The sequence below is a fragment of the Salmonella sp. 741265055_HSA genome, assembly GCF_046569525.1.
GTDB classification, from domain to species: Bacteria; Pseudomonadota; Gammaproteobacteria; order Enterobacterales; family Enterobacteriaceae; genus Salmonella; species Salmonella enterica.
In genome coordinates this window covers 114,910-171,071 of record NZ_JBKFSQ010000005.1, presented here as the reverse complement: position 1 = coordinate 171,071, position 56,162 = coordinate 114,910, and the positions used below count along the sequence as shown (strand labels likewise).

48 protein-coding genes, 1 tRNA gene and 7 pseudogenes (1 of these 56 running past the window's edge) are annotated in these 56,162 nt (G+C 50.9%); 44 read left to right on the top strand and 12 right to left on the bottom strand.

The window, feature by feature from the left end:
- Nucleotides 1–870 (top strand): RHS repeat-associated core domain-containing protein (locus ACLD4K_RS04850; RefSeq protein WP_411011469.1); only part of this gene is annotated, 870 nt, incomplete at its 5' end.
- Nucleotides 870–1,265: an SMI1/KNR4 family protein gene (locus ACLD4K_RS04845; RefSeq protein ID WP_411011468.1), complete on the top strand. Its 396-nt coding sequence runs from the start codon at nt 870–872 to the stop codon at nt 1,263–1,265. The genes ACLD4K_RS04850 and ACLD4K_RS04845, both read left to right, overlap by 1 nt.
- A gap of 66 nt (nt 1,266–1,331) precedes the next feature.
- Here the strand turns inward: ACLD4K_RS04845 and ACLD4K_RS04840 are convergent, their stop codons facing one another.
- Nucleotides 1,332–1,637 (bottom strand): SymE family type I addiction module toxin, encoded by a 306-nt coding sequence (locus ACLD4K_RS04840; protein ID WP_411011467.1) that lies wholly within the window; start codon nt 1,635–1,637, stop codon nt 1,332–1,334.
- Between the two features lie 52 nt (nt 1,638–1,689).
- On the opposite strand from ACLD4K_RS04840, the gene ACLD4K_RS04835 reads away from it, so the two are divergent.
- The 10 genes and pseudogenes from ACLD4K_RS04835 to ACLD4K_RS04790 all read left to right on the top strand — a co-directional run bounded on the left by ACLD4K_RS04835 (nt 1,690) and on the right by ACLD4K_RS04790 (nt 10,829).
- The gene (locus ACLD4K_RS04835) at nt 1,690–1,887 is read left to right on the top strand and encodes a transposase (RefSeq protein ID WP_411011466.1); all 198 of its coding nucleotides are present in this window, start codon (nt 1,690–1,692) and stop codon (nt 1,885–1,887) included.
- Nucleotides 1,821–2,394 (top strand): annotated as a pseudogene (locus tag ACLD4K_RS04830) (integrase core domain-containing protein); the annotation flags it as partial. The gene ACLD4K_RS04835 and the pseudogene ACLD4K_RS04830, both read left to right, overlap by 67 nt.
- A gap of 762 nt (nt 2,395–3,156) precedes the next feature.
- Nucleotides 3,157–3,654 carry a pilus assembly protein gene (locus ACLD4K_RS04825; RefSeq protein WP_080209587.1) on the top strand — a complete coding sequence of 166 codons (498 nt, stop codon included), beginning with the start codon at nt 3,157–3,159 and terminating at the stop codon, nt 3,652–3,654.
- Between the two features lie 83 nt (nt 3,655–3,737).
- Nucleotides 3,738–4,475: a pili assembly chaperone SafB gene (safB, locus tag ACLD4K_RS04820; protein ID WP_001558160.1), complete on the top strand. Its 738-nt coding sequence runs from the start codon at nt 3,738–3,740 to the stop codon at nt 4,473–4,475.
- Between the two features lie 23 nt (nt 4,476–4,498).
- Nucleotides 4,499–7,009, top strand: a complete 2,511-nt coding sequence (locus tag ACLD4K_RS04815; protein ID WP_411011465.1) for a fimbrial biogenesis outer membrane usher protein — start codon at nt 4,499–4,501, stop codon at nt 7,007–7,009.
- Between the two features lie 21 nt (nt 7,010–7,030).
- Nucleotides 7,031–7,501, top strand: a complete 471-nt coding sequence (afaD, locus tag ACLD4K_RS04810) for an AfaD family invasin (protein WP_023263009.1) — start codon at nt 7,031–7,033, stop codon at nt 7,499–7,501.
- Nucleotides 7,502–7,908: 407 nt separating this feature from the next.
- On the top strand, nt 7,909–8,730 hold the full coding sequence (locus ACLD4K_RS04805) for a polysaccharide deacetylase family protein (protein ID WP_000119391.1): 822 nt from the start codon (nt 7,909–7,911) through the stop codon (nt 8,728–8,730).
- An 82-nt stretch (nt 8,731–8,812) separates the two neighbouring features.
- Nucleotides 8,813–9,050: pseudogene (locus ACLD4K_RS04800) on the top strand (PerC family transcriptional regulator); the annotation flags it as partial.
- 496 nt (nt 9,051–9,546) lie between these two features.
- Nucleotides 9,547–10,494, top strand: a complete 948-nt coding sequence (locus ACLD4K_RS04795; protein ID WP_039591231.1) for a LysR family transcriptional regulator — start codon at nt 9,547–9,549, stop codon at nt 10,492–10,494.
- 119 nt (nt 10,495–10,613) lie between these two features.
- Nucleotides 10,614–10,829: pseudogene (locus tag ACLD4K_RS04790) on the top strand (hypothetical protein).
- Nucleotides 10,830–10,832: 3 nt separating this feature from the next.
- Here the strand turns inward: ACLD4K_RS04790 and pagN are convergent.
- The 4 genes from pagN to fadE form a co-directional block, all read right to left on the bottom strand.
- A complete protein-coding gene (gene pagN, locus ACLD4K_RS04785) occupies nt 10,833–11,552 on the bottom strand; it encodes an adhesin/invasin protein PagN (RefSeq protein ID WP_080108822.1) in 720 nt (239 codons plus the stop codon).
- 345 nt (nt 11,553–11,897) lie between these two features.
- On the bottom strand, nt 11,898–12,305 hold the full coding sequence (locus tag ACLD4K_RS04780) for a Spy/CpxP family protein refolding chaperone (RefSeq protein ID WP_000788200.1): 408 nt from the start codon (nt 12,303–12,305) through the stop codon (nt 11,898–11,900).
- Between the two features lie 309 nt (nt 12,306–12,614).
- A complete protein-coding gene (locus ACLD4K_RS04775) occupies nt 12,615–13,382 on the bottom strand; it encodes an amidohydrolase (RefSeq protein ID WP_411011464.1) in 768 nt (255 codons plus the stop codon).
- Between the two features lie 108 nt (nt 13,383–13,490).
- Entirely contained in the window at nt 13,491–15,935 is a 2,445-nt protein-coding gene (fadE, locus tag ACLD4K_RS04770) for an acyl-CoA dehydrogenase FadE (RefSeq protein ID WP_411011463.1), read from the bottom strand.
- A gap of 239 nt (nt 15,936–16,174) precedes the next feature.
- Between fadE and lpcA the strand changes: the two genes are divergently transcribed.
- Entirely contained in the window at nt 16,175–16,753 is a 579-nt protein-coding gene (lpcA, locus tag ACLD4K_RS04765) for a D-sedoheptulose 7-phosphate isomerase (protein ID WP_000284051.1), read from the top strand.
- A gap of 163 nt (nt 16,754–16,916) precedes the next feature.
- Nucleotides 16,917–17,684: a class II glutamine amidotransferase gene (locus ACLD4K_RS04760; protein ID WP_000333377.1), complete on the top strand. Its 768-nt coding sequence runs from the start codon at nt 16,917–16,919 to the stop codon at nt 17,682–17,684.
- Here ACLD4K_RS04760 and dpaA read toward each other — a convergent pair.
- Nucleotides 17,655–18,395, bottom strand: coding sequence for a peptidoglycan meso-diaminopimelic acid protein amidase (gene dpaA, locus ACLD4K_RS04755; RefSeq protein WP_001225658.1), 741 nt, complete (start codon nt 18,393–18,395; stop codon nt 17,655–17,657). The two genes, ACLD4K_RS04760 and dpaA, sit on opposite strands and share 30 nt — an antisense overlap.
- A 249-nt stretch (nt 18,396–18,644) precedes the next feature.
- On the opposite strand from dpaA, the gene dinB reads away from it, so the two are divergent.
- From dinB to prfH, 3 genes are all read left to right on the top strand, one after another.
- Nucleotides 18,645–19,700 carry a DNA polymerase IV gene (dinB, locus tag ACLD4K_RS04750; RefSeq protein ID WP_001226204.1) on the top strand — a complete coding sequence of 352 codons (1,056 nt, stop codon included), beginning with the start codon at nt 18,645–18,647 and terminating at the stop codon, nt 19,698–19,700.
- A gap of 218 nt (nt 19,701–19,918) precedes the next feature.
- Nucleotides 19,919–21,058 carry an RNA ligase RtcB family protein gene (locus tag ACLD4K_RS04745; RefSeq protein WP_411011462.1) on the top strand — a complete coding sequence of 380 codons (1,140 nt, stop codon included), beginning with the start codon at nt 19,919–19,921 and terminating at the stop codon, nt 21,056–21,058.
- Nucleotides 21,055–21,669, top strand: coding sequence for a peptide chain release factor H (prfH, locus tag ACLD4K_RS04740; RefSeq protein WP_000602086.1), 615 nt, complete (start codon nt 21,055–21,057; stop codon nt 21,667–21,669). Before ACLD4K_RS04745 ends, prfH begins: the two co-directional genes overlap by 4 nt.
- 155 nt (nt 21,670–21,824) lie before the next feature.
- Here the strand turns inward: prfH and pepD are convergent, their stop codons facing one another.
- A complete protein-coding gene (gene pepD / locus ACLD4K_RS04735; RefSeq protein WP_001292977.1) occupies nt 21,825–23,282 on the bottom strand; it encodes a cytosol nonspecific dipeptidase in 1,458 nt (485 codons plus the stop codon).
- A gap of 248 nt (nt 23,283–23,530) precedes the next feature.
- Between pepD and gpt the strand changes: the two genes are divergently transcribed.
- From gpt to crl, 3 genes are all read left to right on the top strand, one after another.
- On the top strand, nt 23,531–23,989 hold the full coding sequence (gene gpt, locus ACLD4K_RS04730) for a xanthine phosphoribosyltransferase (protein ID WP_001292018.1): 459 nt from the start codon (nt 23,531–23,533) through the stop codon (nt 23,987–23,989).
- 88 nt (nt 23,990–24,077) lie between these two features.
- On the top strand, nt 24,078–25,322 hold the full coding sequence (gene frsA, locus ACLD4K_RS04725) for an esterase FrsA (RefSeq protein ID WP_000189586.1): 1,245 nt from the start codon (nt 24,078–24,080) through the stop codon (nt 25,320–25,322).
- Between the two features lie 57 nt (nt 25,323–25,379).
- Nucleotides 25,380–25,781, top strand: a complete 402-nt coding sequence (gene crl / locus ACLD4K_RS04720) for a sigma factor-binding protein Crl (protein WP_000174693.1) — start codon at nt 25,380–25,382, stop codon at nt 25,779–25,781.
- Nucleotides 25,782–25,831: 50 nt separating this feature from the next.
- Here crl and phoE read toward each other — a convergent pair whose 3' ends face one another.
- Nucleotides 25,832–26,884, bottom strand: a complete 1,053-nt coding sequence (gene phoE, locus ACLD4K_RS04715) for a phosphoporin PhoE (protein ID WP_411011461.1) — start codon at nt 26,882–26,884, stop codon at nt 25,832–25,834.
- Between the two features lie 282 nt (nt 26,885–27,166).
- Here phoE and proB point away from each other — a divergent pair, with 282 nt between their 5' ends.
- The 4 genes and pseudogenes from proB to ACLD4K_RS04695 form a co-directional block, all read left to right on the top strand.
- On the top strand, nt 27,167–28,270 hold the full coding sequence (proB, locus tag ACLD4K_RS04710) for a glutamate 5-kinase (RefSeq protein WP_001285275.1): 1,104 nt from the start codon (nt 27,167–27,169) through the stop codon (nt 28,268–28,270).
- Nucleotides 28,271–28,281: 11 nt separating this feature from the next.
- A complete protein-coding gene (gene proA, locus ACLD4K_RS04705; RefSeq protein WP_411011460.1) occupies nt 28,282–29,532 on the top strand; it encodes a glutamate-5-semialdehyde dehydrogenase in 1,251 nt (416 codons plus the stop codon).
- Between the two features lie 115 nt (nt 29,533–29,647).
- A tRNA-Thr gene (locus ACLD4K_RS04700) sits at nt 29,648–29,723 on the top strand.
- Between the two features lie 165 nt (nt 29,724–29,888).
- A pseudogene (locus ACLD4K_RS04695) lies at nt 29,889–30,059 on the top strand (Arm DNA-binding domain-containing protein); the annotation flags it as partial.
- 24 nt (nt 30,060–30,083) lie between these two features.
- Here ACLD4K_RS04695 and ACLD4K_RS04690 read toward each other — a convergent pair.
- Nucleotides 30,084–30,308 carry an ogr/Delta-like zinc finger family protein gene (locus ACLD4K_RS04690; protein WP_411011459.1) on the bottom strand — a complete coding sequence of 75 codons (225 nt, stop codon included), beginning with the start codon at nt 30,306–30,308 and terminating at the stop codon, nt 30,084–30,086.
- Nucleotides 30,309–30,786: 478 nt separating this feature from the next.
- Between ACLD4K_RS04690 and ACLD4K_RS04685 the strand changes: the two genes are divergently transcribed.
- The 14 genes and pseudogenes from ACLD4K_RS04685 (at nt 30,787) to foxA (ending at nt 45,206) form a co-directional block, all read left to right on the top strand.
- Nucleotides 30,787–31,032, top strand: a complete 246-nt coding sequence (locus tag ACLD4K_RS04685; RefSeq protein WP_052932205.1) for a type II toxin-antitoxin system Phd/YefM family antitoxin — start codon at nt 30,787–30,789, stop codon at nt 31,030–31,032.
- On the top strand, nt 31,032–31,292 hold the full coding sequence (locus tag ACLD4K_RS04680) for a Txe/YoeB family addiction module toxin (RefSeq protein ID WP_023218457.1): 261 nt from the start codon (nt 31,032–31,034) through the stop codon (nt 31,290–31,292). The genes ACLD4K_RS04685 and ACLD4K_RS04680 overlap by 1 nt, the downstream gene beginning before the upstream one ends.
- Nucleotides 31,293–31,666: 374 nt before the next feature.
- A pseudogene (gene golS, locus ACLD4K_RS04675) lies at nt 31,667–31,921 on the top strand (Au(I) sensor transcriptional regulator GolS); the annotation flags it as partial.
- Nucleotides 31,911–32,030: pseudogene (gene golB, locus ACLD4K_RS04670) on the top strand (gold resistance metallochaperone GolB); the annotation flags it as partial. The pseudogenes golS and golB, both read left to right, overlap by 11 nt.
- 291 nt (nt 32,031–32,321) lie before the next feature.
- Nucleotides 32,322–33,575, top strand: a complete 1,254-nt coding sequence (locus ACLD4K_RS04665; protein ID WP_000288504.1) for an MFS transporter — start codon at nt 32,322–32,324, stop codon at nt 33,573–33,575.
- Between the two features lie 188 nt (nt 33,576–33,763).
- Nucleotides 33,764–35,722, top strand: a complete 1,959-nt coding sequence (locus tag ACLD4K_RS04660; RefSeq protein ID WP_411011458.1) for a site-specific DNA-methyltransferase — start codon at nt 33,764–33,766, stop codon at nt 35,720–35,722.
- 9 nt (nt 35,723–35,731) lie between these two features.
- Entirely contained in the window at nt 35,732–38,704 is a 2,973-nt protein-coding gene (locus tag ACLD4K_RS04655) for a type III restriction-modification system endonuclease (protein WP_411011470.1), read from the top strand.
- Nucleotides 38,705–38,981: 277 nt separating this feature from the next.
- Entirely contained in the window at nt 38,982–39,083 is a 102-nt protein-coding gene (gene ssaA / locus ACLD4K_RS04650; RefSeq protein ID WP_000934834.1) for a small effector SsaA, read from the top strand.
- A gap of 116 nt (nt 39,084–39,199) precedes the next feature.
- Complete coding sequence (locus ACLD4K_RS04645) at nt 39,200–40,603, top strand: cytochrome ubiquinol oxidase subunit I (RefSeq protein WP_000393711.1); 1,404 nt, start codon at nt 39,200–39,202, stop codon at nt 40,601–40,603.
- Complete coding sequence (gene cydB / locus ACLD4K_RS04640; RefSeq protein ID WP_183058706.1) at nt 40,600–41,610, top strand: cytochrome d ubiquinol oxidase subunit II; 1,011 nt, start codon at nt 40,600–40,602, stop codon at nt 41,608–41,610. The genes ACLD4K_RS04645 and cydB overlap by 4 nt, the downstream gene beginning before the upstream one ends.
- Complete coding sequence (locus ACLD4K_RS04635; RefSeq protein WP_305954967.1) at nt 41,556–41,741, top strand: DUF2474 domain-containing protein; 186 nt, start codon at nt 41,556–41,558, stop codon at nt 41,739–41,741. The genes cydB and ACLD4K_RS04635 overlap by 55 nt, the downstream gene beginning before the upstream one ends.
- Nucleotides 41,660–41,852, top strand: a pseudogene (locus ACLD4K_RS04630) (hypothetical protein). The gene ACLD4K_RS04635 and the pseudogene ACLD4K_RS04630 overlap by 82 nt, the downstream one beginning before the upstream one ends.
- A 95-nt stretch (nt 41,853–41,947) precedes the next feature.
- Nucleotides 41,948–42,952, top strand: a complete 1,005-nt coding sequence (foxR, locus tag ACLD4K_RS04625; RefSeq protein WP_411011457.1) for a ferrioxamine uptake transcriptional regulator FoxR — start codon at nt 41,948–41,950, stop codon at nt 42,950–42,952.
- Nucleotides 42,953–43,097: 145 nt separating this feature from the next.
- Nucleotides 43,098–45,206: a ferrioxamine B receptor FoxA gene (gene foxA, locus ACLD4K_RS04620; protein ID WP_411011456.1), complete on the top strand. Its 2,109-nt coding sequence runs from the start codon at nt 43,098–43,100 to the stop codon at nt 45,204–45,206.
- A gap of 40 nt (nt 45,207–45,246) precedes the next feature.
- Here the strand turns inward: foxA and ACLD4K_RS04615 are convergent, their stop codons facing one another.
- Nucleotides 45,247–45,879 (bottom strand): LysE family transporter, encoded by a 633-nt coding sequence (locus ACLD4K_RS04615; RefSeq protein ID WP_411011455.1) that lies wholly within the window; start codon nt 45,877–45,879, stop codon nt 45,247–45,249.
- Nucleotides 45,880–46,110: 231 nt separating this feature from the next.
- Here ACLD4K_RS04615 and yahO point away from each other — a divergent pair, with 231 nt between their 5' ends.
- Complete coding sequence (gene yahO, locus ACLD4K_RS04610; protein WP_023246115.1) at nt 46,111–46,386, top strand: DUF1471 family periplasmic protein YahO; 276 nt, start codon at nt 46,111–46,113, stop codon at nt 46,384–46,386.
- 137 nt (nt 46,387–46,523) lie between these two features.
- On the opposite strand, the gene prpR is transcribed toward yahO, so the two are convergent.
- Complete coding sequence (prpR, locus tag ACLD4K_RS04605) at nt 46,524–48,149, bottom strand: propionate catabolism operon regulatory protein PrpR (RefSeq protein ID WP_411011454.1); 1,626 nt, start codon at nt 48,147–48,149, stop codon at nt 46,524–46,526.
- Nucleotides 48,150–48,414: 265 nt separating this feature from the next.
- Between prpR and prpB the strand changes: the two genes are divergently transcribed.
- The 4 genes from prpB (at nt 48,415) to prpE (ending at nt 53,983) form a co-directional block, all read left to right on the top strand.
- Complete coding sequence (gene prpB, locus ACLD4K_RS04600; RefSeq protein ID WP_000052221.1) at nt 48,415–49,302, top strand: methylisocitrate lyase; 888 nt, start codon at nt 48,415–48,417, stop codon at nt 49,300–49,302.
- A 111-nt stretch (nt 49,303–49,413) separates the two neighbouring features.
- Nucleotides 49,414–50,583, top strand: a complete 1,170-nt coding sequence (prpC, locus tag ACLD4K_RS04595; RefSeq protein WP_183058713.1) for a 2-methylcitrate synthase — start codon at nt 49,414–49,416, stop codon at nt 50,581–50,583.
- A gap of 21 nt (nt 50,584–50,604) precedes the next feature.
- Complete coding sequence (locus ACLD4K_RS04590) at nt 50,605–52,056, top strand: bifunctional 2-methylcitrate dehydratase/aconitate hydratase (protein ID WP_411011453.1); 1,452 nt, start codon at nt 50,605–50,607, stop codon at nt 52,054–52,056.
- 40 nt (nt 52,057–52,096) lie between these two features.
- The gene (prpE, locus tag ACLD4K_RS04585; protein ID WP_411011452.1) at nt 52,097–53,983 is read left to right on the top strand and encodes a propionate--CoA ligase; all 1,887 of its coding nucleotides are present in this window, start codon (nt 52,097–52,099) and stop codon (nt 53,981–53,983) included.
- A 103-nt stretch (nt 53,984–54,086) separates the two neighbouring features.
- On the opposite strand, the gene hemB is transcribed toward prpE, so the two are convergent.
- Complete coding sequence (gene hemB, locus ACLD4K_RS04580) at nt 54,087–55,061, bottom strand: porphobilinogen synthase (protein ID WP_000130724.1); 975 nt, start codon at nt 55,059–55,061, stop codon at nt 54,087–54,089.
- A gap of 513 nt (nt 55,062–55,574) precedes the next feature.
- Here hemB and ACLD4K_RS04575 point away from each other — a divergent pair.
- Nucleotides 55,575–56,162 carry the 5' portion of an autotransporter outer membrane beta-barrel domain-containing protein gene (locus ACLD4K_RS04575; protein WP_411011451.1) on the top strand. It continues 2,349 nt past the right edge of the window, so the window shows 588 of its 2,937 coding nt (coding positions 1–588); the start codon lies at nt 55,575–55,577; its stop codon lies off the right edge, out of view.

Genomic DNA, 56,162 nt, shown 5'->3' with positions numbered 1-56,162 from the left:
CATACGGCGCGGAGCCGGACGGACTTTGTGTGGGAGGGGTTCAGGCTGTTGCAGGAGAACGTGCAGCAGCAGGGCTGGCGGACCTATCTGTACGATGCGGAACAGCCGTACACGCCGGTGGCGAGCGTGACGGGGCGGGGAGAAAGCAGGCAGGTGTGGTATTACCACACGGACGTGACGGGCACGCCGCAGGAGGTGACGGCGGCGGACGGAACGCTGGTGTGGGCGGGGTATATCAGGGGGTTTGGAGAGAATGCGGCGGACATCAGCAACAGCGGGGCGTACTTTCACCAGCCGCTGCGGCTGCCGGGGCAGTATTTTGACGACGAGACGGGGCTGCATTATAATCTGTTCAGATATTATGCACCGGAGTGTGGACGGTTCGTCAGTCAGGATCCTATTTCGATCCGGGGTGGGCTGAATCTCTATCAGTATGCGCCTAATTCATTGACCTGGATCGATCCACTTGGCCTCGCTGTCGATCCCATAACTAAACTGGAAGATCGCGGTTATACAGGAGTAACTAAAACTTCGGGCGGTGGATTAGATTATTCAAATAGTAATGCGTTATATAATAAACGACCCGGAGTTAACCCAGTAGTTACTATTGAATATTCAGGTGATTATGATATTGATTTCCAGAGAGCAAATGCGAAGGCTGGATTAAATCAAGTTTCAACCCCAAGAGGATATGTCTGGCACCACCTTGATGATTATGATCCTGTTACTAATAAAGGAACAATGCAGCTAATAGAAAAGCAGGCTCATAGAGGTATAAACCATAATGGTGGGGTTAGTCAGTATAAGACTGCAACTGGCATAGAGTATACTCATCCGGCCAGAAACAGCGGAGCACGAGGATGCGATTAATGATTGAAGAGTCAGAAAAAAAACTAACTCATGATGAATTTTATGAGTTTGAAAGATATTTCAGTAAAAAATTTCCTGATAGCTTCAGGAATTTTTATCTTGAAAATAATGGTGGATATTTAGCTGAAAGTGCACATCCTTCTCCGTTATTATTTTCTGGGTTCATTTCAATAAAGTATGGAAAAGTTCCGATAGAAAAAACCTATCAAGATTTAATTGATGATTTTCTTGAACTAAAAGATATGGTTCCTTTTGCTGATGATGAGGGTGGCAATTGTTTTTTACTTTCATTGAAAGATAAAGACTATGGGAAAATATACATATGGTTAATGGATGAAAAAGAATTAGCTTTTGTATCTGAATCTTTTGATGAGTTTATTAATGAATTATCATGAATAGTATTTTATGAAAAAAGCCGGGAAAGAAATAAAATCTTCCCGGGTTTTATTATCTAACCCCCATCAAATCCCGCTTTCGAGCCTGCTCCACTTAATCACCGGAATATCTCCGGTATTGTTCAGCGCCCCCGGAAAGGTTTTTAGCCACGCTTTCACCTTCTTTTGATTAATAAAAGTCACGCCCATCCCTTCAATACAGACAAAGAGTCCGTGGGTATGCTGCGGCGTGATCACGATGCAATCCCTCATTACCCGCACCTTGACGGGCATCCCGTTAATAAACCCCGCCTGCGGCATCCATTCACCGTACAAACGAACTGAAAGTCTCTCAACGCGTGAGTATGTAAGTATCCCGCATAATCGAGCCATTCACATTTAGAGATCATCCGGCATAATCAATCTGCCAACGCAGGAGATCGCTGTGCGTAAAGCCCGTTTTACTGCGCACCAGATCATCGCTGTGATTAGAGCAGTCGAATCCGGACGGACTGTTAAAGATGTCTACCGGGAGGCCGGTATTTCTGAAGCCACCAGGGACAACTGGAAGTCTGGATACGGCGGCAGGGATACGCGTGGAATCACAAAAGGCTCCACCGTATTTACTGTCTGCTCAAGCTGAATTTTCGCCGTAAGGGTAAACAACGGCTGCCGGTACGCAATCCCTCGCCACAGGTCACGCCGGAAGCGCTGAACCAGAGCTGGTCTGTGGGCGTCGTTTTCGCACGTTCAATGTTGTTGATGACTGTAATCGTGAAGCGTTGTCGATAGAAATCGATCTGAATCTGCCAGCTCTGCGAGTGGTCCGTGTACTCGACAGGATTACAGCAACCGCGGTTATCCGGCCATGCTGCGTATGGATAAGGGACCGGAATTTATCTCGCTGGCACTGGCTGAATGGGCAAAGAAACATGTAGTAAAGCTGGCGTTTATCCAGCCGGGTAAGCCGAAGAAAAACGTTTTCATCGAGCGTTTTAACCGGACATACCGTACAGAAATACTCAATTCTTATCTGTTCAGAACGCTGAATGAGGTGCGGTAAATTACGGATAAAGGGTTATCAGAATATAACTGCGAACGTCCACATGAATCGCGGAACAATATGATACCCAAGGAATACCGCCAATAACGTTATCTGGCCGGAATCTTAAAAATGCATGGAACTAAAACGGGTCTATTTACGGGGGCACCTGCGATGAATTTCGCTGCACTGAAAAGCGATACCGGATGAGAGCTGCTTCAAATTAATGTGCCATGTTCACGGGGAGGTGGTGCGACGTTTGCATAATCCAGCAAGAACTGAAAGGAAGGGGAGAGCTTTTTCATGCCTGTATAATCAGTCTGGCCTGTGTCAGTCAGCTCTTAGTGTTGAGACCCTCGCTGGAGCGTTATAATTGCTTTTCCGTTTCGGAAAACAAGATTTTCCATTAAAGATCTTCCCTGCGAGGAAAAGTTAACTGATAATCTTACCGTCGAGTTAGGAGATGTATGTTTAAATATAAACAATGTTGCAACGATGCCTGATAATTATCCTCTCTTCGAAGATAAGTTTCCCACACCCAGTGTGGTGGGGGTCATTGTAATGTTATCACTTGAATGTAAATGGAAGGTATAATTGCTTTTTGACTAGTATTCTATTCCACCCTGACAACACGATGTTAACATCAACACTGTTTATATTGGCAATAACGCAATTTTTTTCAGATTAAGAGGTGCACTGATATATAGATTTTTATGACATTACTTATTTGAATTGGTAACAAATACCAATAAGTACAAGCTGTTATTACCAGCCACGGATTTTTCCATACGGTAAGATTTGGTATGGTGTTATGTATTCTGGATGTGCTGGATTATTTTAATTTGGTTAAAAAAAAAGGTGGTTATTCAAATGAAAAGCATAAAAAAATTGATTATCGCAAGTGCGTTGAGCATGATGGCTGCTAGTTGTTATGCTGGCTCATTTTTGCCGAACACAGAGCAAGAGAAATCAGTGGATATTAGCTTTGCCGCTCCCGAACATTTAACTATATCGCTTGAACAAGCGCCGGGCTTAATTGCTGGGACGGGTAAACTAGATACGGTTGTTGCGAAGCTTACAGTTAATTCTACTTCTATTAAAGAATACGGGGTCAGGGGGGTTTCTAGCTCGATGCTGAACGATCTTGGCAGTATGTGGAACATAACTGGTAAAAATAGTGGCAGCACAGTCGCTGTGGGCTTCTCAAGTCAGAGTCTAAGCAACGCTCAAAGCCCGCAAACGTGGAATGGGTTGCGCTGGTACACCTTTGGTGTCAATGACCCAGTTAATATTGCTCTTGTGCGGGATCAGAATATCCCACCTGATACGTACCCACTGACTGTAGACGTAGTGGGATATCAGCCTTAATAGTAAACAACTATTAGTGTATTGCGCCTTGTTTAAGGCGTAATACACATCAAGTTTTTCATTTTTCTTTTACAATTTTTGATATGAAAACAATCAATTTTGTTTTAATGGCGGTAGCTTTGTTCGCCTCTAATTCTATGGTTTCAGTATATGCCGCCAGGCAGCAATTAAATTCAGCCACTAAATCATTCAGCGTGAAGCTGGGAGCTACACGGGTGATTTATCACGCTGGTACACCCGGCGCGACGCTCTCGGTGAGCAACCCGCAGGATTACCCTATTTTGGTTCAGTCTTCAGTCAAAGCAGAAGACAAAAATTCGCCAGCCCCCTTTATGGTGATGCCGCCTCTATTTCGTTTAGAAGCGAACCAGCAGAGTCAACTGCGTATTATCCGTACTGGTGGTGACATGCCAACGGATCGTGAGACTTTACAGTGGGTCTGTATAAAGGCGCTACCACCCGAAAATGAACCGTCGGATACACAGGCTAAGGGCGCGACCCTTGACCTCAATTTGTCCATCAGCACCTGTGACAAGCTGATTTTCCGCCCGGATGCCGTGAAGGGGACGCCGGAAGATGTTGCAGGAAATTTAAGATGGGTGGAGACGGGCAACAAACTTAAGGTAGAGAACCCCACCCCGTTTTACATGAATTTAGCCTCTGTCACAGTAGGGGGAAAGCCCATTACAGGGCTTGAGTATATCCCCCCCTTTGCTGACAAAACACTAAATATGCCAGGTGGCACTCGTGGTGATGTCGAGTGGAAAATTATTACAGACTTAGGTGGTGAAAGTCATCCGTTCCACTACGTTTTTAAATAAATTCAAGGATTTAGCGGCAGAAAATGAAGTTCAAACAACCTGCCTTGCTACTGTTCATCGCGGGAGTGGTTCATTGCGCAAATGCGCACGCTTACACATTCGATGCATCAATGTTGGGCGATGCAGCGAAAGGGGTTGATATGTCGCTCTTTAACCAGGGGGTACAACAGCCAGGGACTTATCGAGTGGACGTGATGGTGAATGGTAAACGTGTCGACACCCGTGATGTGGTGTTCAAATTGGAAAAGGATGGGCAAGGAACGCCTTTTCTGGCTCCTTGTTTGACGGACAGTCAGCTTTCACGCTACGGCGTAAAAACGGAAGATTACCCTCAGTTGTGGAAAGCAGCAAAGACCCCAGATGAGTGTGCGGATCTGAGCGCCATTCCACAGGCTAAAGCGGTACTGGATATCAATAATCAGCAACTGCAACTGAGTATTCCTCAGGTGGCGTTGCGTACGAAATTTAAGGGGATCGCTCCTGAAGATCTCTGGGATGATGGTATTCCGGCGTTTCTGATGAACTACAGTGCGAGGACAACGCAGACGGATTACAAAATGGATATGGAGAGGCGTGACAACTCTTCCTGGGTACAACTGCAACCGGGAATCAATATAGGTGCGTGGCGTGTCCGCAATGCGACCAGCTGGCAGCGGAGTAGTCAACGGTCGGGGAAGTGGCAGGCAGCATATACCTATGCTGAGCGTGGACTGTACTCACTAAAAAGTCGTCTGACTCTGGGGCAAAAGACTTCGCAGGGGGAGATATTTGATAGTGTGCCATTTACCGGTGTGATGTTGGCATCTGATGACAACATGGTGCCCTACAGTGAGCGGCAGTTTGCTCCGGTAGTGCGTGGGATTGCCCGCACGCAGGCTCGGGTGGAGGTCAAACAGAATGGTTACACCATTTACAACACCACCGTGGCGCCCGGACCGTTTGCACTGCGGGATCTGTCGGTAACAGACAGTAGTGGTGATCTGCATGTCACCGTGTGGGAGGCCGATGGCAGTACACAAATGTTTGTGGTGCCGTATCAGACCCCGGCGATAGCACTGCACCAGGGATATTTGAAGTACAGCCTGTTGGCGGGCCGATACCGATCGTCAGACTCTGCAACGGATAAGGCGCAGATCGCGCTGGCTACGTTGATGTATGGTCTGCCGTGGAATCTCACTGCATACGGCGGTATACAGAGTGCAACGCACTATCAAGCTGCATTGCTTGGTTTGGGGGGATCTCTCGGGCGGTGGGGGAGTTTATCTGTCGATGGAAGCGACACACACAGTCAGCGTCAGGGGGAAGCGGTACAGCAAGGAGCCTCCTGGCGACTGCGTTACAGCAACCAGCTGACTGCGACGGGGACAAATTTTTTTCTGACGAGATGGCAGTATGCCTCGCAGGGCTATAACACCCTATCCGATGTGCTCGACAGTTATCGACATGATGGCAACCGTCTATGGTCGTGGCGGGAAAATTTGCAGCCGAGCTCGCGTACCACCCTGATGTTGAGTCAGTCATGGGGGAGGCATTTGGGCAATCTGAGTTTAACCGGTTCCCGTACCGACTGGCGTAATCGCCCCGGTCATGATGACAGCTACGGACTGAGTTGGGGAACCTCTATCGGAGGGGGCTCGCTGTCATTGAACTGGAATCAAAACAGAACGCTGTGGCGCAATGGCGAGCACCGTAAAGAGAACATAACCAGCCTGTGGTTCAGTATGCCATTAAGCCGCTGGACGGGGAATAATGTAAGTGCTAGTTGGCAGATGACTTCACCATCACACGGTGGTCAGACGCAACAAGTGGGGGTCAACGGAGAGGCATTCAGTCAGCAACTGGATTGGGAGGTGCGTCAGAGTTACCGTGCCGATGCCCCGCCAGGTGGTGGTAATAACAGCGCATTGCACTTGGCATGGAATGGGGATTACGGCCTGTTAGGTGGTGACTATAGCTACAGCCGGGCGATGCGCCAGATGGGAGTCAATATCGCGGGAGGTATAGTTATCCACCATCATGGTGTGACGCTGGGGCAACCTTTGCAAGGCTCAGTGGCGCTGGTTGAAGCGCCAGGGGCCTCGGGGGTGCCAGTTGGCGGCTGGCCTGGCGTTAAGACGGATTTTCGTGGCGACACCACAGTGGGCAACCTGAGCGTCTATCAGGAGAATACAGTCAGCCTCGATCCGTCGCGACTACCGGATGACGCAGAGGTCACACAAACCGATGTGCGCGTGGTGCCAACCGAAGGGGCGGTGGTGGAAGCGAAGTTTCACACTCGCATCGGGGCCAGGGCACTGATGACGCTGAAACGGGAAGATGGTAGCGCCATTCCTTTCGGGGCGCAGGTTACAGTCAATGGGCAGGATGGCAGTGCTGCTCTGGTGGATACTGATAGCCAGGTTTATCTCACTGGTCTGGCGGATAAGGGCGAACTGACGGTGAAATGGGGAGCACAGCAATGTCGGGTTAACTACCACCTACCTGCCCACAAGGGAATCGCGGGCTTGTATCAAATGAGCGGTCTCTGCAGATAGCCGATTCTGAAGGAGAGAACAATGTGGATGAAAATACAGCGAGTGAAAACGGTTATCTATAGCGTAAGCTTACTGGTCGCTGCCAGTAGCTTGATGCCGATAGCGAACGCCGCAGAAAAACTTCAGACAACGCTACGTGTAGGGACTTACTTTCGGGCTGGGCACGTGCCAGATGGGATGGTGCTTGCGCAAGGCTGGGTGACTTATCACGGCAGTCACAGCGGGTTTCGGGTATGGAGCGATGAGCAAAAGGCGGGTAACACGCCTACCGTATTGCTGCTGAGCGGGCAACAGGATCCCCGCCATCACATTCAGGTTCGCCTGGAGGGCGAGGGGTGGCAACCAGATACGGTGAGTGGTCGTGGCGCCATTTTAAGAACCGCTGCAGATAACGCCAGTTTCAGTGTGGTCGTTGATGGCAATCAGGAAGTGCCTGCGGATACCTGGACGCTGGATTTTAAGGCCTGTGCATTGACACACGAGGAGGCGTAGACATCCGTTCCACTCATACTACCTGTATCAGTGAATAAGGCGAATACTGTATATCAGGTTCGAGGATGTATTGAAAATTTACTCAAGGCAAATATGGTTAGCAATCTTCATTGCAGAAAAATCAATTGCTGATTGATTTTAAAATCTGAAATTCATCTTTTTTTGTAGGGAGAGGAATATTATGTTTCGTAAAATAATTTAACAGACACTGATGCCTTTATTATTTTCTGTTTTGTGGATTTGTTTGATTCACTCTTTTGTGAGCGGGGCTTTATAAGCCCCTGGTATAAGGTTTGTTTATCTGTCAGGTATTCATATGTGATATTTAAGATTTTATGTTTAGGGGGCTTTTTCTTGTCCCCTCAGGCGTAAAAATAATTTATTTTTTACATAAAGGAATAAAGCATATGTCTTATGCACGACATTTACCGGTATTAATGTATCACCATGTCAGTGATAAACCCGGACAGATAACCTTATCTCCCCGTACGTTCCGGGCGCAGATGAAATGGCTGGCTGAATCTGGCTGGAAGACCGTTACCGCTGCAGAGGTGGAAGCTTTTTATCATGGTGCAAGATTGCCTCGTAAAAGCGTCATGCTGACCTTTGATGGCGGCTGGCTGGATAACTGGTTGCAGGTTTTTCCGGTGCTGCAGGAGTTTAATCTGCATGCGCATCTCTTTCTTGTGACCAGTTTGATCAGTGACGGACCGGTCCGTATTCCTGCAGGCGAACCGGTGTACTCTCATGATGAGTGTCAGATGCTGGTTAAACAAGGCCGGGCTGATGAGGTCATGCTGCGCTGGTCAGAGGTCCGGGAGATGCACCTCAGTGGCCTTGTTGAGTTTCACTCGCACACGCACACCCACCGACGCTGGGACCAGAAACCTGTGTCCCGTAATCCGTCGGATTTGCTTCGTGTCGATATTCTTCTTAGTCGTAAGCGGATGAGGGAGATGCTGGGTTATTGCAGTCAGCATCTGTGCTGGCCTGAGGGCTGGTATTGTTCTGACTATATTCATGTGGCTGAAGAGCTGGGGTTCACATACCTGTATACCACAGAAAGGCGTATGAACAATCCAGTCATCGGTTCACAGCGTATTGGTCGTATCAACACAAAGGAGCGAAAGAATGTGGGCTGGCTGAAACGTCGTCTGTTTTATCACACCACGCCCGGATTTTCTTCGCTGCTGGCCCGGCATAAGGGGGCACGTCGGATAGCTGACTGAGCCGGAGACCAGGATGAAAGTGCTGCATACCGAATCCTCCCCCATCATCGGCGGGCAGGGGTTGTAGGCTATATCCCAAATGATGGTGCTGATTTTGAGCAGAAATAAGATAACACCGGAGGCCGTGATAGACCCGGTTGCGCAGAATCTGGAGGCCGCAGGTCACTGGCGCAGAGCTTCTACCCGCTGGCTTTTGGTCATGGGCGATTTTGAATGTACAGAGGCCCAGCGGGAGTGGTTGTTGTTGCGCCGGAATTATTGCCTTGCGCAGATATCTTCCCCTGGCGCCAGTAAAGCTGGATATCAGCGACGTGACGAAATGAGAGGAGCCTGCACATAGGTTTGTGTTTTGAGTAAGTGTCTTATTTAAACCGTCTGTTCTGTTTCCTCCGCTTTCACAAATAATATCGAGCCGGGTGGGGGGTATGCAAGTAAGAATAATCTGGCGATGTTTTGCTTGTTTCCACGGGATACTTTGTTAGGTGAACGATGCAATTAATGCGTTCCAGACTGCGTCACAGAAAAGGAGAATGCCTTTGCAGAACGGGCGCATGACAATGAACCACTTTATTATTGGTATCTGGTTCGGCGACAACCTTGACGATCACTTCTGAGATAGGATATTTACACTGAGTGGTAAACAGGTTCAATTAGTAACCGGAGATGGATGCAAAATCATGATCGATTCAGATGCTATTTTGCAGCCAATAGATTTTTTATTATGATGATATCAAGGACATTGAGGCACACAATGAGGCATCAGTCAGTCGTTGATAGCTCCTTTAATATAAGAATTTCTTTTATCAACGGAAGATAATGATGGAACTGATCAATAATCGTGGTATGCGAGACTGGATGATATTTATTAAAGTGGCGGAAGTAGGGAATCTTTCCCGGGCTGCGCGGGAATTAGATATTAGCATTTCTGCTGTCAGTAAATCGCTTAGCCGCCTTGAGAATTCTATTGAGGTTACTTTACTTCGGCGCGATTCACATCACTTAGAACTGACTGGAGCTGGTCAGACAGCCTATGCAAGCATGAAAAGGATAACATCTTCCTTTCAGTTCTTGCTGGATGAATTGCGAAATCCGGATAAAATTATCAGAGGGAGTATAAAATTTTCGGCTCCGGCTATTGTCTGTGAGTTTCTTGCCAATAAGTGGATATGGGAATTTACAGCTAGCTATCCGGATACAAAAATCTACCTGGATTCACGAGAGCGTAGCGATTTTTTTAGTAAATCCCTGGAGTTTGATGAGCTGGTTTTTAAAAGTGGCATAATCGAAAGTGAGGATCTCGTGTATCGAAAGATAAGCCCTTTAAAGTTGGTTCTTTGTGCGAGTCCGAAATATATCAGAAAATATGGCAGGATCTCACACCCTGGCGATTTGGAAAATCACATGATTGTGGGTCTTCACAATCATGGTCTTTCCGGACCTCTTACTCTTTTCCGTCAAGATGAATCATACACTATTAGTGGCGCTGTTAATGTTCATTTATCTTCCAATAATCTTTTGAGTGTTCTGAATTTGGTTTTAGAAGGAAAGGGTATCAACCTCATGACTCCGGCCTGGCTTGCCACCAAATACTTAAAAAATAATGAACTTGAAGTTATACTTCCTGAATGGAGGGTCCCAGATCTCCCCATTTATCTTGTATGGCGTCATCGTCAGTATTATTCTCCTTTATTTCAACGCTTTCTGTCTTTTATTGAAGATAAATGGAATAATCGCCCACAAATTGATTTTCTGAATGATGATTAACCCGTTTGGAATGGTTTTGACACGTTCCTGACTTAAACCCACATGATGATGACTGAATTGAGGCATCAAGATATGCGGCTGGCCGGCCAGTCGTCTTTTGACGATGCCCAATACAAAACATGATGCCGACTGACGGAAATGATAATACCCGGAAACAGGACGGGGCTGTTTTTGGGTAGCCGGAAGTTAAGCCCATACCAGAAACGTTGCAGTGTACTGAAAAATGGCGCCAGGTTGCACCTGTTCAACGATTTTCTGAAGGCGCAGGAGTATTCATTACTGATATCCTCCATTGCGCCTTCGGGAACCCACAGAACCAGCTATTTTACCGATAGTGTTTAAAAGGCGTAAGTAATGCCGAGCATGAAGTCATTGGAGGCAGCCTTTGTGTCTGCATCATAAACGGTATGTTCATCACCAGCATAGTGATTTTTTGAAATGCTTACTTTGCCTGCATTAATGTATTTATAACTGGCGTCAATCATAATATTATCTGTAACAGCATATTTTGCACCGATACCTGCGCCCCAGGCAAAGTTATTTTTTGAAGCAGACAGAGTTTCATTAATACCAAAACCAACAGGAATGGTGTTATTACTTAGCTTCACATGAGCGAGGCCAACGCCTGCGCTGATATAGGGTGTAAATGCCGTACTATTGTGAAAATCATAATAGCCATTAACCATGTAAGTGGTCATTCGGACCTGATTTTTTACATTTATGTGTACTGGCTGACCAAATGCAATAATATCCTGCCCGCCTTTAGCATCCGTCTCACCTCTGAAAGTGGTATCCAGTTCTAAACGTACTGGAAGCTGGAATGGGTCATAAAAGTCATAACCGATAGCAACCCCGCCGCCAAAAACGCCTTTGGTACGGTCAGGTAACGTTGCATGACCATTGACTATCTCATCCTGGCTGAAGGTTGAGTTGATTCCATAGACATTTACTACGGATGTCCCCGCTTTCCCGGTGATATAGATCCCTTCTTTTGCTGATGCAGTAGCGGACCAGGCTACCACAAGGGGAATGATGCAGACTGCGAAAAAGTTTTTCATTTCAGAACCTGCCTTAATATTGGGCTAAAAGACAAGTTTCACGGTATAGGGTGTGATATAACAATTACATAAACGAAGCCCAAAAAACGGTCTATTGTAACGCTGGGTTTTCTGTAAGCGGGTAAAAAATGAGATGAAGATTTTAAATAACAATACGATAATCGTCGGTATGGAAATCCATCTCCTCGCCAAATTGCCCAACGTATGCCAGCCCCACGTACGGTTTCACTTCTATGTTATGTAACGGGTAGTGTGAGATGGTGCGATGTTGTAAGAAAAAGATGAAGATGAATTTGTACCCGACCTGGATAAAGCCCGTTATCCCGGAATAACGGGCAAAAATATTTACTCAAGTGCCTGGGCGAGATCTTGTTGTACCTGTTGACGCTGTTCTGGTGTTAAGACTTTGCTTAAATCAAAATAATATTTAACCCGATAATAGCGAGCCTGTTGTTCTATGTTACTGAAGGCTGCAAGCTGCTGTTTTACGGCGGCGTCATCCCATTTACCGGATTTAATCACCTCTATCAGCGCACCGTCTTTAATTCCCTTCATAGAAATCTGACTGACGTCGGTTTCCAGTTGTTGGTGAAGTTTTTTGATCCGGGTAATCTGATCGTTTGTCAGCTTCAGATGCTGGACAATAGGATCCTGGGCGGGCAGGGGAGGATTGGGGACAGCGGTGGCGAAAGCGCCAAAAGAAACGCCCGCCAGAGTCGCTGCCAGTAAAGTTGTGCGTACAAAGTTTTTCATGAAGATATCCTGATAAGGGAGTGATTAACCGTTTTTATTACCCACGAATGACGAGCAATTATCTTAGAGCCTATCCCATTAGGGCTATTTTACTTGCCATTTTGGACCTGGGCAGTGCTCAAAATCCTCACGTACTACGTGTACGCTCCGGTTTTTGCGCGCTGTCCGTGTCCAAACTGGCTGCGCCAATAACGCCTGGTGGGATAGGCTCTTAGTCAGAATACGTTGCCTGCCACATTACGCCACGCGAATTTGTTTTACGGAGAGTTACGGAGTGAAACAATCCCGCCGCGGTGAGCGGCAGGTTGCTTACAAGGTGAATGGATCGGCATCGCGCCAGGCTGGAAATTTTTCGCGATAGTCCTGCAAGGCGACGAGAGAAAGATCGGCATCGATACGTGTCGCCTGGTGTGGTTCGGCGGTGGCGATAATATCACCCTGGGGATTAATGATCCGGCTATCGCCGCGATAATGTAACCCGTTGCCATCGGTGCCAACCCGGTTGCAGCCTGCGACATAAGCCTGATTTTCAATAGCGCGCGCTGTCAGTAATGTTTGCCAGTGTAGCGAGCGCGGCGCGGGCCAGTTCGCTACATACAGCGCCAGATCGTAATCATTGCGGTTGCGCGACCATATCGGAAAGCGCAGATCGTAACAGATCAGCGGCAGAATGCGCCAACCGCGCCACTGCACGATGATGCGTTTATCGCCTGTGGCATAATGTTGATGTTCATCCGCCATACGAAACAGATGGCGCTTATCATAGAGATGAACCTTGCCTTCCGGTTCAACCAGTAAGAAGCGATTTACGGCGCCGCGCTCAGTTTGTAGCGCCGCGCTGCCGGCAATCAGAGCGTCAGTTTGTCGGGCTTTGGCCTGCATCCACGTAATCACGCTATCTTGCGAAAGTGAGTTATTAGCGGCCTCCATCGCAAAGCCGGTGGTAAACATTTCAGGCAGAACAATCACATCCCGGCCAGATACGAGCTCTAGCTGTCTGTCAAAATGACGCAGGTTTGCCGGGCCGTCCATCCAGACTAAAGGTTGTTGCAACAGAGTAATTTTCAAACCAGACACGATCGGAGCTCCTCACTGAACAGCGTCTTTACACTGTAGCATGAGCAATAATAAAAAAGCGGCAAGAAAAAGCCCCGCGAAAGCGGGGCAGGAAAGACGCGAGACTGATTATGCGGCTTCGACTTTACGCACTTTCTCCGGCAGCTTTACCGGTTTGGTCGCCAGCGCTTCAGGTTCAAAATCATCAACGTTGATACTGCGCAGGCGGCTCTCTTCCGCTTTCGCCAGGATGGCGGCTTCATCTTTATCTATAAGCCCTTTCGCCAGCGCATTGCGCGCCAGTTCATCCAGACGAGTAAACGGCAGATTTTTACCCAGTTCTTTGCAGATGCGCTGGTGGATAGGGTCGGCAGCGATGACATCACGCAGAGCTTCTTCCAGTAAACCGACCGGATTATGTTCGGCGGGCGTCAGATACTGACCGCGCCCAATGCGTGAACGTGTGGCGTTCGGCACCTGCAGGATCTTCGCCACGGCGTGATCCAGCTTATCAGACGGCGCCAGATAATGACGGCCAGTCGGGAAGATCATCGCGGTGAGCAATCCGGCCACGACGCGGTTCGGGAAGTTCTGCAGCAGATCGTCCATCGCTTGTTCAGCACGATACAGCGCATCCTGTACGCCCCAGTGCACCAGCGGCAGGTCAGCTTCGTGGCGACCTTCGTCGTCGTAACGCTTCAGTACGGCTGAGGCCAGATAAAGCTGACTCAACACATCGCCCAGACGCGCGGAGATACGCTCGCGGCGTTTCAGGCTGCCGCCCAGTACCGCCATTGACACGTCGGACAGCAGGGCCAGGTTTGCGCTCAGTCGGTTCAGATGCTGGTAATAACGCTTCGTGGCGTCGCCGGTTGGCGTATGGCTCGTTAATCCGCGGGTCAGGCCAAGCCAGAAACTGCGAACGGTATTGCTGCCGACATGGCCAATATGTTTAAACAACAGTTTATCAAAGGCATTGACATCATTATTCTGCGCTGCGGCCATCTCTTCCAGTACATAAGGATGGCAGCGAATGGCGCCCTGACCAAAGATCATCATGCTACGGGTCAGGATATTCGCGCCTTCCACGGTGATCGCGATAGGCGCGCCCTGGTAAGCACGCGCCAGGAAGTTGCTCTCGCCCAGCATAATGCCTTTACCCCCAGTGATATCCATCGCGTCGATAATGGACTGCTGGCCGCGGTGGGTGCAGTGGTACTTCACGATAGCCGACAGTACCGCCGGTTTTTCACCCAGCATAATGCCGTAGGTGATTAACGATGCGGCGGCATCCATCACATAAGCGTTACCTGCAATACGCGCCAGCGGTTCTTCAATACCTTCCATCTTGCCGATAGAAATTTTGAACTGACGACGAATGTGAGCATAGGCGCCGGTTGCCAGCGCGACGGATTTCACCCCGCCAGTGGAGTTGGACGGCAGGGTAATACCGCGTCCTACCGACAAACATTCCACCAGCATACGCCAGCCCTGTCCGGCCATTTTGGGGCCGCCGATAATATAATCAATAGGCACGAAAATATCGTTACCGCGGGTTGGGCCATTCTGGAACGGAACGTTAAGCGGGAAGTGACGACGACCAATTTCCACACCCGGCGTTGAGGTAGGGATCAGGGCGCAGGTAATACCCAGCTCTTCTTCTCCGCCTAACAATCTATCCGGATCGGAAAGCTTAAACGCCAGGCCCAACACGGTAGCTATCGGCGCCAGCGTAATGTAACGCTTGTTCCAGGTCAGGCGCATACCCAGCACCTGCTGGCCCTGCCATTCGCCCATGCAAACCACGCCGGTATCCGGAATGGCGCCTGCATCAGAACCTGCTTCCGGGCTGGTCAGCGCAAAGCAGGGGATCTCCTGGCCGCGCGCCAGTCGCGGCAGATAGTGATTCTTCTGCTCTTCCGTACCATAGTGCTGCAACAACTCGCCAGGGCCGAGTGAGTTTGGAACGCCGACGGTGATAGCCAGAATTCCGGAGACGCCGGACAGTTTTTGCAGTACACGGGACTGCGCATAAGCGGAGAACTCCAGCCCGCCGTACTCTTTTTTAATGATCATCGCAAAAAAACGATGCTCTTTCAGATAAGCCCACAGTTCCGGCGGCAGATCCGCCAGTTCATGGGTAATCTGGAAATCGTTCGCCATCCGGCACGCTTCTTCTACCGGACCGTCGAGAAACGCTTGCTCTTCGGCAGTGAGTTGCGGTTGCGGATAGTTGTGCAGTTTTTTCCAGTCAGGCTTGCCCTGGAACAGATCGCCTTCCCACCAGGTTGTACCGGCATCAATCGCTTCTTTCTCAGTGCGCGACATCGGCGGCATGACCTTACGGAAGCCGCGGAACACCGGTGTGGAAATCATTGATTTTCGCATCGGTGTGAGGTTAAACGGCACGAGGATAATGGCCAGAGGAACCAACAGCCAGATGGACCACAGGCCAGCGACGCCAAGTGCGGCGGTCCAGGCGAGCAGAATCAGGCTGCTGAGAAATAAACTCACGCGGTGATAGAACAATGCGCCGAGCAGAACAACCGTAGCGATAATACTCAAAATCATCATAACGAAAAGCTCCCTTGCTTGTAGGAGGTCTGACCACTTGTGATGATTAGGTTGTAGTGGATGTGAAATCTTTTAGCAATGTGTTTACAAAATAATTACAACAAAGCTCACATTGTTGCCGTTTTTGGGGGCACGAAAAATCAAAAGCGTGAGGCGTTAATTCGGCTTATGCTTCTCGCCTGTACTGCTATCCGGTACACTGCATACTGTCATTTACATTCATGCTGAAGGATATCCTCATGTACCAGGATCTTATTCGTAACGAACTGAACGAAGCGGCGGAAACGCTGGCTAATTTTTTAAAAGATGACGCCAATATTCACGCCATTCAGCGCGCGGCGGTCCTGTTGGCTGACAGTTTTAAAGCGGGTGGTAAGGTACTTTCCTGCGGTAACGGCGGCTCCCATTGCGATGCGATGCACTTTGCTGAAGAGCTGACAGGTCGTTATCGTGAAAATCGTCCGGGCTACCCAGCAATTGCGATTTCTGATGTTAGCCATATATCCTGCGTCAGTAATGATTTTGGCTATGACTATATTTTCTCTCGTTACGTTGAGGCGGTAGGGCGCGAAGGCGATGTCCTGTTAGGGATCTCGACGTCGGGTAACTCTGGTAACGTGATTAAAGCGATTGCCGCGGCCCGTGAAAAAGGCATGAAAGTGATTACGTTGACCGGCAAAGACGGCGGCAAAATGGCGGGAACGGCGGATATTGAAATTCGCGTACCGCACTTCGGTTATGCCGATCGTATTCAGGAAATTCATATCAAAGTGATTCATATTTTGATTCAGTTGATCGAAAAAGAGATGGTTAAATAAGCCGATAATATTTGCCGGTCTTATCGGGCCTGGAACGTGTAGGCCCGATAAGCGAAGCGCCATCGGGCATTGTGGCGGATGGCGACGCAAGCGTCTTATCCGGCCTACGAGCTGTGCTTTGCTGGTCTTATCAGGCAATTAACCGTTTTAAGGTAGGTGATGTATGTGCGAACTGCTTGGGATGAGCGCCAATGTGCCGACGGATATCTGCTTTAGCTTCACCGGACTGGTGCTGCGTGGCGGCGGAACCGGGCCGCATAAAGACGGCTGGGGAATTACCTTTTACGAAGGAAAGGGCTGTCGCACGTTTAAAGATCCGCAACCGAGCTACCATTCGCCGATTGCGAAACTGGTACAGAATTACCCGATCAAGTCCTGCTCGGTTATCGCCCATATCCGTCAGGCTAATCGCGGTGAAGTGGCGCTGGAAAATACACACCCTTTTACCCGGGAATTATGGGGACGCAACTGGACTTATGCTCATAACGGTCAGCTCAACGGTTATAAGTCGCTGGAAACCGGTAATTTTCGTCCGGTGGGGGAAACCGACAGCGAAAAAGCGTTTTGCTGGCTATTGCATAAATTAACGCAGCGTTATCCCCGCACGCCGGGCAACATGACGGCGGTATTTAAATATATTGCGACACTGGCGACGGTATTACGTGAAAAAGGCGTTTTTAACATGCTGCTGTCAGATGGGCGATATGTGATGGCGTTTTGCTCAACCCATTTGCACTGGATCACTCGCCGGGCGCCGTTTGGCGTAGCCACGCTGGTGGATCAGGATATGGAAATTGATTTCAGTTCACAGACCACGCCAAATGACGTGGTTACCGTGATTGCTACCCAGCCGCTAACGGGGAATGAAACCTGGCAAAAGATTATGCCAGGCGAATGGGCGTTATTTTGCCTCGGAGAGCGTATAATTTGAGGCCAGCTGTGGCTGAACGACTTCGTGACTCAACGGTTTGCTCACGACGTAACGCCCATCAACGATAGAAACAGTTGGCGGCTTATGCGTTTGTTCAAAATAATCGTAGCCGGGTTTTAGCTGCGCCCAGAAATCTTTGTAATATGAATATTTATGACGCTGCATATTGGCGTCGGTCATCCGGAACGGATAAATACTCACCTGCACGCTCGGCTGACCAAAGACCAGCGCGGCGGTGACAAACTGGAAAATCTCATCAATGCCGCTGTCGGTCATGGCATAGCAGCCGACGGAAACACAGGCGCCGTGAATCATCAGATATTTACCATCATAGCCATGCGCGCGATCGTAGGCATTGGGAAAACCAATGTTGATGGCCTTATAAAAACGGCTGTCTGGCTTGAGTTGATTGCGCTGAACGCTGTAAAACCCTTCCGGACTTTTAAAATCGCCCTGACGGCGTTTCGGACCTAACCCGCCGGAATAGTTGCAAATTTTGTAGCTATCAAGCAACTGGTATTGCTCACCCATTTTGACGTAGAGATCAAGGGTGCGCTCTTCTTTAAAAATCTGAATATAGACCGGTGAGCCCATTAACTGCTGCTTATACTCTTTACTGACCGGCGTGACGGGGCTGCTGCTGCTCAGCAAACCGGCAAATGAGACGCACGGCATCAGAAGCATCGCAAGAAAAAATGCGATTTTACGCATACTGCTTGTTCCTTGATAAAACGGTTACACACGCCAGAACGGCAAAAGAGTCCCCAAATCGGAGTAATCTGGATTTGGAGCGCTCACATTAGCACCACGGCAGTTTTTCGCAAGTCCCCGTGTGTACGTTTACAATTTTCCCGCCGCTTTCGTCGTCATACCTTCGAATATGTCGCATTTTTAACGCGAATGTCTCTTTGCGCGCAATAAAACATACTGTACACTTAAACAGTATTATGGGGGCGAGCGATGCGCAAAATCATACATGTTGATATGGACTGTTTTTTTGCCGCGGTAGAGATGCGTGATAATCCGGCGTTACGCGATATTCCCATTGCCATTGGCGGGAGTCGTGAGCGAAGAGGTGTTATCAGTACCGCCAACTATCCTGCGCGCCAGTTTGGCGTACGTAGCGCGATGCCGACCGCCATGGCGCTAAAGCTGTGCCCCCATCTCACCTTATTGCCTGGCCGCTTTGACGCCTATAAAGAGGCTTCGCGGCATGTACGTGACATCTTTTCCCGCTACACTTCACTGATTGAACCGCTCTCGCTGGATGAAGCCTGGCTGGATGTGACTGACAGCCCGCACTGTTATGGTTCGGCGACGCTGATAGCCAGGGAGATTCGTCAGACTATTTTCAATGAACTGCAACTCACCGCCTCCGCCGGCGTTGCGCCAGTGAAATTTCTGGCGAAGATTGCCTCCGATCTCAATAAACCGAACGGACAATATGTTATTACGCCAGCCGATGTACCCGGCTTTCTTAAAACGTTGCCGTTAGCCAAAATTCCAGGCGTGGGGAAAGTTTCCGCCGCCAAACTGGAAAATATGGGGTTAAGAACCTGCGGGGATATTCAACAGTGCGATCTGGCGATGCTTCTCAAACGCTTCGGTAAATTTGGCCGGGTATTATGGGAGCGTAGTCAGGGTATTGACGAGCGTGATGTTAACAGCGAAAGGCTGCGTAAATCGGTAGGTGTTGAGCGTACTCTGGCGGAGGATATTCATGAATGGTCGGACTGCGAGGCCATTATTGAACATTTATATCCGGAACTGGAGCGTCGTCTGGCTATAGTAAAGCCCGATTTACTGATTGCCCGACAGGGCGTTAAATTAAAATTTAATGATTTTCAGCAAACCACTCAGGAACATGTCTGGCCGCAATTAAATAAAGAAGACTTAATTACCACCGCCCGTAAAACCTGGGACGAGCGTCGCGGCGAGCGCGGCGTACGGCTGGTGGGGTTACACGTAACGCTGCTCGACCCTCAGTTGGAACGACAGTTGGTGTTAGGGTTATAAGTCAGGCCATTAATATTTTATCACTATTACGATTGCGCCATCTAAATTTCAGTATTACTATACCCACGTTTTCTCATTCTCAATAACTGCAAAGGAGGTTCATCATGACACTTTATTCTCTGAACGCACTTTGCAGACCTTTCCAGGATTAATTTTCTTTTATTGCCCTGGATTAGTCTGCCATTTCCTGATTTTTTAATTCATATATGGAATGGTATATGGGCAATTATATTCGTCCTTTATCAGATGTGGTATTTTCTATCGCATCAGATAACCTGTGGATCGAAGATTCCGCGATCCAACAATTATATACGACGGCTAAGTTAACCGGTATGAAACGCGTTATCGGGATGCCAGATCTGCATCCGGGGCGCGGCTACCCTATTGGCGCAGCCTTTTTCTCGCGTGGACGCTTTTATCCGGCGCTGGTCGGCAACGATATCGGCTGCGGCATGGCGTTATGGCAAACGGATATTTTAGGGCGTAAATATAACGCCGATAAACTGGAGAAGCGGCTGGCGTCGCTGACTGACGTGGCGGACGCGCAGTGGCTGGAGGAGAATGTCCCCGCCGCAATGCAGCATCATTCGTGGCGCTCTGCGTTGGGTTCCATTGGCGGCGGCAATCATTTTGCCGAGCTGCAACAGGTCGATCGCATCGCCGATGCTGATTCGTTCGCTTTGTCGGGGTTGCAAAAAGCGCAGTTATTACTGCTGGTACACAGTGGTTCACGCGGTCTGGGGCAAGCTATCCTGCGCCGTCATGTGGAGGCGTTTTCGCATAACGGTTTGCCGGAAGATAGCGACGATGCGCGCCGCTATCTTGCAGAACATGACGATGCGCTGGCATTTGCCGGCAGTAATCGCGCGCTGATTGCCCGCCGGATACTGCAACAGCTCAGGGCTGAGGGCGAACCGCGGCTGGATGTGGCGCATAACTTCGTTGAACCCTGTACTGTCGCGGGTGAGGCGGGGTGGCTGCATCGTAAAGGCGCTACGCCAGATGGGCAGGGACTGGTGATTATCCCCGGCTCGCGCGGCGATTATAGCTGGCTGGTGAAACCCGTCGTCAGCGAGGAGAGCCTCTTCTCCCTGGCGCACGGCGCGGGGCGCAAATGGATGCGTACCGAGTGTAAAGACCGGTTATCGGCAAAATTTACCCCGCGACAGCTCTGCCGTACCGGGATGGGTAGCCGGGTGATTTGCCGCGATCGCCAGCTCATTTATGAGGAAGCGCCGCAGGCGTATAAATCCATCGATAGCGTTGTGGATTGTCTGGCAGACGCCGGACTGATTACGCCAGTTGCCTGCCTGCGTCCGGTGCTGACGCTGAAAACCTCAGGGGAGAAAAGCGCATGATCTTACTGCAACTTTCTTCTGCACAGGGACCGGACGAGTGTTGTCTGGCGGTAAAAAAAGCGCTGGATTGTCTGACGAAAGAAGCCGCCAGAGAAAAGGTATCGTTGACGCGACTTGAAACAGAGCCGGGACGATTACCAGACACGCTGCGTTCCGCGCTGGTCTCGCTGGACGGCGAAAAAGCTATGGCTTTCAGTGAACGTTGGTGCGGCACGTTACTGTGGATTTGTACCAGCCCGTATCGCCCGCACCATGGGCGAAAAAACTGGTACGTCGGCATTGGGCGCTTTTCCGCCGACGAACACATACAGTCTGATGAGATTCGTTTCGAGACTCTGCGCTCTTCCGGCCCGGGTGGGCAGCACGTTAATAAAACCGACTCGGCAGTGCGGGCCACGCACCTGGCGAGCGGGATTAGCGTGAAGGTTCAGTCGGAGCGCAGTCAACATGCGAATAAGCGTCTGGCCCGGCTGCTGATTGCCTGGCGGCTGGAACAGCAACGGCAAAATGAGTGTGCGGCGTTGAAGTCTGAAAGGCGTCTGTTCCATCATCAGATTGAGCGCGGCAATCCGCTACGGATATTTAAAGGAATGGCGTTTACGCCACAATAATTCGGTGTTACCGGCGCTGTTATAGGGCTGTCCGGCTATTCGCGTGTAGCCGCAGCGCTATTCAGCGCATCCAGGAGAGCTTATCTGGCAATGGATACCCGATATTCCATATTGATAGCCCGCTCCAGAAATGGGACGGGCATTTTAGCGCTTTCTTACTTCGCAGGAATCGCTTTCAGCAATTCGGTCAGCAGAGTCCAGTAGTGGCCGACGCTTTCGATATGTACCTGCTCATCCGGAGAGTGAGGTCCGGTAATGGTAGGCCCAATAGAAACCATGTCCATATCCGGATAGGGTTTCTTAAACAGACCGCATTCCAGGCCGGCGTGGATAATCTGGATGTTCGGTGTCTTGTTGAACAGACGCTGATAGGTTTCCCGCACCAGGTGCATGACCGGCGAGTTCGCATCGGGCTGCCAGCCAGGATAGCTGCCTTTTGCTTCGGTTTTCGCGCCAGCCAGCTTGCCCAGCGAATCCAGCATACTCACCACATAATCTTTACCGCTGTCGATAAGAGAGCGAATCAGGCAGTGAATTTCGACATTCGCATCAGACATTGTGACCACGCCAACGTTCAGCGATGTTTCCACTACGCCTTTCGCCACGTCTGAATTGCGGATCACGCCGTTCGGCGTTGCGTTCAGCAGGCGCACAAAGGTATCGCGTGACGGCGCGGTCAATGCGGCTTTATCACTGGCAACCTCATTGAGTTGCAGCGTCAGGTTTTTCTCTTTTTCCGCCAGTTCGTTTTTCAGAATATCCTGGTAAGCGTTCACTAATGTTTTCAGCGCGCCTACGTTGTCTGCGGCAACGGCGAGGGTAGCGAACGCTTCGCGCGGAATCGCGTTACGCAGCGTGCCGCCGTTGAAATCGATCAGACGCAGATCCAGTTCTTCTGCGTGCCCGGCCAGAAAACGCGCCAGCAATTTGTTGGCATTGCCAAGGCCGAGGTGAATTTCACCACCGGAGTGGCCGCCTTTCAGGCCTTTCAGGGTTAGCTTAAAGCATGCAAATCCTGCGGGTACAGCTTCACGGGTCAACGGCAGATTAGAGGTAAAATCGATGCCGCCTGCGCAGCCCATATAGATCTCACCTTCTTCTTCAGAGTCGGTGTTGATCAGGATGTCGGCCTGCAACCAGCCGGACTGGAGGCCGAACGCGCCATCCATGCCGGCTTCTTCGGTCATGGTCAGCAGCACTTCCAGCGGGCCGTGGACGACATTATCGTCAGCCAGTACCGCTAACGCAGAAGCCATTCCAATACCATTGTCGGCGCCGAGCGTAGTACCGCGCGCTTTAACCCATTCGCCATCAATATAAGGCTGGATAGGATCTGTAGTGAAGTCGTGAACGGTGTCGCTATTTTTTTGCGGCACCATATCCAGATGCGCCTGTAAAACGACCGGCTTGCGATTTTCCATACCTGCAGTGGCGGGCTTACGGATCAGAATATTACCGACCTGGTCGCGATCCACGTAAAGGCCTTTCTCTTTGGCCCAACTCACAATATGTTCCGCGAGTTGCTCTTCGTGATAGGACGGGTGAGGAATAGAACAGATTTTGGCAAAAATATCCCACAAAGGTTGTGGTGATAACTGAGACAGTTCAGACACGATAAGTCTCCTTGGCGGTGGTCTGAAAAACGTTCTTACAGGCCACAGGGTTAGCGGAATTGATAACTCTTACGAGATGCGACTGAGAATACCACTTTCTCCGCCTGCGGGTAGTATAAAGCATACAAAAAGAGGCGTGGATTCCGCTAAACACTGGTTTTTAGCGCGTCAGGTCTCTATAATCTCGCGCAACTATTTCCCCCTCGAACACTTTTTAAGCCGTAGATAAACAGGCTGGGACACTTCACATGAGCGAAAAATACGTCGTCACCTGGGACATGTTGCAGATTCACGCACGCAAACTGGCGAGCCGCCTCATGCCTTCAGAACAATGGAAAGGCATTATTGCCGTAAGTCGTGGCGGCCTTGTACCGGGCGCACTACTGGCGCGTGAATTGGGCATTCGTCATGTCGATACCGTATGCATCTCCAGCTACGATCACGATAACCAGCGCGAACTGAAAGTGCTGAAACGTGCAGAAGGCGACGGCGAAGGCTTTATCGTCATCGACGATCTGGTCGATACCGGCGGCACCGCCGTCGCGATTCGCGAAATGTACCCTAAAGCGCATTTCGTCACGATTTTCGCTAAACCGGCGGGCCGTCCGCTGGTTGATGATTATGTTATTGATATTCCTCAGAACACCTGGATTGAACAGCCCTGGGATATGGGTGTGGTATTTGTACCGCCGATTTCAGGTCGTTAATCAGCAGCTTTTCAGAGCGCCCGGCAATGCCGGGCGCTGTTTTATTGGTTACAATAAGCCTCTATGAGTATCCAAGGAGGCTGCACGAATGACACAGGCTAACCTCAGCGAAACCCTGTTCAAACCCCGCTTTAAACATACTGAAACGTCTACCCTTGTCCGTCGGTTCAATCGTGGGTCGCAGCCGCCCATGCAATCCGCGCTGGACGGTAAGAACGTCCCGCATTGGTATCGCATGATAAACCGCCTGATGTGGATTTGGCGCGGCGTTGACCCACGAGAAATTCTTGATGTGCAGGCGCGCATTGTGATGAGCGACGCAGAGCGAACGGATGATGATTTATACGATACGGTCATCGGTTACCGCGGCGGCAACTGGATTTATGAGTGGGCAAAGCAGGCGATGGACTGGCAGCAGAAAGCCTGTCAGGAACAGGACGCCATGCGCAGCGGACGCTACTGGCTTCATGCCTCAACGCTCTATAACATTGCCGCCTACCCGCATTTGAAGGGCGATGAGCTGGCGGAGCAGGCGCAGGCGCTGGCGAATCGCGCCTATGAAGAGGCCGCGCAGCGGTTGCCAGGCTCGTTACGTGAAATGGAATTTGCCGTTCCTGGCGGTTCGCCTGTCACCGCGTTTTTACATATGCCGAAAGGGGATGGCCCGTTTCCGACGGTGCTCATGTGCGGCGGCCTGGACGCCATGCAAACCGACTATTACACCCTGTATGAACGCTATTTCGCGCCGCGCGGTATCGCGATGTTAACGCTTGATATGCCTTCGGTTGGATTTTCATCAAAGTGGAAATTAACCCAGGATTCCAGCTTGCTCCACCAGCATGTGTTAAAAGCGCTTCCTAATGTCCCCTGGGTGGATCATACCCGTGTTGCGGCGTTTGGTTTCCGTTTTGGCGCCAACGTTGCGGTGCGTCTGGCCTATCTGGAAGCGCCGCGTTTGAAAGCGGTGGCTTGCCTGGGGCCGGTGGTCCATGCGCTACTTAGCGATCCGCAACGACAGAGCACGGTGCCGGAGATGTATCTGGATGTGCTGGCCAGCCGTCTGGGTATGCATGATGCTTCGGATGAGGCGCTGCGTGTGGAGCTCAATCGCTATTCGTTGAAAGTACAGGGGCTACTGGGCAGACGTTGTCCTACGCCAATGCTTTCCGGCTTCTGGAAAAACGATCCTTTCAGCCCGGAAGAAGAGTCTCGCTTAATTACAACATCATCTTCAGACGGTAAGCTGATAGAGATCCCTTTTAACCCGGTGTACCGCAATTTTGACCACGCGCTGCAAGAAATTACCGACTGGATCAATCATAGATTGTGTTAATAGATTGATAAATTCTATTGATTTGGTAAAACAGTTGCTTCATTAAAGGAGATCGCAATGACGTTACCGAGTGGACACCCGAAAAGTAGATTGATCAAGAAATTTACCGCGCTTGGCCCCTATATCCGGGAAGGGCAGTGCGAAGACAATCGTTTTTTTTTCGATTGCCTGGCAGTTTGCGTCAACGTGAAGCCCGCGCCAGAGAAGCGTGAATTTTGGGGCTGGTGGATGGAGCTGGAAGCACAAGAGAAACGCTTCACTTATCGTTATCAGTTTGGTTTGTTTGATAAAGAGGGCAACTGGACCGCAGTGCCGATTAACGAAACCGAAGTGGTGGAGCGACTGGAATACACGCTACGCGAGTTTCATGAAAAGCTACGCGACCTGCTGATTTCTATGGAGCTGGCGCTGGAGCCGTCTGACGATTTCAACGACGAGCCGGTAAAACTGTCGGCATAACCCTGCTGCCATGCCTGATGGTGCAGCGCCATCAGGCACAATGCGACTTATCAGAACTGGTAGGTCAACCCTATTGCCACAATATCATCGTCATTAATGCCTAACGTGTTATCGCTATCAAGCTGATTGATTTTGTAATCTACAAACGCGGACATATTTTTGTTGAAGTAATAGGTTGCGCCAACGTCAATGTAATTCACCAAATCCTCACTGCCGACGCCCTCAATATCTTTGCCTTTTGACAGCACATAGCCTAATGACGGACGCAGACCAAAATCAAACTGATACTGGATAACTGCTTCGAAATTTTGGGTTTTATTGGCAAATCCGCCGGAAACTGGCGCCATGTTGCGGGTTTCTGAATAGAAGGTCGCAATATAAATATCATTCGCGTCATACTTTACACCCGTAGCCCATGCTTCGGCTTTATCGCCCGTACCGCGGCGCTGCAGATTTTGCTCCCTGGTGCGATCGGAGAGAGTATAAGCGCCGCTGACGGCAAAATCACTGCCGCCGAAATCATAGCTCACGGATGTGCCGAAGCCGTCGCCGTTTTGCTTTTTCACATCGCGATCTTCGTTTTTCCCCTGATACTGTAAGGTAAGATCCAGTCCATCAACGATGCCGAAGAAATCGGTATTGCGGTAAGTCGCCAGCCCGCTGGCGCGTTTAGTCATAAAATTATCGGTCTGAGCGGAAGAGTCGCCGCCGAATTCGGGAAACATATCCGTCCAGGCCTCAACATCGTACAGCGCGCCCAGGTTACGTCCATAGTCAAAAGAACCGATAGCTTTTAATTTCAGGCCAGCAAAGGCCAGGCGGGTTTTTTGCCGGGACGAATCACTTTCGGCTTTATTACCGGCAAACTCAGCTTCCCAGCGCCCGTAGCCGGTCAATTGATCGTTAATTTGCGTTTCGCCTTTAAAACCAAAACGAACGTAGCTTTGATCGCCATCTTTGCTGTCATAATCGCTCATATAGTGCATGGCTTTAACTTTTCCATACACATCAAGCTTATTACCGTTTTTATTGTAAACCTCGGCGGCGTGAACAGATGCTGATGCGATGATACTCACCACTATTGCCAGAGTGCTCTTATTCATTTCCATTCCTGTTTTAATTACGCGCTATGATTTGTCGGGAAACCCGGTAAAAAACAGGAAGGTTTTTAACGTTCGGTAATGAAAGATTTATGACAAAGTGAGAATTTTTTTAAAAAAATATGTTTAATTGTTGCAGTAATAAAATGGTCAAATTCTGCCGCTACGCTTGCTGATCCTGCGCAACAAAATTTCACGCTACGCGTACAGGTTGTTGGCAACCGGAGCCAGTCCTGCTAAAACGTTCATTTGGTCTTTATTTCTTATTTTGAACGGCAGAGAATCATGAGTGACAGCCAGACGCTGGTCGTAAAACTCGGCACCAGCGTGCTAACAGGCGGATCGCGCCGCCTGAACCGTGCCCATATCGTAGAACTTGTCCGCCAGTGCGCGCAGCTACACGCCGCGGGACATCGTATTGTTATTGTTACCTCTGGCGCGATTGCCGCCGGACGTGAACATCTCGGCTACCCGGAACTGCCGGCAACAATTGCCTCTAAACAGCTTCTGGCGGCGGTAGGGCAAAGCCGTCTGATTCAACTGTGGGAGCAGTTGTTTTCAATTTACGGTATCCATATCGGGCAGATGCTGTTGACGCGTGCGGATATGGAAGACAGAGAGCGCTTTCTGAACGCCCGCGATACGCTACGTGCATTACTGGATAACCATATTGTGCCGGTTATCAATGAAAATGATGCCGTTGCGACAGCGGAAATTAAAGTGGGCGATAACGATAACCTCTCCGCGCTGGCGGCGATCCTGGCAGGCGCGGATAAACTGCTGCTGCTGACCGATCAGCAAGGATTATTTACCGCCGATCCGCGTAGCAATCCGCAGGCGGAGCTTATCAAAGATGTGTATGGCGTTGACGATGCGCTGCGCTCTATCGCGGGAGACAGCGTTTCCGGACTGGGGACCGGTGGTATGAGCACTAAGCTTCAGGCGGCAGACGTGGCCTGTCGCGCGGGTATTGATACGATTATTGCCTCAGGCAGTAAACCGGGCGTGATCGGCGATGTGATGGAGGGGATTTCCGTCGGCACCCGTTTTCATGCGCAAGCCTCGCCGCTGGAGAACCGCAAACGTTGGATCTTCGGCGCGCCGCCGGCAGGCGAAATTACGGTTGATGAAGGCGCGACCGCGGCAATGCTGGAACGTGGCAGTTCACTTCTGCCAAAAGGCATCAAAAGCGTGACGGGCAATTTCTCGCGGGGGGAGGTCATCAGAATTTGTAACCTGCAAGGGCGTGATATCGCTCATGGCGTCAGTCGTTATAACAGTGATGCTCTGCGGCGGATAGCCGGTCACCACTCTCAACAAATCGATGCGATTCTGGGCTATGAATATGGCCCGGTCGCTGTTCATCGTGATGACATGATTACTCGATAAGGAACAGGCATATGCTGGAACAAATGGGCATTGCTGCTAAAGCGGCGTCGTATAAGCTGGCGCTGCTCTCCAGCTGCGAAAAAAATCGCGTGCTGGAAAAAATAGCCGATGAACTGGAAGCGCAAATGGAAAGTATCCTCAGCGCGAACGTACAAGATGTTGAGCAGGCGCGAGCCAACGGCCTGAGCGAAGCGATGCTGGACCGCCTGGCGCTGACCCCTGCGCGTCTGAAAGCGATTGCTGACGATGTGCGCCAGGTCTGTAATCTCGCCGACCCCGTCGGGCAGGTGATCGACGGCGGTCTGCTGGACAGCGGGCTACGTCTGGAGCGCCGCCGCGTGCCGTTGGGCGTGGTTGGCGTTATCTATGAGGCGCGTCCGAATGTTACCGTTGATGTGGCTTCTTTGTGTCTGAAAACCGGTAATGCGGTGATTCTACGCGGTGGGAAAGAGACGCATCGCACGAATGCCGCAACCGTTCGTGTCATTCAGAAGGCACTGAAAGCTTGCGGTTTACCGGAAGCGGCGGTTCAGGCGATTGATAATCCGGATCGTTCGCTGGTCAATGAAATGCTGCGTATGGATAAGTACATCGATATGCTGATCCCGCGCGGCGGCGCAGGCTTGCATAAACTGTGCCGCGAGCAATCCACCATTCCGGTGATTACCGGCGGGATTGGCGTGTGCCATATTTTTGTTGATAGCAGCGCAGACATCGCCCCGGCGTTGAAGATTATTGTCAACGCCAAAACCCAGCGCCCGAGCACCTGTAACACGGTGGAAACCTTGCTGGTGCATCAGGACATCGCAGAACGCTTTTTTCCTGCGCTGAGCAAGCAGATGGCGGAGAGCGGCGTGACGTTGCATGGGGATGAAACCGTCATGCAGGTACTGCATGGCCCTGCCAAGCTGGTGCCGCTGAAACCGGAAGAGCTGGATAACGAGTTTCTGTCTCTGAATCTGAACGTTGTGGTGGTCGAAAATATGGATGGCGCTATCGGCCACATTCGCGAACATGGCACTCAGCACTCCGATGCGATTTTGACGTGTGATATGCATAATGCTGCGCGTTTCGTGAACGAAGTGGATTCCGCTGCGGTTTATGTCAACGCCTCTACCCGTTTTACCGACGGCGGGCAGTTTGGGCTTGGCGCAGAAGTGGCGGTCAGCACGCAGAAATTACATGCCCGCGGTCCGATGGGGCTTGAAGCGCTTACCACCTATAAGTGGATAGGCTTTGGCGATGGTACGATTCGTGCGTAATTAATGTCGAGCGGTGCAAAAATAGCCGGTTGAGTAGCAAGGCTATTGACGCACCGCCCGGTTAGTTTTAACCTTCTACCCCGTGATTCACTCACATGAACACACCCTTCTCAGGGCCGATATAGCTCAGTTGGTAGAGCAGCGCATTCGTAATGCGAAGGTCGTAGGTTCGACTCCTATTATCGGCACCATTTCAACGTCTTTTCCGTCTATTAAAATCCAATAAACCCGCATATATTCTAGCTTTGAGCGCTCTCGATAGTGTTTTAACGTCTATCAATGTCTCCTGAAATCTACATCTTTTTGGGGGTATATTCGGGGGTATGTGCTGTGTGGGCTGCTGGAGATACCCCCAAATGAAACTGAATGCCCGCCAGGTCGGTACGGCCAAACCGAAAGAGAAACCCTATAAGCTGGCCGATGGTGGCGGGCTTTATCTGCTTGTTAATCCCAATGGTTCCCGGTACTGGCGTTTAAAGTACCGGGTAGCCGGAAAAGAAAAGCTACTGGCGCTGGGGGTATATCCGAAGCAATTCTTTTATCATTGCTTTTTATTTCGGTGTGATCATATCAATCATTGTTTTTACTGCTTTATCCCCGGTCAGCGCGCTGGGGCTTAGCGTATGGGAGAACGTCATATTCACAACAAAGGTGTGTCCGCACTCCACGTTATTACATGCACAATAAACATCAGAAAGGTGAGGGTGTTTACGGACGGTCTTTTTTATCACTGAATTACTTTCACATTCAGGGCAAATAATTTTAGGGCTGCGCATAATAATCATCATTCGACAAAGAAACATTATTATATCATTGTCTATGCCGAATTTAGAAAGTAAAGAGATATAAATTACCTTTTATATCATTATATTACGTGGCTTTATTCTTTTTTCTGCTTTTCTCTTATGGTCACGTAATTTAATTTTTTATTTTAATTTTCATATGATTATGTTGTTTTTATTGAAGGTTGAATTTTACGACGACTGTAATTATTGAAATCCTTTGCAATTGATTGCATTTTTTTCAGTCTCAAATTTCATGTAAAACCCCGTCTAATGCCTGTTCTGGCGCTTCCTTCCTGAATTTTCGAAACTGAAAAAATTCTCACCACGTAAACGCCGCGGGCGTGCGGGTGAGCGCGGTTTTCGTCCCGCTGCCGTTTATGCCGTAACAAGTAAGTAACACACAACCACATGTACAACTAGTTGTACGTGTGACATACTTACACCGTAAGAACTTTGGCGGAGCAAACAAATGCAACATGTAAACTATACCGATGCTCGACAGCATTTAGCTGACCTGATGCAACAGGCTAATGATGATCGCGCGCCTATCCTGGTTACGCGTAAAGGTGCTAAAAGCGTGGTAATGATCGACGCGGAAGAATTTGCCTCGATTCAGGAAACGCTACACCTGTTCAGTAACCCGGCGAACGCCGCACACATTGAAGCCAGCCTTGCATCGCTCGAACGCGGCGATTATGAGGAACTGGACATTTAATGAAAGTCAGGATATCTCCGCAGGCAAAAAGCGATCTTCAATACTGGGCCGAGACTGACCCAAAGACGCATAACAAGGTAATGGAGTTAATCAAATCGGCTAAGGAAAGCCCCTTCAAGGGGATAGGGAAGCCGGAGGCGCTAAAGCACCGTAAGCCCCTCTGGTCACGTCGCATCACGAAAGAACATCGCCTGGTATATTACGTTGAGCAAGGCGATCTGTACATTGTTGCGTGTCGTTATCACTACACCACGATCTAGCGGCTTTTCCCTGGTTGGCGGGGTTATCTTAACTTTGCCAGCTTAGATCAACCGCCCGTTACTCTCCCCAAGTGCAGTATAAAAAAATCAATCAATCATTATGGGCGTAAAAGTGCATGAGGGTATAATTGGGGGTATGTTATATAGCCATTATGTAATAAATTAATAATAAACATAGCGTTACATTGTATATTTGGCTCTTATTACCGACTACCCACTTACATTTTACTTGTGTCATCTCTGACAAAATAATGCATCCAATATCCTGCTAAATTGACAGGCGTTTTTGAGCAAGAAGCGGAAGTTCACTAAACCCTGAAATCATCAGGAATGGGCGCAGGTCCATAGATTTCAATGCTCGCTTCCAGGGGCATCGAACGGATTCCGGCTATCGGGCCTATACCCAGGCTGATGTTAATCAATTGCATTTTATACGCCGCGCGCGCGACCTCGGCTTTTCAGTTGCTGAAATCAGCGGCTTACTGAATCTTTGGAATAACCAGCCGCGACAAAGCGCAGACGCTAAACGCCTGGTGCAGACGCATATTGATGAACTGGACAGACGTATCCAGAACATGCAGCACATGGCGCAAACCCTCAAAGCGCTGATTCACTGCTGCGCTGGCGACGGTGAGAACCGACCCGGCGACGCGTCTGGTTGACGTTGAAACGTCGCTATCCGGGGAGCAAATTGCCGCCGCCCTGCAAAAGGCCGGTTTCCCGCCGCGCGAGAGGTAATCGTCAATGGCGATCGGTCTGGCGACAGGCCGGTCGCGATACGCTAGCCGCGCTTCGCTTTTCTTTGTATGAGATAATCCCCATAAAAACTGTGACAAATCATGTGCCAGTAAGCTTTGTTAATAATATGTAATGATTTGTCTATTTTTGCTAACATTTTACCTGCTATATACAAAAAGATAACAAATAAGTAGCGCAACGCTACCTTGTTACGTCGCTTTGACGACGGGAGCGCTCCGGCGTTTCGCCGCTTCAAAGCTTGATGTTATTTTTTGATGCAGGACACTACCTATGTACACCCCCCTGAACTGGACGACGACACAACGACATGTGGCGTTTGCCAGCTTTACCAGTTGGATGCTGGATGCGTTTGATTTCTTTATCCTTGTCTTTGTACTTAGCGATCTCGCCGAATGGTTTCACGCTTCCGTATCGGACGTTTCCATTGCGATTATGCTGACCCTGGCGGTACGTCCCATTGGCGCGCTGCTATTTGGCCGAATGGCGGAAAAGTACGGACGTCGACCGATACTGATGCTCAATATTCTGTTCTTTACGGTGTTTGAACTGCTTTCCGCCTGGTCGCCCACCTTCATGGCATTTCTGATTTTTCGGGTCATGTACGGCGTGGCGATGGGCGGGATATGGGGCGTTGCGTCATCACTGGCGATGGAAACCATTCCCGATCGTTCGCGTGGCCTGATGTCGGGCATTTTTCAGGCGGGCTATCCCTGCGGCTATCTGTTCGCCTCGGTTATTTTTGGCCTCTTCTACAGTATGGTAGGCTGGCGCGGCATGTTCCTGATTGGCGCCCTGCCTGTTGTCTTGCTGCCTTATATCTGGTTTAAAGTGCCGGAATCCCCCGTCTGGCTGGCGGCCAGAGCGCGTAAAGAGAATACCGCGCTGCTTCCTGTTCTGCGCAAACAGTGGAAGTTGTGTCTGTATCTGGTGCTGGTCATGGCGTTCTTTAACTTTTTCAGTCACGGCACGCAGGATCTCTATCCTACCTTCCTGAAGATGCAGCATGGTTTTGATCCGCATCTGATTAGTATCATTGCGATTTTTTATAACATTGCCGCCATGCTCGGCGGTATTTTCTACGGTACGCTATCGGAACGTATTGGGCGTAAAAAAGCGATCATGATCGCCGCCTTTCTTGCGCTTCCGGTACTCCCGCTATGGGCATTTTCCAGCGGATCATTCACGATTGGCCTGGGCGCGTTCCTGATGCAGTTTATGGTGCAGGGCGCCTGGGGAGTCGTGCCGACCTGGCTGAACGAGCTGGTTCCGGCGAATGCGCGCGCCGTGCTGCCAGGGTTTGTTTACCAACTGGGTAATTTACTGGCGTCGGTTAATGCGACGTTACAGGCCCGCATCGCGGAAACGCATGGTGGCAATTACGGGTTGGCAATGGCGATCGTGGCTGGCGCGGTGGCTATTTTAATCTGTGTATTTGTGGCATTTGGTCGCGAGACCCGGGGAGTCGTCATCTCCGGTACAGATAGCGACGCCCTCCCGGAGTCGGCCGTCGGTCATCGCACGTAAACACTACGCTCCTGGCGCATACTGTCGCCGGGAGCACGCCTTCCTCCCGTAGTTTTCACGCCCTTTCAACGAACAACAAAGGTTAATGATGGCATCTGCCGTTCGTGACCATTACAATCATCGCTTACTTTTTTCTTTATAAGAAATTGATTGTTGCACCTTAAAATTATCAACGGAGCGAAGATATCATGTTGAAAGATAACCAAAAACACAACGAGTCTGTTGCCCCGAATAGCGCCTTTCTGTCTGAGTTACAACGTGCATTACCGGAATTTTTTATCGCCGATCGCTATAACGAGCAGGGCGAACTGATCGCGAAAGGCGGGTTTGATCTCGCCAAATTTGAGCGCGCGCTGAAAGCGCGTAATATTGATGAGCTGGCTAGCGGTTATCAGATTGATTTTATTGGCAAAGATTACGCAAAAAAACAGGCGGGTGAAAAATCCGTTACCGTTATCGTTCCTGACGTGGAACACAATACTCTGGCAGAAAACAAAAACAGCCATAATCTTTTTCTGACCGGGGATAATCTGGATGTTTTACGCCATCTGCAAAATAATTACGCCGATACCGTCGATATGATCTATATCGATCCCCCTTATAACACCGGATCGGACGGGTTTGTCTATCCCGATCATTTTGAATATAGCGATCGGGCGTTGCAGGATATGTTTGGTCTTAATGATACTGAACTGGCACGTTTAAAATCTATTCAGGGTAAATCGACGCACTCCGCATGGTTATCTTTCATGTATCCGCGTCTTTTCCTGGCCAGGAAGCTCCTGAAAGATACCGGATTTATTTTTATCTCTATCGACGATAATGAGTACGCCAATCTTAAATTAATGATGGATGAGATTTTTGGCGAAGGCGGATTTGTCACCAATGTGATGTGGAAGCGCAAAAAAGAGATTTCTAACGACTCTGATAACGTTTCCATCCAGGGGGAATACATTCTTGTTTACGCCAAAACCGGTCAGGGCGCTTTACGTTTAGAACCGCTTTCTAAAGAGTATATTCAGAAATCCTATAAAGAACCGACCGAACAGTTTCCAGAAGGGAAATGGCGGCCGGTGCCGTTAACGGTGTCAAAGGGGCTGAGCGGCGGCGGCTATACCTATAAAATTACCACGCCGAACGGTACGGTACACGAAAGACTATGGGCTTATCCTGAAGCCAGTTACCAAAAGCTGGTGGCCGATAATCTGGTCTATTTTGGCAAAGATAACGGCGGTATTCCCCAGCGAGTCATGTACGCGCACCACAGTAAAGGGCAGCCAACGACTAATTACTGGGATAACGTAGCGTCGAATAAAGAGGGGAAAAAGGAGATTCTGGATCTCTTCGGCGACAACGTTTTTGATACGCCGAAACCGACTGCATTATTGAAGAAAATCATCAAGCTCGCTATCGATAAAGACGGCGTCGTTCTGGACTTTTTTGCCGGTTCCGGCACCACGGCCCATGCGGTAATGGCGCTGAATGAAGAAGATGGGGGGCAGCGCACGTTTATTCTGTGTACTATCGATCAGGCATTAAGCAATAACACTATCGCGAAAAAAGCAGGTTATAACACTATTGATGAAATCAGCCGCGAGCGAATTACACGCGTTGCGGCGAAGATCCGCGCCAACAATCCCGCGACCAATAGCGACCTCGGTTTTAAACATTATCGTTTTGCCACTCCGACACAGCAGATGCTGGACGATCTGGATAGCTTCGATATTGCTACCGGCCATTTTATCAATACCAGCGGTCAACTGGCCGCTTTCACCGAGTCAGGATTTACCGACATGATCAATCCTTTTTCCGCCAGAGGATTGGGCGTGCCGGGCGGCGCAAGCGGCGAAGAGACCTTATTAACGACATGGCTGGTCGCCGATGGTTATAAAATGGATATTGACGTACAGGCCATTGATTTTTCCGGCTATTGCGCCAGGTATGTTGATAATACGCGCCTGTATCTGATTGATGAACGATGGGGAACCGAGCAGACCCGCGATCTTCTCAACCACATTGGTACGCACCAGCTTCCGGTTCAGACTATTGTCATTTACGGCTACTCTTTCGACCTTGAATCCATTCGTGAACTGGACATCGGCTTAAAACAGCTTGATCAAAAAGTGAACCTGGTGAAGCGTTATTAAGAGGGGATGATGATGAATATTTTACTGGAAGAACTTCCCCATCAGGAACAGGCGTTAGCGGCGATTCTGGCGAGTTTCACCGGTATCGATCACGCGCAGGCCGATCATAATCACTATGCTAATCCGCTGATTAAGGAACGTTACGACGATAAGGCCAATATTGACGTTAAAATGGAGACCGGGACGGGTAAAACCTATGTCTATACCCGGTTGATGTATGAACTGCATCAGAACTACGGCCTCTTCAAATTTGTGCTGGTGGTGCCGACGCCAGCCATTAAAGAAGGTGCGCGGAACTTTATTACCAGCGATTACGCCAGACAGCATTTTTCACAGTTCTACGAAAATACGCGGATGGAACTTTGCACCATCAACGCCGGTGATTTTAAAGTAAAGTCGGGGCGTAAAAATTTTCCGGCCCAGTTATTAAGTTTTACTGATGCCAGCCGTCGTGATAGCCATACGATTCAGGTTTTGCTGATCAATGCGCAAATGCTCAATTCCGCCAGTATGACGCGAGACGATTACGATCAAACGCTACTGGGCGGGTTGACGTCGCCTGTTAAAGGGCTGCAAATGACGCGACCGGTGGTCATTATTGATGAACCGCATCGTTTTGCGCGAGATAACAAATTTTATCGAGCGATTCAGGCCATTCAGCCGCAAATGATCGTCCGCTTTGGCGCTACCTTCCCGGATATTGTCGAAGGTAAGGGTAAAAATAAATGTGTACGTAAAGATTACTATCGCCGACAACCGCAGTTTGATCTCAACGCGGTGGACAGTTTTAACGATGGTTTGGTGAAAGGTATTGATATTTATTACCCGAATCTCCACGAAGAACAGGCCAACAATCGTTATATCGTTGACAGCGTCACGGCAAAGAAATTAATCCTCCGACGGGGGAGCAAAATTGCCGAGGTTGGCGTGGGCGAAAATCTCGCCGATGTCGATGCAGGATTTGAAGGCAGTATCGAATATGCCGGCAGTAAAATGTTGTCGAACGATCTGGAGCTGGAGGCAGGGATGGCGCTGGTGCCAGGAACCTTTGGCGCGAGCTACCAGGAACTGATTATTCAGGACGCCATTGATAAGCATTTTGACACCGAGCAGGCAAATTTTTTACGCAGCAATGAGCCAGAAAATAATGCCCCGCGTATTAAGACCTTAAGCCTTTTCTTTATTGACAGTATTAAAAGCTATCGTGATGACGAAGGCTGGTTGAAACTGAAGTTTGAGTGTTTACTGAAAAAGAAACTGACGCAACTGATTGACGATTATCAGCGCAAGACTCTGCCGCGAGAAGTGGAGTATCTGTCATTTCTGCAGGCCACGCTCGCCAGCCTGCACTCGGATAACCAAAACGTCCACGCTGGTTACTTTGGCGAAGACCGGGGAAGCGGCGATGAGGCGATCCAGGCTGAAGTAGATGATATTCTGAAAAATAAAGAGAAGTTGCTCAGTTTTTCAGACCATCACGGCAACTGGGAAACGCGCCGCTTTCTGTTTTCAAAATGGACGCTTCGTGAAGGCTGGGATAACCCGAATGTTTTTGTCATTGCTAAATTACGTTCTTCCGGTAGCGAGTCGAGCAAAATTCAGGAAGTGGGGCGCGGCCTGCGGCTACCGGTAGATGAAAACGGCCATCGCGTTCATCAGGAAGAGTGGCCGTCCCGGCTGTCGTTTCTGATTGGTTATGATGAAAAAACGTTTGCCAGTATGCTGGTTGATGAGATTAATCGCGACAGCAAAGTTCAGCTTAACGAGCAGAAACTGGATGAGGCGATGATCACACTCATCGTCACCGAGCGACAAAAAGTCGATCCTGCGTTTACGGAGCTTCGTTTGCTGGAAGATCTGGATGATAAAAAACTGATCAACCGGAGTAATGAGTTTAAACCCAGCGTCACGCTTAACGGGGAAACCAAAAGTGGTTTTGCGTGGCTACTGGAGTTCTACCCTGAGCTGACGCAGGCGCGGGTGCGAGCGGATCGCATTCGTGACAATAAGCCCGCCTCCCGATTGCGAGTCAGGTTACGCAAAGAGAATTGGGAACAACTTAGCAGTATCTGGGAGCAGTTTTCCCGCCGTTATATGCTGCAATTCGAGCGTAGCGGCGCTTCTCTGGAACAGATTGCCGCCGAGGTACTGCGCGATCCGGCGCTGTATATACGCCAGAAGCCAAGCCAGGTGCAACAACGGCTGGTATCGAATGAAGATAATGGCCGTTTTGAAGTGGCACAGCGGGAAGGCGAATTAGCCGCCAGCGAATTTATGGCGGGCATGAAATATGGCCATTTTCTTAAGCAACTGGCGTTACGCACCAGTCTGCCGGTTAACTTCCTGCATCCGGTGTTAATGGCGATGCTGCGTGATGTTTTGCACGGAGATTCACACTATTTAAGCGAGATCTCGTTGGACAATATGACCCGCGCATTACAGGCGCGGATTAATGCGCATTTTGCGCAGCGCCACGATTATCTGCCTCTCGATTTTCAGGCTTCAACGTCGGTATTTGATTCCACGGCACGGCAGTTCAGAGAGGAGATTAGCGCTGAAATTGTCGGGAAAAATGTGGATGAGAATGCGATAGACGATCCCCGTTCTCTCTATCAAATACCGCCGTTGCGTTATGACAGCGTCGATCCAGAATTGCCGCTATTAAAATACGATTATCCGCAACAGGTTTCTGTGTTTGGCAAACTGCCTAAGCGGGCCATTCAGATCCCCAAATATACGGGGGGCTCTACTACGCCGGATTTTGTGTACCGTATTGAGCGTCAGGACGCCGACAGCGTTTATTTACTGGTTGAAACTAAAGCAGAAAATATGCGCGTAGGCGATCAGGTTATTCTTGATGCGCAACGTAAATTCTTCGATATGCTGCGTCGGCAAAATATCAATGTCGAGTTTGCGGAAGCGACCAGCGCGCCGGCGGTATTTTCTACGATCAATGGCTTGATTGAGGGGAAGGCAAACTAACGGGTTTGAATGGACCTTAACGGTTATCTTTTTGATAGACCATATAAAATGGCCGCCGCGCAGCGAGCGTTGCGGTCATTCTCCCTGCGCTAATCCCCCCGTCCCGTAAACCGCGTTGACTTGAAGGTTATCGTTTTACGTCTATTCTTAACTTTCAGCTAAGCGTATTTTGCTGAAATTGCAAATAGTCTTGAGGACGCTGTTTTTTTGTTTTGCCGTTATTTTTATAACGGCCGGGTAGATATTGCCAATTGAATGTAACTAAGGGAGACATGTTATGCTAAATAGATACTACCGTTTCGCTGTCGAAAAAGACGACCCCTCCGAAGCGCCAGAGTCGGGCGATAAGCCTGACAGCCAGCCGCAAAAAAAATCGTAATTTATCTGGATATTCCCCGACGTTTTTACGTTTGGGGAAAATAACCGTTTCGTTTCAACCTGGTTGCGAACAGTGAATATTTTACACGAAGTGACTATATATAAACGGGAGGGAACATGGAGTTTGATGCCTTCTTTTTAGCGAGACTCCAGTTTGCCTTTACCGTCTCTTTTCATATTATTTTCCCCGCGATTACGATTGGCTTAGCCAGTTACCTGGTGGTACTGGAAGGTTTATGGCTAAAAACGCGTAATCCTGTCTGGCGCTCGCTCTATCAGTTCTGGCTCAAAATTTTTGCCGTCAACTTCGGGATGGGCGTGGTCTCCGGTCTGGTCATGGCTTACCAGTTCGGAACGAACTGGAGCGGTTTCTCCCAGTTCGCCGGCAGTATCACCGGGCCTTTATTAACCTATGAAGTGCTCACCGCATTCTTCCTGGAAGCGGGATTCTTAGGCGTGATGCTTTTTGGCTGGAACAAAGTCGGACCGGGCCTGCATTTCTTATCTACCTGTATGGTGGCGTTGGGCACGTTAATGTCGACGTTCTGGATTCTGGCGTCTAACAGCTGGATGCATACCCCGCAGGGATTTGAAATTCATAACGGTCAGGTGGTCCCGGTGGACTGGTTCGCGGTGATTTTCAACCCGTCGTTCCCGTATCGCCTGTTGCATATGTCCGTTGCGGCGTTTTTAAGTAGCGCGATGTTTGTCGGCGCGTCCGCTGCCTGGCATTTACTGAAAGGTAACGATACGCCGGCTATCCGCCGTATGTTCTCGATGGCGTTATGGATGGCGGTCGTGGTGGCGCCCGTTCAGGCATTGATTGGCGATATGCATGGCCTTAACACCCTGAAGCATCAGCCGGTCAAAATTGCCGCGATTGAGGGGCACTGGGAAAATACGCCCGGCGAGCCAACGCCGCTTACGCTGGTAGGCTGGCCGGATATGGAGGCGGAACGGACGCGCTATGCGCTTGAGATCCCGGCGTTGGGCAGTCTGATCCTGACGCATAGCCTGGACAAACAGGTGCCTGCGCTAAAAGATTATCCCAAAGAGGATCGCCCCAACTCTACCGTGGTGTTCTGGTCTTTCCGTCTGATGGTGGGCATGGGCGTACTGATGATCTTCCTGGGGCTGGCCAGCCTGTGGCTACGCTACCGACGCCGACTGTATCATTCGCGGCCCTTTATGCACTTTGCGCTGTGGATGGGGCCGTCCGGGCTTATCGCCATCCTTGCCGGATGGGTGACGACTGAAGTAGGACGTCAGCCGTGGGTGGTCTATGGCCTGCTGCGAACGCGTGATGCGGTTTCCGCGCACAGCACCTTGCAGATGAGCATCAGTTTGCTGGCCTTCTTTGTGGTCTATTCCCTGGTCTTTGGGGTTGGCTATATTTATATGATTCGCCTTATCCAGAAAGGGCCGCAGCCGGCGGAGACACCGACCGCTGAAACCGATGGCAGACCCGCGCGTCCTATCTCTGCCGTGGGAGAATCGCTTGAGCAGGAGAAACGCGAATGACCATCGATCTTCCGGTTATCTGGTTTGCTATTATCGTGTTCGCCACGCTGATGTATATCGTGATGGATGGTTTCGATCTGGGCGTCGGTATCCTGTTTCCGTTTATTCGCGATAAACACGATCGCGATGTTATGGTGAACTCGGTCGCGCCGGTATGGGACGGGAACGAAACCTGGCTGGTGCTGGGCGGGGCCGGGCTTTTTGGCGCGTTCCCGTTGGCTTATGCCGTCATCACCGACGCGCTGACTATCCCGCTGGTGGTTATGCTGCTTGGTCTTATCTTTCGCGGCGTCGCTTTTGAATTCCGTTTTAAAGCCACCGAGTCGCATCGCGCGTTCTGGGATAAATCCTTTATCGTCGGGTCAATCCTGGCGACCTTTGCCCAGGGGGTTGTGGTGGGCGCGGTGGTGAGCGGTTTTCAGGTGGAAGGGCGAACCTTTAGCGGTTCGCAGCTTGACTGGCTGACGCCGTTTAACCTGTTCTGCGGCGTCGGTCTGGTCGTCACCTATGCGCTGCTGGGCGCTACCTGGCTGATTATGAAAAGCGAAGATCCGCTGCATAGCCGGATGTGCGCGCTGTCGCGCCCGTTGTTGATCGTCTTGTTGTTGGTGATGGGAGGCGTCAGCATGTGGACGCCGCTCACTCACGACGACATCGCCGAGCGCTGGTTCACGCTGCCCAATTTATATTACTTCCTGCCGGTGCCTGTGCTGGTGTTGGCTTTTAGCGTCTGGCTATGGCGCAGCGTGAAAAAACCAGAATCCCATGCGCGTCCATTTATTCTCACGCTAGGGCTGATTTTTCTGGGGTTCAGCGGGTTAGGCATCAGTATTTGGCCGAATATTATTCCACCGGATATTTCGCTGTATGCCGCCGCCGCGCCGCCGCAAAGTCAAAGCTTCATGCTGGTTGGGGCGCTGATAATCATCCCGATTATTCTGGCTTATACCTTCTGGAGCTACTACGTCTTCCGTGGAAAAGTGCGACATGGAGAGGGATATCACTGATGGTTAAAGTGAAAAAATGGTCGCGGCGAGTCGTATGGATGGTCGCGATATGGTGCGCCAGCGTGCTTCTGCTGGCGGGCGTCGGAATGTTGTTCAGACTGCTCATGACCTCCGCAGGATTTCGCTCCTGACTGATACCCCCCGGACGCGCTTTCGTCTTTGGCGAAAGCGCGTTTTTATCGACAGATCGGTGTTTATCGATCACGGTTGCTCGCCTTATCCCTCCCCTCAATGGCGGTTGATAACTATTCTCATCTTTATTGTCGTTCCCATGCCGCAGTGGTATGGTTACACAGTGGCTAACGCTCTGGTATAACGCAGATAAACGGTATTGATAATGTCTCCGATCTCCTGTCACTCTTCCGCCGCCCCGGCGATGAAAAAGATCTTTTCCGTCAGCGACTTCATCGCGTTTGGCGAGCGTTATGGCATTGATTACCGCTTCCCTGCGTTACCGCAGTATACGCAGAGTAGTCCCGTACTTCATGGCGATATCGAAGAGATAGCGCTTCCCGGCGGGATTTGCATTACACGCTCGGATGTTCACGTGTTACAACCTTATGAAACCACCTCTCGCCATAGCAGTCCGCTGTATATGCTGGTGGTGCTGGAAGGTAACGTCGCGCTGGCTGTCAATGAGCAGACCTTTTTGTTGAGCGCGGGGATGGCGTTTTGCTCGCAACTGAGTGAGCAGCAGACGATACGCGCCCATCACGGCGCAGACAGTAAATTGCGCACCTTATCGCTGGGAATGTACCCGGACGGCGGATGGCGGGAGCGTTTGCCTGTCTCGCTGGCAGACGAGTGGGAACATAGCGCGGCCTCGGCGAGGGTCTGGCAGGTGCCGGAGTTTCTGCTTTCGGGGCTACGTTATGCGCAGCAGCCCGGACCTCATGCGGCGTCACGCCAGTTAATGCTGGAAGGCATCATGCTGCAGTTACTGGGCTATGCGCTAAATCTATGTCAGCCCGCAACGCAAAAACGCGGACTTCCCGTCACCGGTGAATATCAGCGGCTGGAGCTCATTCGGCGTTTACTGGAGCAGACGCCGGAAAAAGCCTACACGCTGAACGAACTGGCGCGTCGGGCGGCAATGAGCCCAAGTAGCCTGCGGTGCAAGTTTCGCCATGCCTATGGGTGTACCGTGTTTGATTATCTGCGCGATTGCCGCCTGGCGCGCGCGCGTCGTTATCTGATGGAGGGATACAGCGTGCAGCAGGCCGCCTGGATGTCAGGCTATCAACATGCCACAAACTTTGCGACGGCATTTCGTCGGCGTTATGGCTGCTCGCCCGGCGAGCTGCGTGACGCGTCTCTGACGGCGTCCCGACACTGTGCGTAACGCGCCCCGCCAGAACGGTAATATCCGCTGCTAACCCGGTTTTCTGCCGCTTTGGGTGGTTTTTTATCATTGCGCATAGGCAATCTGGCGTTACGCATAGTGGTCCGCTATCTCTAAAAGGTAATAATTCTTATTTACAATAAAGATGTCTTTGGAGATGTTCATGTTTGCGACAACGCGTATGGCGCTATTGATAGGCGGAGCTATCGGCGGCGCGACTTTTCCTCTTTTTGCCCAGGAAACCACAAAAAATGATACCGTTATTGTCACCTCGCCCGTGCAGAGTGGCGCGACCAAGCTGGCGACGCCAGATATTGAAACGCCGCAGTCGGTATCCATTATTACCCGCCAGCAGTTTGAAGAGCAGGGCGCAACCAGCGTGCGTCAGGCGGTCAGCTACACCCCAGGCGTATACAGTAATCAGATAGGCGCGTCTAACCGCTTTGATTACATCGTATTGCGTGGTTTTTCGGACGGTAGTCTGGATAACGTCTATCTCGACGGGTTAAAAATGATGGGCGACACCAATTCGCACAGTTCGTTGGTGGTTGACCCCTGGTTTCTGGAAGATATCGAGGTGGTACGCGGCCCGGCATCCGTTCTGTATGGACGTTCATCGCCAGGCGGCATTGTCGCGCTGACGTCGCGAAAACCAGCGTTTGATGCCGGGGGAGAGGTGAAGCTGTTTGCCGGCAATCACAACCAGCGCGGGGCGGCTTTTGATGTGACCGGCCCACTGGATGACAATGAACGTGTGGCGGCGCGTCTTAGCGGCATGACACGTTACGCCGATTCGCAGTTTACCCCCTTGAAAGAGGAACGTTATGCGCTGATGCCGAGCCTGACCTGGCGAATTACCGATCGGACGCGTCTTGAGCTTATGGCCTATCTGCACCGTGATCCGCAAGGCGGTAGCCACTCCGGACTGCCTTATCAAGGCACGGTTGTACCTTATAACGGCGGAAAAATTTCTAACACTTTCTTTGAAGGTGAAGATGACTACGACAAATACGATCGCCGTGAAAATATGGTGGGTTATAACATTGAGCATCTGTTCGATAGCGGCTGGTCGGTACGGCAAAAATTACGTTATTTGCATACCAAAGTGACGTTGAATCAGGTCTATGCCGCAGGTTGGTTGAATGAAACGGCGCTGAATCGCGGCTATTCCGGCTCCGGGGAGAAAATGTCGGCTATCGCGCTGGATAATCAGCTCGACGGCAGCGTGGATACCGGGGCGATTAATCATCGTCTGCTGGTGGGGATCGATTATCAGGATCGCAGTAATCATACTACTGGCTATTATGGCGCGTTTCCGCCGATTGACGCTTTCAACCCCGTTTATGGCGCTCAGCCGGATTATATTACGTTGTATAGCCGTGAAAAACATAAGCTGCGGCAGACTGGATACTATTTACAGGATCAGATGTCATGGGATCGCTGGCGCTTTACGTTGGGCGGTCGTTACGATCGGGTCAGCGTGTCTAACATCGACAAACTTCATGATTCACGCAGCGATCTCGATAAAAACAACGTCAGCACCCGTGCCGCGTTGCTTTATCTGTTCGACAATGGCGTCGCCCCCTATCTCAGTTATTCTACCGCGTTTACGCCGACCAGCTTCGCCGACGAAAACGGCAATGTGCTGGAACCGATGAAAGGCAAGCAGTGGGAGGCGGGGGTAAAATACGAACCGCCGGGGGGGAACAGCCAGTTTAGCGCCGCCGTGTATCGTATTAATCAGACCAATATCGCGACCAAAGAAGAACCTACCGATCCGTACCGCTCGATTGGTGAAATTGAGTCTAAAGGGGTGGAACTGGAGGCCATTAGCCATTTGTCGGATAGCGTCCGTTTGCAGGCGGCGTATACCTATACTGATATCCGTTATAAGAAAAGTAGCCCGCAAGAACAGGGTAAGCGCGCGGTTTATGCTCCACGGAACCAGGCCAGCGCCTGGCTAAGCTACGATGTGAAAAGCGGTCTGTTAGAGGGGCTGACTTTGGGCTCCGGCATCCGGTACGTCAACGGCGTGACCAGCGATCGCCTGAATACCCACACCTTGCCGTCCTATACACTGGTCGATATGGTGGTAGGGTATGATTTATCCAGCATTGGGTTAAATGGCTTGAGCGCCCAGCTCAACGTAAATAACCTGACGGACAAACGCTATGTCGCTGCCTGTAATTCGCTCTCTTATTGTTATTTTGGCGCCGAGCGTAGCATTGTAGGCAGCGTTTCATGGGCGTTTTGATAACGCTTATCGTCCGGTAGCAAAGGCTACCGGGCAAACATTAGCGATGCGTCACGCCTTCATAGAGAAGTCTGAGCGCAAACATCCCGATAATGGCGCCGATAACACGACTGGCAATGCGCTGTATTCGGCCATAAGCGCGGCGGACTGCGGGGAGCGAAAAGGCCTGGCTGAGAAAAATACGCCAGATAACGGATGACAGCACAATTCCGGCCCAGGCCATTAACCTTGCCCATGTGGGCGTTTCTGCGCTAAGCGTTACGGAAAAAATACTGACAAAAAACAGTACGGTTTGCGGATTGGATAAATCGGTCATTAATCCCCGGCGAAAGAAAATTGTCCACGGGGCGGCAATCGGCGTCTGGAGCGTGCTCATTTGCGGCGTCGCCTGGTGGCGAATACTGTTCCAGGCGAACCATAATAAATAGGCGCCGCCGACAATTTTGATAAGAGAAAATACCGCTTCGCATTGCGTAATGAGCGTCGCCAGACCGAAAAGCCCCAGCCCGGAATAAAAGGCGTCTCCCGTGGCGACGCCCAGGCCGGTGATGACTCCCGCCCGGCGTCCTGATGCGAGGCTGGTTTGTACCACCACAAACAGATTCGCGCCGGGATTAAAAAAGGTTAACACAAACAGACTGACGGTAAGCACAACGGCATGAAACGGCTCCATAGACAACTCTTCCCATAGCCTCAAGAAATAACGTTCATCTTATTAATAGTCAAACCAGATGATTGCGAGAGAGATCACAAAGCAGGGGCGTTTTAATCCGCGTTGTTACGCGGACAGAGCGGGGGCTGACTGGATTTTTTCAGCAATCTACACTACTTATTTAATCAGTCCGAACGGCCTTTTTGTTCTGATAAAGCGATGATGGCGTAATAATAAAACGAGGGTTTTGCTATGAAAACTGGCTACAAGGTTATGCTTGGCGCATTAGCGTTTGTCGTGACAAACGTTTATGCCGCAGAAATGATGAAAAAAACGGACTTTGATAAAGTCGCCTCGGAATACACGAAAATTGGCACGATTTCCACCACCGGGGAAATGTCGCCGCTGGATGCCAGAGAAGATTTAATCAAAAAGGCGGATGAAAAAGGGGCGGATGTGGTGGTGCTGACGTCCGGGCAGACAGAAAATAAAATTCATGGTACGGCTGATATTTATAAAAAGAAATAAAAGCGTTGCATCATAATAAAATACCCGTCTGGGTTTCCGGCGGGTATTTTTATTGCTGGCAACTGGCATCCGTTTTGCCGGATGACGGCCTGCAGTAAACGTAGCGCCATCAGGCATTCAGGACGTTGTCATTTATCTTAATTACCCGACTGGTCTTTGGCACATGCTTTTAAACGACGCCAAAGGGTGGTGCGGCTAATCCCCAGATAACGCGCCGCCGCGGTCTTATCGCCATTAAAGCGCGCCAGCACATCCTGTAGCGTGTGCGCATCCACGGTTGAAGGCGTCAGTTCTGCTGTGTTCACCATAAGCTCAGGTAATAACTGCCGCATAAACTGCCTGTCCAGTGTTGGCGCGGGATCGACGCTTAAAAAAAGCGCCAGGCGCTCCATCATATTACGCAGTTCGCGAATATTACCGGGCCAGCGCCAGGCCAGCAAAAGCGGCTGACACTGTGTTAATCCATGACGTATCGATTCGGTAAACGGAATTTCCATCGCCGCCAGCGACTGTTTTAAAAAGCTTTCCGCCAGCGGCAAAATATCAGCCTGCCGCTCGCGCAAAGAAGGAAGCGTCAGACGCAGAATACTCAGGCGGTAAAAGAGATCGGGGCGAAAACGTCCTTGCATTATTTCCCGATCCAGATCGCAATGCGTGGCGCTGATCACCCGGACATCCACCGGGATCGGCTGGTGTCCGCCGACGCGAGTGACGGCTTTTTCCTCCAGTACGCGCAAAAGTCGGGTTTGTAACGGCAAGGGCATTTCGCCGATTTCATCCAGAAACAGCGTGCCGCCGTGTGCGATTTCAAACAGCCCCGCCCGGCCTCCTCGTCGTGAACCGGTAAACGCGCCCTCTTCATAACCAAACAGTTCCGCTTCCAGCAACGACTCGGTAATCGCGCCGCAATTGACGGCGACAAAGGGAGGGGATGGCTTATTCTGACGGTGAGGCTGGCGGTGAAAAAACGTCTGGTGAATCGCCTGTGCCGCCAGCTCTTTTCCGGTCCCCGTCTCCCCCTGAATCAGCACTGCCGCACGGGAGCGGGCATAGAGTGTAATCGTCTGGCGGACCTGCTCCATTTGCGGCGACTGGCCGCGTATATCACCCAGTTCATACCGGGTTTGTAATCCCTTGCCGGATGGGTAATCCACGCGCTGGCGCCGTGTCAGACGGGTCATATCCAGCGCATCATGAAAAGCCTGACGAACGGTCGCCGCGGAATAAATAAAGATGGCTGTCATTCCCGCTTCTTCCGCCAGATCGGTAATTAATCCCGCGCCGACGACGGCCTCAATACCGTTGGCCTTAAGTTCGTTAATTTGCCCGCGCGCGTCCTCTTCGGTGACATAGCTTCGCTGTTCAAGACGGAGGTGAAACGTTTTCTGAAAGGCAAGTAAAGCCGGAATGGTCTCCTGATAGGTCACGATACCGATAGACGAGGTGAGCTTTCCCGCTTTCGCCAGTGCCTGTAATACATCGAATCCGCTGGGCTTGATGAGGATCACCGGTATTGACAGGCGACTTTTTAAATAGGCCCCATTCGAACCCGCCGCGATAATCGCGTCGCAGCGCTCGGTCGCCAGTTTTTTGCGAATATAGGTCACCGCCTTTTCAAAGCCGAGTTGAATAGGCGTGATGGTCGCCAGATGATCGAATTCCAGGCTGATATCCCGAAACAGTTCGAACAGACGCGTTACGGAGACCGTCCAGATCACCGGTTTATCGCTATTATCGCGCGGAGCGCTGTGGGCAGTCGTCATCGCAGTAGATTCATCTTTAAGGGGCGATTTTTTGTTTTAAACGTGTTTCATAAATGTTGCAATGAAACAGAGCGATTCGTTTCATGAAACGTTAGCTGACACGTTTTTCTTTTCCCTTAATCGCGCTTATTCATAACAAGAATGACTGTAATTACCTGTTTTTAAATCTCATTGTATTTAATTTTCTCGCTGCCTCTTTGCCTGGCATAGCCTTTGCTTTGGTGAATACATTCTGAGTAACAATTTACTAACATGAGGACGAGATATGTCTTTACATTCGCCGGGGCAGGCATTTCGCGCCGCGCTCGCTAAAGAGAATCCATTACAAATTGTCGGCGCGATCAATGCCAACCATGCTCTGTTGGCCCAACGGGCCGGGTATCAGGCTATCTATCTTTCTGGCGGCGGCGTAGCGGCGGGCTCGCTTGGACTGCCGGATCTGGGGATTTCGACGCTGGATGATGTGTTAACCGATATCCGGCGCATCACGGATGTTTGTCCGCTGCCGCTGTTGGTGGATGCGGATATTGGCTTTGGCTCCTCCGCCTTTAATGTCGCGCGGACGGTAAAGTCCATAGCCAAAGCGGGCGCCGCCGCGCTGCATATTGAAGACCAGGTTGGCGCTAAGCGCTGTGGACACCGTCCAAACAAAGCGATCGTCTCGAAAGAGGAGATGGTAGACCGAATTCGGGCGGCAGTGGATGCACGCACCGATCCGAACTTTGTGATCATGGCGCGTACCGATGCGCTGGCGGTGGAAGGGCTGGAGGCGGCTCTCGATCGTGCGCAGGCTTACGTGGACGCGGGGGCTGACATGCTGTTCCCGGAGGCGATCACCGAACTGTCGATGTACCGCCAGTTCGCCGACGTGGCGCAGGTGCCGATCCTCGCCAACATCACTGAGTTTGGCGCGACGCCGCTGTTTACGACCGACGAGTTGCGCAGCGCACACGTGGCGATGGCGCTCTATCCGTTGTCGGCGTTTCGCGCCATGAACCGCGCCGCAGAAAAAGTCTATACCGTGCTGCGCCAGGAAGGGACGCAAAAGAACGTGATCGACATCATGCAGACCCGCAACGAGCTATACGAAAGCATCAATTACTACCAGTTCGAAGAGAAGCTGGACGCGCTGTACAGGAATAAAAAATCGTAGCCTGTAGGCCTGATAAGGCGAAGCCGCCATCAGGCAATGCCGGATGGCACTACGTTTATCCGGCCTATACGCCTCAATACCCTACACATTAAAAAAAATGACGAGGACACTATGAGCGATACCACGATCCTGCAAAATAATAACCATGTCATTAAGCCCAAAAAATCCGTCGCCTTGTCTGGCGTACCAGCCGGAAATACCGCTCTGTGTACCGTGGGAAAAAGCGGTAACGATCTGCACTATCGCGGTTACGACATTCTCGATTTGGCGGAGCACTGCGAATTTGAAGAAGTCGCGCATTTACTGATCCACGGAAAATTACCGACCCGCGACGAGCTGAACGCGTATAAAAGCAAGTTAAAAGCGCTGCGCGGATTACCCGCCAATGTCCGTACCGTTCTGGAAGCGTTACCGGCGGCCTCGCACCCGATGGACGTGATGCGTACCGGCGTTTCCGCGCTGGGCTGCACCCTGCCGGAAAAAGAGGCACATACCGTCTCCGGCGCGCGCGATATTGCCGATAAGCTGTTGGCCTCGCTCAGCTCTATCCTTCTTTACTGGTATCACTACAGCCACAACGGCGAACGTATTCAGCCGGAAACCGACGATGATTCCATCGGCGGCCATTTCCTGCATCTGCTGCATGGTGAAAAGCCAACCCAAAGCTGGGAAAAGGCGATGCATATTTCGCTGGTGCTGTATGCCGAGCATGAGTTCAACGCCTCGACGTTTACCAGCCGGGTGATTGCCGGGACCGGCTCGGATGTCTACTCCGCGATTATCGGCGCGATTGGCGCGCTACGCGGCCCGAAACACGGCGGGGCGAATGAGGTGTCGCTGGAAATTCAACAGCGTTATGAAACGCCGGACGAGGCAGAGGCGGATATCCGTAAGCGCGTGGAAAACAAAGAGGTGGTGATTGGCTTTGGACATCCGGTTTACACCATCGCCGACCCGCGCCATCAGGTGATCAAACGGGTGGCGAAACAGCTTTCGGAAGAAGGCGGCTCGCTGAAGATGTACCACATCGCCGACCGTCTGGAAACGGTGATGTGGGAGACCAAAAAGATGTTCCCGAATCTCGACTGGTTTTCGGCGGTCTCCTACAACATGATGGGCGTCCCTACCGAAATGTTCACCCCGCTGTTTGTCATCGCCCGCGTTACCGGTTGGGCGGCGCACATTATTGAACAGCGTCAGGACAACAAAATTATTCGTCCTTCCGCCAATTATACCGGCCCGGACGATCGCCAGTTTGTCGCCATCGACGAACGTTGCTAATTAAAACAGGAGTTGTACCCTATGTCCGCACATATTTCGAACGTTCGCCCAGACTTTGACCGTGAAATCATTGATATCGTGGATTACGTGATGAACTACGACATCACCTCAAAGGTGGCGTACGACACCGCGCATTATTGCCTGCTCGACACGCTCGGTTGTGGTCTGGAAGCGCTGGAATACCCGGCCTGTAAAAAATTGCTTGGGCCGATCGTGCCAGGCACGGTGGTGCCCAACGGCGCACGCGTGCCGGGCACCCAGTTCCAGCTCGATCCGGTACAGGCAGCTTTTAACATTGGCGCGATGATCCGCTGGCTCGATTTTAACGATACCTGGCTTGCCGCCGAGTGGGGCCATCCTTCTGATAACCTCGGCGGTATTCTGGCGATTGCGGATTGGTTGTCACGCAACGCCGTCGCCGCCGGCAAAGCGCCGCTGACCATGAAACAGGTATTGAGCGGGATGATCAAAGCCCATGAAATTCAGGGCTGTATCGCGCTGGAAAACGCCTTCAACCGTGTCGGGCTTGACCATGTACTGCTGGTCAAAGTGGCCTCGACCGCGGTGGTCGCTGAAATGCTGGGGCTGACGCGTGATGAGATCCTCAACGCGGTATCGCTGGCGTGGGTGGACGGCCAGTCGTTGCGCACTTATCGTCATGCGCCGAATACCGGTACGCGCAAATCCTGGGCGGCGGGCGATGCGACTTCGCGCGCGGTACGTCTGGCGCTGATGGCGAAAACCGGCGAGATGGGCTATCCCTCGGCGCTCACCGCCAAAACCTGGGGCTTCTACGACGTTTCATTCAAAGGTGAAACGTTCCGTTTCCAGCGTCCTTACGGCTCCTACGTGATGGAAAACGTGCTATTCAAAATTTCTTTCCCGGCAGAATTCCACTCGCAAACCGCCGTCGAAGCGGCGATGACGCTGTATGAGCAGATGCAGGCCGCGGGTAAAACGGCAGCGGATATCGAGAAAGTGACCATCCGTACCCACGAAGCCTGTCTTCGCATTATCGATAAAAAAGGCCCGCTCAATAACCCGGCGGACCGCGATCACTGTATCCAGTATATGGTCGCCGTGCCGTTGCTGTTCGGACGGTTAACCGCGGCGGATTATGAAGACGAAGTGGCGCAGGACAAGCGTATTGACACCCTGCGCGAGAAGATCGTGTGTTATGAGGACCCGGCTTTTACCGCCGACTATCACGACCCGGAAAAACGTGCTATCGGCAATGCGATCACCGTGGAGTTTACTGATGGCTCACGCTTTGGCGAGATTGTCGTGGAGTATCCGATTGGTCATGCGCGTCGCCGCGCCGACGGTATTCCGAAGCTTATCGAAAAATTTAAAATTAACCTGGCGCGTCAGTTCCCGACTCGCCAGCAGCAACGCATTCTGGATGTCTCCCTGGACAGAGCCCGCCTGGAGCAGATGCCGGTTAACGAATACCTCGATTTATATGTCATCTGAGCCAGCCAGCAGTAAGGCGTAAGTTCAACAGGAGAGCGTGATGTCTTTTAGCGAATTTTATCAGCGTTCCATTAACGAACCGGAGACGTTCTGGGCCGAGCAGGCCCGGCGTATCGACTGGCGACAGCCGTTTACGCAGACGCTGGATCATAGCCGTCCACCGTTTGCCCGCTGGTTTTGCGGCGGCACCACTAACTTATGTCATAACGCCGTTGACCGCTGGCGGGATAAACAGCCGGAGGCGCTGGCGCTGATTGCCGTCTCATCAGAGACCGATGAAGAGCGTACATTTACCTTCAGCCAGTTGCATGATGAAGTCAACGCTGTGGCCGCCATGCTGCTGTCGCTGGGCGTGCAGCGTGGCGATCGCGTATTGGTCTATATGCCGATGATTGCCGAAGCGCAGATAACCCTGCTGGCCTGCGCGCGTATTGGCGCGATCCATTCGGTGGTCTTTGGCGGTTTTGCCTCGCACAGCGTGGCGGCGCGCATTGACGATGCCAGACCGGCGCTGATTGTGTCGGCGGATGCCGGAGCGCGGGGCGGTAAAATTCTGCCGTATAAAAAGCTGCTCGATGACGCTATTGCGCAGGCGCAGCATCAGCCGAAACACGTTCTGCTGGTGGACAGAGGGCTGGCGAAAATGGCGTGGGTGGATGGGCGCGATCTGGATTTTGCCACGTTGCGCCAGCAGCATCTCGGCGCGAGTGTGCCGGTGGCGTGGCTGGAATCCAATGAAACCTCATGCATTCTTTACACCTCCGGCACTACCGGCAAACCGAAAGGCGTCCAGCGCGACGTCGGCGGTTATGCGGTGGCGCTGGCAACCTCGATGGACACCATTTTTGGCGGCAAGGCGGGCGGCGTATTCTTTTGCGCATCGGATATCGGCTGGGTCGTCGGCCACTCCTATATCGTTTACGCGCCGCTGCTGGCAGGCATGGCGACTATTGTTTACGAAGGACTGCCGACGTACCCGGACTGCGGGGTCTGGTGGAAAATTGTCGAAAAATACCAGGTTAACCGGATGTTTTCCGCCCCGACCGCGATTCGCGTGCTGAAAAAATTCCCGACGGCGCAAATCCGTAATCACGATCTCTCCTCGCTGGAGGCGCTTTATCTGGCCGGTGAGCCGCTGGACGAGCCGACGGCCAGTTGGGTGACGGAGACGCTGGGCGTACCGGTTATCGACAATTATTGGCAGACGGAGTCCGGCTGGCCGATCATGGCGCTGGCCCGCGCGCTGGACGACAGGCCGTCGCGTCTGGGAAGCCCGGGCGTGCCGATGTACGGTTATAACGTCCAGCTACTCAATGAAGTCACCGGCGAACCTTGCGGCATAAATGAAAAGGGGATGCTGGTGATCGAAGGGCCGCTGCCGCCAGGCTGTATTCAGACTATTTGGGGCGACGATGCGCGTTTTGTGAAGACTTACTGGTCGCTGTTTAACCGTCAGGTTTATGCCACCTTCGACTGGGGAATCCGCGATGCCGAGGGGTATTACTTTATTCTGGGCCGTACCGATGATGTGATTAATATTGCGGGCCATCGGCTGGGGACGCGAGAAATAGAAGAAAGTATCTCCGGTTACCCGAACGTAGCGGAAGTGGCGGTGGTGGGGATAAAAGACGCTCTGAAAGGGCAGGTGGCGGTGGCGTTTGTCATTCCGAAGCAGAGCGATACGCTGGCGGATCGCGAGGCGGCGCGCGACGAGGAAAAAGCGATTATGGCGCTGGTGGACAACCAGATCGGTCACTTTGGTCGTCCGGCGCATGTCTGGTTTGTCTCGCAGCTCCCCAAAACGCGTTCCGGAAAGATGCTTCGCCGCACGATCCAGGCGATCTGTGAAGGCCGCGATCCGGGCGATCTGACAACCATTGACGATCCCGCGTCGTTGCAGCAAATTCGCCAGGCGATCGAGGAATAGCCGTAAGCCGGATAAGCCGCGTCCGGCAACGGGTTAGACTCAGCGACTGAATAGTGGGGTGTAAAGTCGGGAAAGGGCGGCAGAGCGCCGCCCTGTAACAGAATTAACGCAGAATATTTTTCTCAGCCAGATCCAGCGCGAAGTAACTGAAAATCAAATCGGCGCCGGCGCGTTTAATCGAGCCCAGACTTTCCAGCACGACCTTTTCTTCATCAATGGCGCCAGCCATAGCAGCAAATTTAATCATGGCGTATTCACCGCTCACCTGGTAAGCGCCAAGCGGCAACTCTGTGCGTTCGCGGATTTCACGCAGCACGTCCAGATACGCGCCGGCCGGTTTCACCATTAAGCAATCCGCGCCCTGGGCTTCATCGAGCAGTGATTCGCGAATCGCTTCACGGCGGTTCATCGGATTCATTTGATACGTCTTGCGGTCGCCTTTTAACGCGGTACCCGCTGCTTCACGGAAGGGGCCGTAGAAAGAAGAGGCGAACTTGGTGGAGTAGGACATTATTGCCGTATCGGTAAAACCGGCGGCATCCAGCGCCTGGCGGATAGCCTGGACTTGTCCATCCATGGCCGCGGAGGGCGCAATAAAATCTGCTCCAGCCGCCGCCGCGATAACGGCCTGCTTGCCGAGGTTGGCCAGCGTCGCATCGTTATCCACACCGTGTTCGCACAACACGCCGCAGTGGCCGTGCGAGGTGTATTCGCAGAAGCAGGTGTCGGACATGACGATCATCTCCGGCACGGTTTGCTTACAGATGCGGGACATTCTTGCCACCAGGCCGTCTTCTTTCCAGGTATCGCTGCCGGTGTCATCAGTATGGTGGGAAATGCCGAAGGTCATAACGGAACGAATACCAGCATTTGCGATACGTTCAATCTCTCGCGCCAGCTGCTTTTCCGGGATACGCATTACGCCGGGCATGGCATCAATAGCTTTGTAATCGTCGAGTTCTTCTTCAACAAAGATCGGCAACACCAGGTCGTTCAGGCTAAGTGTTGTCTCTTCAAACATAGCGCGCAGCGCAGCGGATTTGCGCAGGCGGCGAGGGCGATGGATAAGGTCTGTCATGGTCTGCCTGATGTTTGTGGAATCGAAGGCCCAGTATACCTGAATCTGCAGGCAGATGTTTTACGAAAACGGTCCTTAACGTAGCAGGCGCAGCCCCGGCGGCGGCAGAACATGGCGCTTCTTTTATATACCGGAGATTAATACCTCAGGCACTATATCATTTTAAATAAGAATTAGTTTTACGTTGTTTTTAGTTTTATTTCATCGTCATTTAAGTAAATGTGGGTTTTAACATTATTCATATTTATTTTATTTTTCTTTAATCCATATTTATCTCATATGTATTTTATTTTTTTTATTTTCTTGTAACCTCATGAAAAAGAATGATTTTTAATTATCTATTTTCCTTTCATTACGTCTTTTTAATTCATGTCCGAATCCGGACTGAGGATAAAGAATAATTGAACCTTTTAGCAATGACGCCGCATAATCCTCCTTGCTAAACATTTATATGTTTTTATGCATTGATAATTGATGGATCAACTATATTACGTCCCTGAGGAGGGATGACAAATGCACTCCTGGAAAAAGAAACTTGTAGTCTCACAATTAGCATTGGCTTGCACTCTGGCAATCACTTCTCAGGCGAATGCTACTACTTACGATACCTGGACTTATTACGACAATCCTACCACCGCGCTTGATTGGAATAATATGGATGCCGCAGGCACCGTTGATGGTAACTATGTAAACTATAGCGGTTTCGTTTACTACAACAACGCCAATGGTGATTTCGATCAGACGTTCAACGGTGACACTGTTAATGGTACGATTTCTACCTATTATCTGAACCATGATTATAATGACGCAACCAGTAATGAGCTGAATATTAGTAATTCAGTTATTCATGGCTCGATTACTTCCATGCTGCCGGTTGGTTATTACGATCGTTTTGATACGTTGGATCACGATGGGCTTTCTGAATATTATCGGTTCAACAACGGTACTGATACTGTTGACGGAAACTGGTATGACGGTGATGTGTTCACGCTGAACATCGCTAATTCCACCATTGATGATGATTATGAAGCGTTTTACTTCACTGATTCCTATAAGGATGGTGATGTAACTAAGTACACAAATGAAACATTCGATGTCAGC

What these genes read in the sequence shown, in the direction of transcription:
- ACLD4K_RS04845 (WP_411011468.1), top strand. Translation starts at nt 870, where the DNA reads ATGATTGAAGAGTCAGAAAAAAAACTAACTCATGATGAATTTTATGAG.
- ACLD4K_RS04840 (WP_411011467.1), bottom strand. Translation starts at nt 1,637, where the DNA reads ATGGCTCGATTATGCGGGATACTTACATACTCACGCGTTGAGAGACTT.
- ACLD4K_RS04825 (WP_080209587.1), top strand. Translation starts at nt 3,157, where the DNA reads ATGAAAAGCATAAAAAAATTGATTATCGCAAGTGCGTTGAGCATGATG.
- safB (WP_001558160.1), top strand. Translation starts at nt 3,738, where the DNA reads ATGAAAACAATCAATTTTGTTTTAATGGCGGTAGCTTTGTTCGCCTCT.
- ACLD4K_RS04815 (WP_411011465.1), top strand. Translation starts at nt 4,499, where the DNA reads ATGAAGTTCAAACAACCTGCCTTGCTACTGTTCATCGCGGGAGTGGTT.
- afaD (WP_023263009.1), top strand. Translation starts at nt 7,031, where the DNA reads ATGTGGATGAAAATACAGCGAGTGAAAACGGTTATCTATAGCGTAAGC.
- ACLD4K_RS04805 (WP_000119391.1), top strand. Translation starts at nt 7,909, where the DNA reads ATGTCTTATGCACGACATTTACCGGTATTAATGTATCACCATGTCAGT.
- ACLD4K_RS04795 (WP_039591231.1), top strand. Translation starts at nt 9,547, where the DNA reads ATGATGGAACTGATCAATAATCGTGGTATGCGAGACTGGATGATATTT.
- pagN (WP_080108822.1), bottom strand. Translation starts at nt 11,552, where the DNA reads ATGAAAAACTTTTTCGCAGTCTGCATCATTCCCCTTGTGGTAGCCTGG.
- ACLD4K_RS04780 (WP_000788200.1), bottom strand. Translation starts at nt 12,305, where the DNA reads ATGAAAAACTTTGTACGCACAACTTTACTGGCAGCGACTCTGGCGGGC.
- fadE (WP_411011463.1), bottom strand. Translation starts at nt 15,935, where the DNA reads ATGATGATTTTGAGTATTATCGCTACGGTTGTTCTGCTCGGCGCATTG.
- lpcA (WP_000284051.1), top strand. Translation starts at nt 16,175, where the DNA reads ATGTACCAGGATCTTATTCGTAACGAACTGAACGAAGCGGCGGAAACG.
- ACLD4K_RS04760 (WP_000333377.1), top strand. Translation starts at nt 16,917, where the DNA reads ATGTGCGAACTGCTTGGGATGAGCGCCAATGTGCCGACGGATATCTGC.
- dpaA (WP_001225658.1), bottom strand. Translation starts at nt 18,395, where the DNA reads ATGCGTAAAATCGCATTTTTTCTTGCGATGCTTCTGATGCCGTGCGTC.
- dinB (WP_001226204.1), top strand. Translation starts at nt 18,645, where the DNA reads ATGCGCAAAATCATACATGTTGATATGGACTGTTTTTTTGCCGCGGTA.
- ACLD4K_RS04745 (WP_411011462.1), top strand. Translation starts at nt 19,919, where the DNA reads ATGGGCAATTATATTCGTCCTTTATCAGATGTGGTATTTTCTATCGCA.
- prfH (WP_000602086.1), top strand. Translation starts at nt 21,055, where the DNA reads ATGATCTTACTGCAACTTTCTTCTGCACAGGGACCGGACGAGTGTTGT.
- gpt (WP_001292018.1), top strand. Translation starts at nt 23,531, where the DNA reads ATGAGCGAAAAATACGTCGTCACCTGGGACATGTTGCAGATTCACGCA.
- frsA (WP_000189586.1), top strand. Translation starts at nt 24,078, where the DNA reads ATGACACAGGCTAACCTCAGCGAAACCCTGTTCAAACCCCGCTTTAAA.
- crl (WP_000174693.1), top strand. Translation starts at nt 25,380, where the DNA reads ATGACGTTACCGAGTGGACACCCGAAAAGTAGATTGATCAAGAAATTT.
- phoE (WP_411011461.1), bottom strand. Translation starts at nt 26,884, where the DNA reads ATGAATAAGAGCACTCTGGCAATAGTGGTGAGTATCATCGCATCAGCA.
- proB (WP_001285275.1), top strand. Translation starts at nt 27,167, where the DNA reads ATGAGTGACAGCCAGACGCTGGTCGTAAAACTCGGCACCAGCGTGCTA.
- proA (WP_411011460.1), top strand. Translation starts at nt 28,282, where the DNA reads ATGCTGGAACAAATGGGCATTGCTGCTAAAGCGGCGTCGTATAAGCTG.
- ACLD4K_RS04690 (WP_411011459.1), bottom strand. Translation starts at nt 30,308, where the DNA reads ATGCGCAGCCCTAAAATTATTTGCCCTGAATGTGAAAGTAATTCAGTG.
- ACLD4K_RS04685 (WP_052932205.1), top strand. Translation starts at nt 30,787, where the DNA reads ATGCAACATGTAAACTATACCGATGCTCGACAGCATTTAGCTGACCTG.
- ACLD4K_RS04680 (WP_023218457.1), top strand. Translation starts at nt 31,032, where the DNA reads ATGAAAGTCAGGATATCTCCGCAGGCAAAAAGCGATCTTCAATACTGG.
- ACLD4K_RS04665 (WP_000288504.1), top strand. Translation starts at nt 32,322, where the DNA reads ATGTACACCCCCCTGAACTGGACGACGACACAACGACATGTGGCGTTT.
- ACLD4K_RS04660 (WP_411011458.1), top strand. Translation starts at nt 33,764, where the DNA reads ATGTTGAAAGATAACCAAAAACACAACGAGTCTGTTGCCCCGAATAGC.
- ACLD4K_RS04655 (WP_411011470.1), top strand. Translation starts at nt 35,732, where the DNA reads ATGATGAATATTTTACTGGAAGAACTTCCCCATCAGGAACAGGCGTTA.
- ssaA (WP_000934834.1), top strand. Translation starts at nt 38,982, where the DNA reads ATGCTAAATAGATACTACCGTTTCGCTGTCGAAAAAGACGACCCCTCC.
- ACLD4K_RS04645 (WP_000393711.1), top strand. Translation starts at nt 39,200, where the DNA reads ATGGAGTTTGATGCCTTCTTTTTAGCGAGACTCCAGTTTGCCTTTACC.
- cydB (WP_183058706.1), top strand. Translation starts at nt 40,600, where the DNA reads ATGACCATCGATCTTCCGGTTATCTGGTTTGCTATTATCGTGTTCGCC.
- foxR (WP_411011457.1), top strand. Translation starts at nt 41,948, where the DNA reads ATGTCTCCGATCTCCTGTCACTCTTCCGCCGCCCCGGCGATGAAAAAG.
- foxA (WP_411011456.1), top strand. Translation starts at nt 43,098, where the DNA reads ATGTCTTTGGAGATGTTCATGTTTGCGACAACGCGTATGGCGCTATTG.
- ACLD4K_RS04615 (WP_411011455.1), bottom strand. Translation starts at nt 45,879, where the DNA reads ATGGAGCCGTTTCATGCCGTTGTGCTTACCGTCAGTCTGTTTGTGTTA.
- yahO (WP_023246115.1), top strand. Translation starts at nt 46,111, where the DNA reads ATGAAAACTGGCTACAAGGTTATGCTTGGCGCATTAGCGTTTGTCGTG.
- prpR (WP_411011454.1), bottom strand. Translation starts at nt 48,149, where the DNA reads ATGACGACTGCCCACAGCGCTCCGCGCGATAATAGCGATAAACCGGTG.
- prpB (WP_000052221.1), top strand. Translation starts at nt 48,415, where the DNA reads ATGTCTTTACATTCGCCGGGGCAGGCATTTCGCGCCGCGCTCGCTAAA.
- prpC (WP_183058713.1), top strand. Translation starts at nt 49,414, where the DNA reads ATGAGCGATACCACGATCCTGCAAAATAATAACCATGTCATTAAGCCC.
- ACLD4K_RS04590 (WP_411011453.1), top strand. Translation starts at nt 50,605, where the DNA reads ATGTCCGCACATATTTCGAACGTTCGCCCAGACTTTGACCGTGAAATC.
- prpE (WP_411011452.1), top strand. Translation starts at nt 52,097, where the DNA reads ATGTCTTTTAGCGAATTTTATCAGCGTTCCATTAACGAACCGGAGACG.
- hemB (WP_000130724.1), bottom strand. Translation starts at nt 55,061, where the DNA reads ATGACAGACCTTATCCATCGCCCTCGCCGCCTGCGCAAATCCGCTGCG.